General features: G+C 70.2%; 46 protein-coding genes and 1 tRNA gene (2 of these 47 running past the window's edge). 30 read left to right on the top strand and 17 right to left on the bottom strand.

Annotated features, from left to right (window positions below; genetic code table 11):
- Positions 1-576, top strand: the 3' portion of a protein-coding gene (locus QZ607_RS05035; protein ID WP_295880357.1) for an SDR family NAD(P)-dependent oxidoreductase. The gene continues 162 nt to the left of window position 1, outside the view; 576 of the gene's 738 nt are visible here — the last part of the coding sequence; its start codon lies off the left edge, out of view; the stop codon is at positions 574-576.
- Here QZ607_RS05035 and QZ607_RS05030 read toward each other — a convergent pair.
- Together QZ607_RS05030 and QZ607_RS05025 are read right to left on the bottom strand one after the other, a co-directional pair.
- Entirely contained in the window at positions 561-755 is a 195-nt protein-coding gene (locus QZ607_RS05030; RefSeq protein WP_295880355.1) for a hypothetical protein, read from the bottom strand. The two genes, QZ607_RS05035 and QZ607_RS05030, sit on opposite strands and share 16 nt — an antisense overlap.
- Positions 756-1,857: 1,102 nt before the next feature.
- Positions 1,858-2,457, bottom strand: coding sequence for a helix-turn-helix domain-containing protein (locus QZ607_RS05025; protein ID WP_295880352.1), 600 nt, complete (start codon positions 2,455-2,457; stop codon positions 1,858-1,860).
- A gap of 142 nt (positions 2,458-2,599) precedes the next feature.
- Between QZ607_RS05025 and QZ607_RS05020 the strand changes: the two genes are divergently transcribed.
- From QZ607_RS05020 to brxL, 5 genes are all read left to right on the top strand, one after another.
- The gene (locus QZ607_RS05020) at positions 2,600-2,887 is read left to right on the top strand and encodes a hypothetical protein (protein ID WP_295880350.1); all 288 of its coding nucleotides are present in this window, start codon (positions 2,600-2,602) and stop codon (positions 2,885-2,887) included.
- A 20-nt stretch (positions 2,888-2,907) separates the two neighbouring features.
- Positions 2,908-3,189 carry a hypothetical protein gene (locus QZ607_RS05015; RefSeq protein WP_295880347.1) on the top strand — a complete coding sequence of 94 codons (282 nt, stop codon included), beginning with the start codon at positions 2,908-2,910 and terminating at the stop codon, positions 3,187-3,189.
- A gap of 166 nt (positions 3,190-3,355) precedes the next feature.
- A complete protein-coding gene (locus QZ607_RS05010; RefSeq protein ID WP_295880344.1) occupies positions 3,356-3,631 on the top strand; it encodes a DUF433 domain-containing protein in 276 nt (91 codons plus the stop codon).
- A gap of 862 nt (positions 3,632-4,493) precedes the next feature.
- The gene (locus QZ607_RS05005) at positions 4,494-5,315 is read left to right on the top strand and encodes a PglZ domain-containing protein (protein ID WP_295880343.1); all 822 of its coding nucleotides are present in this window, start codon (positions 4,494-4,496) and stop codon (positions 5,313-5,315) included.
- A 363-nt stretch (positions 5,316-5,678) separates the two neighbouring features.
- The gene (gene brxL / locus QZ607_RS05000; RefSeq protein WP_295880341.1) at positions 5,679-7,658 is read left to right on the top strand and encodes a BREX system Lon protease-like protein BrxL; all 1,980 of its coding nucleotides are present in this window, start codon (positions 5,679-5,681) and stop codon (positions 7,656-7,658) included.
- A gap of 251 nt (positions 7,659-7,909) precedes the next feature.
- Here brxL and QZ607_RS04995 read toward each other — a convergent pair whose 3' ends face one another.
- From QZ607_RS04995 to QZ607_RS04970, 6 genes are all read right to left on the bottom strand, one after another.
- The gene (locus tag QZ607_RS04995; protein WP_295880334.1) at positions 7,910-8,377 is read right to left on the bottom strand and encodes a hypothetical protein; all 468 of its coding nucleotides are present in this window, start codon (positions 8,375-8,377) and stop codon (positions 7,910-7,912) included.
- A complete protein-coding gene (locus tag QZ607_RS04990) occupies positions 8,374-8,730 on the bottom strand; it encodes a hypothetical protein (protein ID WP_295880331.1) in 357 nt (118 codons plus the stop codon). Before QZ607_RS04990 ends, QZ607_RS04995 begins: the two co-directional genes overlap by 4 nt.
- A 296-nt stretch (positions 8,731-9,026) precedes the next feature.
- A tRNA-Val gene (locus tag QZ607_RS04985) sits at positions 9,027-9,101 on the bottom strand.
- Positions 9,102-9,196: 95 nt separating this feature from the next.
- Entirely contained in the window at positions 9,197-10,123 is a 927-nt protein-coding gene (locus QZ607_RS04980) for an isoaspartyl peptidase/L-asparaginase family protein (protein ID WP_295880330.1), read from the bottom strand.
- 148 nt (positions 10,124-10,271) lie between these two features.
- Positions 10,272-11,351, bottom strand: a complete 1,080-nt coding sequence (locus QZ607_RS04975; RefSeq protein WP_295880327.1) for an ATP-grasp domain-containing protein — start codon at positions 11,349-11,351, stop codon at positions 10,272-10,274.
- Between the two features lie 255 nt (positions 11,352-11,606).
- Positions 11,607-12,629, bottom strand: coding sequence for a hypothetical protein (locus tag QZ607_RS04970; RefSeq protein WP_295880325.1), 1,023 nt, complete (start codon positions 12,627-12,629; stop codon positions 11,607-11,609).
- Between the two features lie 459 nt (positions 12,630-13,088).
- Here QZ607_RS04970 and QZ607_RS04965 point away from each other — a divergent pair, with 459 nt between their 5' ends.
- A complete protein-coding gene (locus QZ607_RS04965) occupies positions 13,089-13,943 on the top strand; it encodes a lytic transglycosylase domain-containing protein (protein WP_295880323.1) in 855 nt (284 codons plus the stop codon).
- Between the two features lie 76 nt (positions 13,944-14,019).
- On the opposite strand, the gene QZ607_RS04960 is transcribed toward QZ607_RS04965, so the two are convergent.
- Positions 14,020-15,291 carry a nucleoside transporter C-terminal domain-containing protein gene (locus QZ607_RS04960; RefSeq protein WP_295880321.1) on the bottom strand — a complete coding sequence of 424 codons (1,272 nt, stop codon included), beginning with the start codon at positions 15,289-15,291 and terminating at the stop codon, positions 14,020-14,022.
- A gap of 191 nt (positions 15,292-15,482) precedes the next feature.
- Between QZ607_RS04960 and QZ607_RS04955 the strand changes: the two genes are divergently transcribed.
- Genes QZ607_RS04955 through sfsA form a run of 3 tightly spaced genes read left to right on the top strand, consistent with a single transcriptional unit; the run spans position 15,483 to position 17,175 of the window.
- Positions 15,483-16,100 carry a thioredoxin family protein gene (locus tag QZ607_RS04955; RefSeq protein ID WP_295880319.1) on the top strand — a complete coding sequence of 206 codons (618 nt, stop codon included), beginning with the start codon at positions 15,483-15,485 and terminating at the stop codon, positions 16,098-16,100.
- A 30-nt stretch (positions 16,101-16,130) separates the two neighbouring features.
- The gene (locus tag QZ607_RS04950; RefSeq protein ID WP_295880317.1) at positions 16,131-16,424 is read left to right on the top strand and encodes an acylphosphatase; all 294 of its coding nucleotides are present in this window, start codon (positions 16,131-16,133) and stop codon (positions 16,422-16,424) included.
- A 16-nt stretch (positions 16,425-16,440) separates the two neighbouring features.
- Entirely contained in the window at positions 16,441-17,175 is a 735-nt protein-coding gene (sfsA, locus tag QZ607_RS04945) for a DNA/RNA nuclease SfsA (protein ID WP_367268153.1), read from the top strand.
- A gap of 78 nt (positions 17,176-17,253) precedes the next feature.
- On the opposite strand, the gene QZ607_RS04940 is transcribed toward sfsA, so the two are convergent.
- Positions 17,254-18,108: a metallophosphoesterase gene (locus QZ607_RS04940; protein WP_295880315.1), complete on the bottom strand. Its 855-nt coding sequence runs from the start codon at positions 18,106-18,108 to the stop codon at positions 17,254-17,256.
- A 276-nt stretch (positions 18,109-18,384) separates the two neighbouring features.
- On the opposite strand from QZ607_RS04940, the gene QZ607_RS04935 reads away from it, so the two are divergent.
- The 3 genes from QZ607_RS04935 (at position 18,385) to pgi (ending at position 22,139) form a co-directional block, all read left to right on the top strand.
- Positions 18,385-19,350 (top strand): hydrogen peroxide-inducible genes activator, encoded by a 966-nt coding sequence (locus QZ607_RS04935; RefSeq protein WP_295880312.1) that lies wholly within the window; start codon positions 18,385-18,387, stop codon positions 19,348-19,350.
- Positions 19,351-19,670: 320 nt separating this feature from the next.
- Positions 19,671-20,090, top strand: coding sequence for a rubrerythrin family protein (locus tag QZ607_RS04930; protein WP_295880311.1), 420 nt, complete (start codon positions 19,671-19,673; stop codon positions 20,088-20,090).
- A 408-nt stretch (positions 20,091-20,498) separates the two neighbouring features.
- On the top strand, positions 20,499-22,139 hold the full coding sequence (pgi, locus tag QZ607_RS04925; RefSeq protein ID WP_295880310.1) for a glucose-6-phosphate isomerase: 1,641 nt from the start codon (positions 20,499-20,501) through the stop codon (positions 22,137-22,139).
- A gap of 191 nt (positions 22,140-22,330) precedes the next feature.
- Here pgi and QZ607_RS04920 read toward each other — a convergent pair whose 3' ends face one another.
- The gene (locus QZ607_RS04920; RefSeq protein ID WP_295880308.1) at positions 22,331-23,212 is read right to left on the bottom strand and encodes a TauD/TfdA family dioxygenase; all 882 of its coding nucleotides are present in this window, start codon (positions 23,210-23,212) and stop codon (positions 22,331-22,333) included.
- Positions 23,213-23,454: 242 nt separating this feature from the next.
- Here QZ607_RS04920 and QZ607_RS04915 point away from each other — a divergent pair, with 242 nt between their 5' ends.
- On the top strand, positions 23,455-23,934 hold the full coding sequence (locus tag QZ607_RS04915; RefSeq protein WP_295880305.1) for a universal stress protein: 480 nt from the start codon (positions 23,455-23,457) through the stop codon (positions 23,932-23,934).
- A gap of 27 nt (positions 23,935-23,961) precedes the next feature.
- Here the strand turns inward: QZ607_RS04915 and QZ607_RS04910 are convergent, their stop codons facing one another.
- Complete coding sequence (locus QZ607_RS04910; protein ID WP_295880303.1) at positions 23,962-26,976, bottom strand: M28 family peptidase; 3,015 nt, start codon at positions 26,974-26,976, stop codon at positions 23,962-23,964.
- 719 nt (positions 26,977-27,695) lie between these two features.
- Between QZ607_RS04910 and QZ607_RS04905 the strand changes: the two genes are divergently transcribed.
- Together QZ607_RS04905 and QZ607_RS04900 are read left to right on the top strand one after the other, a co-directional pair.
- Positions 27,696-28,463, top strand: a complete 768-nt coding sequence (locus QZ607_RS04905; protein ID WP_295880302.1) for a DUF1194 domain-containing protein — start codon at positions 27,696-27,698, stop codon at positions 28,461-28,463.
- 575 nt (positions 28,464-29,038) lie between these two features.
- Positions 29,039-29,821: a THxN family PEP-CTERM protein gene (locus QZ607_RS04900; RefSeq protein ID WP_295880301.1), complete on the top strand. Its 783-nt coding sequence runs from the start codon at positions 29,039-29,041 to the stop codon at positions 29,819-29,821.
- A 144-nt stretch (positions 29,822-29,965) separates the two neighbouring features.
- Here the strand turns inward: QZ607_RS04900 and QZ607_RS04895 are convergent, their stop codons facing one another.
- Together QZ607_RS04895 and QZ607_RS04890 are read right to left on the bottom strand one after the other, a co-directional pair.
- On the bottom strand, positions 29,966-34,540 hold the full coding sequence (locus tag QZ607_RS04895; RefSeq protein WP_295880300.1) for a CheR family methyltransferase: 4,575 nt from the start codon (positions 34,538-34,540) through the stop codon (positions 29,966-29,968).
- Between the two features lie 353 nt (positions 34,541-34,893).
- Complete coding sequence (locus tag QZ607_RS04890) at positions 34,894-35,547, bottom strand: response regulator transcription factor (protein ID WP_295880297.1); 654 nt, start codon at positions 35,545-35,547, stop codon at positions 34,894-34,896.
- 952 nt (positions 35,548-36,499) lie between these two features.
- On the opposite strand from QZ607_RS04890, the gene QZ607_RS04885 reads away from it, so the two are divergent.
- Positions 36,500-36,745, top strand: a complete 246-nt coding sequence (locus tag QZ607_RS04885; protein WP_295880294.1) for a DUF2934 domain-containing protein — start codon at positions 36,500-36,502, stop codon at positions 36,743-36,745.
- 33 nt (positions 36,746-36,778) lie between these two features.
- Here QZ607_RS04885 and QZ607_RS04880 read toward each other — a convergent pair whose 3' ends face one another.
- Positions 36,779-37,585, bottom strand: a complete 807-nt coding sequence (locus QZ607_RS04880) for a fumarylacetoacetate hydrolase family protein (protein ID WP_295880293.1) — start codon at positions 37,583-37,585, stop codon at positions 36,779-36,781.
- A gap of 446 nt (positions 37,586-38,031) precedes the next feature.
- On the opposite strand from QZ607_RS04880, the gene hrpA reads away from it, so the two are divergent.
- The 9 genes from hrpA (at position 38,032) to QZ607_RS04835 (ending at position 52,744) form a co-directional block, all read left to right on the top strand.
- A complete protein-coding gene (gene hrpA / locus QZ607_RS04875; protein WP_295880291.1) occupies positions 38,032-42,042 on the top strand; it encodes an ATP-dependent RNA helicase HrpA in 4,011 nt (1,336 codons plus the stop codon).
- A 55-nt stretch (positions 42,043-42,097) separates the two neighbouring features.
- Positions 42,098-42,610, top strand: a complete 513-nt coding sequence (locus tag QZ607_RS04870) for a hypothetical protein (protein ID WP_295880290.1) — start codon at positions 42,098-42,100, stop codon at positions 42,608-42,610.
- A 704-nt stretch (positions 42,611-43,314) separates the two neighbouring features.
- Positions 43,315-44,106 carry a SapC family protein gene (locus QZ607_RS04865; protein ID WP_295880288.1) on the top strand — a complete coding sequence of 264 codons (792 nt, stop codon included), beginning with the start codon at positions 43,315-43,317 and terminating at the stop codon, positions 44,104-44,106.
- 70 nt (positions 44,107-44,176) lie between these two features.
- The gene (locus QZ607_RS04860; protein WP_295880286.1) at positions 44,177-46,030 is read left to right on the top strand and encodes an HlyD family efflux transporter periplasmic adaptor subunit; all 1,854 of its coding nucleotides are present in this window, start codon (positions 44,177-44,179) and stop codon (positions 46,028-46,030) included.
- A 33-nt stretch (positions 46,031-46,063) separates the two neighbouring features.
- A complete protein-coding gene (locus QZ607_RS04855; protein ID WP_295880285.1) occupies positions 46,064-48,211 on the top strand; it encodes an HlyD family efflux transporter periplasmic adaptor subunit in 2,148 nt (715 codons plus the stop codon).
- Between the two features lie 27 nt (positions 48,212-48,238).
- Complete coding sequence (locus QZ607_RS04850; protein ID WP_295880283.1) at positions 48,239-50,227, top strand: hypothetical protein; 1,989 nt, start codon at positions 48,239-48,241, stop codon at positions 50,225-50,227.
- Between the two features lie 129 nt (positions 50,228-50,356).
- Entirely contained in the window at positions 50,357-51,166 is an 810-nt protein-coding gene (locus tag QZ607_RS04845) for an efflux RND transporter periplasmic adaptor subunit (protein ID WP_295880282.1), read from the top strand.
- Positions 51,167-51,307: 141 nt separating this feature from the next.
- Positions 51,308-51,778 carry a hypothetical protein gene (locus QZ607_RS04840; protein WP_295880279.1) on the top strand — a complete coding sequence of 157 codons (471 nt, stop codon included), beginning with the start codon at positions 51,308-51,310 and terminating at the stop codon, positions 51,776-51,778.
- A 54-nt stretch (positions 51,779-51,832) separates the two neighbouring features.
- Positions 51,833-52,744: an oxygenase MpaB family protein gene (locus tag QZ607_RS04835; protein ID WP_295880276.1), complete on the top strand. Its 912-nt coding sequence runs from the start codon at positions 51,833-51,835 to the stop codon at positions 52,742-52,744.
- 139 nt (positions 52,745-52,883) lie between these two features.
- Here QZ607_RS04835 and QZ607_RS04830 read toward each other — a convergent pair whose 3' ends face one another.
- Complete coding sequence (locus QZ607_RS04830; protein ID WP_295880274.1) at positions 52,884-53,069, bottom strand: hypothetical protein; 186 nt, start codon at positions 53,067-53,069, stop codon at positions 52,884-52,886.
- A gap of 152 nt (positions 53,070-53,221) precedes the next feature.
- Here QZ607_RS04830 and cysE point away from each other — a divergent pair, with 152 nt between their 5' ends.
- Positions 53,222-54,076, top strand: coding sequence for a serine O-acetyltransferase (cysE, locus tag QZ607_RS04825; RefSeq protein ID WP_295880273.1), 855 nt, complete (start codon positions 53,222-53,224; stop codon positions 54,074-54,076).
- A 123-nt stretch (positions 54,077-54,199) separates the two neighbouring features.
- The gene (locus tag QZ607_RS04820) at positions 54,200-54,715 is read left to right on the top strand and encodes an Rrf2 family transcriptional regulator (protein WP_295880271.1); all 516 of its coding nucleotides are present in this window, start codon (positions 54,200-54,202) and stop codon (positions 54,713-54,715) included.
- A 13-nt stretch (positions 54,716-54,728) separates the two neighbouring features.
- Here QZ607_RS04820 and QZ607_RS04815 read toward each other — a convergent pair whose 3' ends face one another.
- On the bottom strand, positions 54,729-55,181 hold the full coding sequence (locus tag QZ607_RS04815; RefSeq protein WP_295880269.1) for a rhodanese-like domain-containing protein: 453 nt from the start codon (positions 55,179-55,181) through the stop codon (positions 54,729-54,731).
- 67 nt (positions 55,182-55,248) lie between these two features.
- Between QZ607_RS04815 and QZ607_RS04810 the strand changes: the two genes are divergently transcribed.
- The gene (locus QZ607_RS04810) at positions 55,249-56,286 is read left to right on the top strand and encodes a lysophospholipid acyltransferase family protein (protein ID WP_295880267.1); all 1,038 of its coding nucleotides are present in this window, start codon (positions 55,249-55,251) and stop codon (positions 56,284-56,286) included.
- Positions 56,287-56,387: 101 nt separating this feature from the next.
- Positions 56,388-56,398: the 5' end (the start) of a cyclic pyranopterin monophosphate synthase MoaC gene (moaC, locus tag QZ607_RS04805; protein WP_295880266.1), read on the top strand. It continues 469 nt past the right edge of the window; 11 of the gene's 480 nt are visible here — the first part of the coding sequence; it begins with the start codon at positions 56,388-56,390; its stop codon lies beyond the right edge, outside the window.

The following is a 56,398-nucleotide window of genomic DNA, read 5'->3' as shown; positions in this document are numbered from 1 at the left end:
CCCGCCGCCCTGGACGCGCTGCTCGCAGGCGTGGAGCGGCTCGACCTCGTGGTGCTCAACGCCGGCGTCGTCGGCCAGATCCGCCTGCTCGCCGAGACGCCGCTGCCAGACGCCAAGCAGGTCATGGACGTGAACCTCTGGGCCAACAAGACCGTCATGGACCGGCTCCACGCCCGGGGCCGCCCGGTGGATCAGCTGGTCATGATCTCCTCCGGCGCCGCCGTGCTCGGCAACAAGGGCTGGGGCGCCTACGCCCTCTCCAAGGCCGCGCTCAACATGCTGGCGAAGCTCTACGCCCACGAGCTCCCGCACACCCATATCACGGCGCTGGCTCCCGGCATCATCGACACCGCCATGATGGACTACCTCTGCGACGAGGCGGACGCCGACGCCTTCCCGGCGCTCAAGCGCCTGCAAGACGCCCGCGGCAGCGAGCGCATGCCTGATCCGGCCACCGCCGCGGCCCGCGTGCTGGACGTCCTGCCCCGGCTCCGGGAGCGCCCGAGCGGCAGCTTCGTGGATATTCGGGAGATTCTCGAGCCGGAGGCGTATGCCCAGCTCTACGCAGGACGCTGATGCCGATCGGCCGCGTATGCCTGGTTGCCGCAGCACAGCTTTTTGGCGATCTCCGCCTTGCGCTCGTGCTGCGCCTTCTGCATCTTGCGGCGGTTTGCAGGTGCGGCAAATGGGGCCAGGTTTTGCAACCCAGCATCGGCGGCACTGGCGAAGAGCGGAGGCGGGGTCGGCTCGCCCATTGCACATCGCTGCTATCGATATCCGCAACAGCGGAGGAGTGGCATCCCAGATCGTGACCAGCGTCCCCTTACAATGCCGACGGCGACCCGACCCTAACTGCCCCCGACCACGGCTCCGCCATTACCCTGCGCTACGAGCGCGGTTTCGACCCCGAGCAACCGCGGCGCGAGAGCAACCGCGCCCACCGGCGCCTCTGGCGCATCGACAACACCATCGACAGCGCCTACGACGCCACCGGCCAGGTCCACCGCCTCGCCAGCACCGACGGGGAGAGCCTCACCTTCACCCACAACGGCCTGCTGCCGCTCACCGAGAGCGCAGCCGGCAGCGCCAATGCCACCCTCGCCGTCGACTACGATGCAGAGCTGCACCTCGCGGCCGAGACGCTGACTACCGAGGACGGCAGCAGCTGGCCCATCGACTACGGCTACCACCCCGAACGGCAGCCGCACCCAGGTCAACAGCGCGCAGGTTGACACTTACGACCACCAGGACAGCTTAGTCAGCTACACGCCGGTCCAACCGCGGCCGATCCCCGAAGCTGCCGTCGGCTACCGCATCGACCCGCAGCAGCGGCGCATCGCCCGCACCGAAGATGGCGCAGTCACCCCTCTTAGGATGATCAGCACCCGAGATCGCCGTCAAGCCATCGAGCTGATCGACGATGCCGTTGCCGCCGGCGCCCGCAAAGCGCCCGCGTGCGCGCGCTTAAGCCTGAGCCTGCGCAGCGTGCAGCGCTGGACCCGCGACGGCGGGGCGGGTGAAGGCCGCCGCCCCGGCGCCAAGCGGCCCACCCCGCCCAACGCGCTGAGCGAAACCGAGCGCGGCGAAGTACTCACCATCTGCGACAGCCCCGAGCACGCCAGCCTGCCGCCGAGCCAGATCGTCCCGTGTTTGGCCGACCAGGGCATCTGCAAGGCCTCCGAATCCAGCTTCTACCGCGTGCTGCGCGCCGCCGACGCCCAGCACCACCGCGGCGGGGCCAAGGCCTTGCGCGCACCGGCACCGCCGCCGAGCCACACCGCCGACAGCCCGAACCAGGTTTGGGGCTGGGATATCACCTTCCTGCCCGGTCCCGTACGTCGGGCGATTTTGCCATCTCTACATCATCCTGTCGCGCGCCTCGCCGCGTGCCTCGTCGAAGGGGGCCGGGGCGGGCTCGCGGGCGGCGTAGCTGCGCTGTACGGCGGCGGCGCGCAGGAGCACGAGCAGGCCGATGTAGCCCTCGCGGGTGAGGCCGCCGGGGAGGTCGAGGGAGGCGAGCGCGGCCCACTCGGGCGGGGTGATGCGCAGCGCCGCCTGGTGGCTGACGGAGTCGGCCAGCGCGCGCAGGCCGTCCGGGAAGCTGTCGTCGGCGAGGATGGCCTCGGGGCCGGCTGCGGGGCCGGCTGCGGGGCTGGCGCCCGCGCGGGGCCGGGCGCCGGTGCCGGCGGCGCTGTGGCGGCCGGCCTGGTCCTGCGGGCCGAAGCCGAGCAGGTGGTTGGGGGTGACCTCCAGCAGCCGGCAGAGGGCGGCGAAGGTTGCGAGCTGCGGCGCCTTCTCACCGCGCTCCCACTCGCCGCAGGCGCCGCGTGAGAGCCCGAGCCGCTGCGAGACCTCGATCTGCGAGAGGCCGGCGCGCTCGCGGGCGGCGCGCAGGCGGGCGCCGTCGATGGGGGACTTGGGGGACGTCTTCATGGGGATGACGGCGGCGTCGGGCATGCGGCATTGTCGCGCTGTGCGGTAGCCGAGTGCAAAACCGCTTCAAGCGGGCTATGGTGTCGCTTGATGCGGTTTCGGCGCCGCTCGTACTGCCAGATTGTCATCAGTGCCGTCCGGTGCTGCCGCCTGGAGATTGTCCCCGATGCCACGCCGCGAAGTCGCCCCGCCCGAGCTGCCCGATGCCCCGTTCGAAGCCCTGAGCGCTGAGGAGCAGGCGCGCTGCGTGTGCCGGAACCTGCGCCTGGCGCGCAAGCGCGCGGGCTTCACCCAGCCGACCTTCGTCGCGTACATGCGCCGCGCGGCGGGCGCCGGGGCGGTGAGCCTGAGCTACCTCGGCGACATCGAGCGCGGCGCACCGGCGAGACCCTGCGCACCCTGCGCGCCGACACCGCCCGCAGCGGCGCGGACGAGTGCGAGCCGGCCCGCCTGACGGACCTTGAGGCGGAGCTGATGGACCTGCGCACGGCCCTGCTCGACATCGCCCCCGGCTGGAAGCCCCACCACGACGACGGCGTGCAGATCACCGCTGCGCCGCTCTGGCCGCTGTTCCGCCACGGCCCCTGGCAGCGCACCCTGAAGGACACCTGGCAGAAGCTCCAGCGCGGCCACTACGACTGGGCGCGGCTCGCCATGCACTACTGGCCCGGGCGCGCGCGCGAGAAGTGCCGCAGCGACCGCTCGCTGGCCATCGCGCACGGCCGGGAGGCGCTGTATGAGCCGCCGGCGGGGTAGGGCGCAGGGCCGTGCACCTTGCGCGGACCGGGCGGCTTGGCTAGGTTGCCGACCAGGCATTCGGCGAGGGGCGCGGACGCCGGCCGAAGAGACCGCGTGAGCGGCTCATCACCGCGCTTGCTTCCCGGGGCGCACCGATGCGCACAAGCGCCGCGAGAGGCGGAGAATGTCCATTCCGAACCTGCTGAGCTCAACGGCCGGAGGCGTAATGTCCGCTCATGAAAGCATTCTAATCGACCCTTCCGTTTGCCATGGCAGGCCCGTGGTTCGCGGTACGCGCGTTCCTGTCGCCATCATCGTCGGCAGTCTCGCCGGCGGTATGAACTTCAAGGAGATCCAGGCGGAGTATGACCTGACTCGCGAGGATATCCAGGCGGCCCTGGCCTTCGCCGGCGACCTTGTCAACGAGGAGTCCTTCCACCCGCTGCCCGGTGCCGCGTGAGGCCGGTTCGCGTCCCACCGGGCGGGCTCGGCACCGCACCAACGGGCGCAGGGAAATACGCTGATGTCCATCGCCACCTTCGTCTAGCAGGAGGTCCTGCGCCCGCGCCTGGAGCGCCATCATGTGCTGGTGGTCTACGACCCGGCACGGCGCTGGCGGGAGGTCTGCCTCGGTCTCGCGAGCGATGCCGTGCAGGTGGTGGACACCGGCGGGGGCAGCATCCTGGCCCGCGAGGAGGCCATGGCCTGCTTCGTGCGGCTGGGCCGGCCGGGCAACCCGGTGCAGGGGCTGCTGGTCTATGTGCCGGCAGATCGCCCGGCCACGGACGAGGCGCGTCAGCGCGACCCCTTCTCTGTCTACGAGGCCGCCGGCGCCGTGTTTCCGGACGGCGATGGCGACAGCTATCTGGACCTTTGCCTGAAGGCCAAGCCGGACCACAAGACCGCGCTCCGGCGCGTCTTCGCCGACGACCCCGAGCCCGGCTTCGCGGTGGTGGATGCCGTCGGCTGGCCGCGGCTGCGGGGGCTGCTTCAGGTGGAGTCCAGCCGCGACATCCTGATGGCGCTGCTGGCGCCCACCGACGCCCAGGAGGCGGCGCTCAGGCAGGACGACACCTGGGTGTCGGAGGCCAAGGAGCTGTTCCTGTCGGCCGCGGGGCTCAAGCTCAAGACGCGCGCCAAGGGTTGGTCCACGATTGCCGCGGAGCTCTGGCGGTTTCTGCTCTTCAGCGAGCTCGTGTTCGACCTGCCCGATGTCTCCCCTGAAGGGGGCGCCGACGCGGACGCCGCCACTAAGGCCCTGCCGTCGGCCCGGCCGCTGGTGGAGGACCTGTGCGGATTTCTATGTCACGCGGCTGCGCGAAATGGACCGCTGCCAGCGGGAACTGGAGCAGGCGGTGAGCGATGTGCTGGACCCGGACGGCACCCTGGACGCGCTCATCGAGCAGGCCCGCGGGCGTTACCGCAAGCTCGCCGAGGATGTGCAGCTGGTGTTCACCAAGCATCTGGAGACCGAAGGCTGGCCGCCGTCCGGGGGCCTGGCCAATGCCGGTGTGTTCGACCGCTTCGTCGCGCCGGTGCTCGGCCAGAGCGGCCGGGGGGGTGCGTTGTTCCTGGTGGATGCCCTGCGCTGTGAGCTGGGGGTCGCGCTGCAACAGCAGTTGGCCGAGGACGAGGCGGTGGAGCTGCTGGCCGCCGCAGCCCAGCTGCCCACCATCACGTCCGTCGGCATGGCAAGCCTGCTGCCGGGCGCCGGGTCGCGGCTGTACCTCGCCCGGCAGGACGATGCGCTGGTGCCGATGCTGGACGACACGCCCGCCGCCAACCTGGCGCAGCGGCTCGACGTGCTGAAGAAGCGCTTCGGTGATCGCTTCGAGGCGCTGAAGCTGACGGACTTCGCGCGCGGCAAGGCGAAGCTCCCGGCGCAGGTGGATCTGCTGGTGCTGCGCAGCGTCGAGATCCTGCTGGAGGCGCACGACAAGCAGGGCAGGATCGTCGGCGAGGCCAAGGCCGGCGGCCCGGTGAACCCGGCCACGGGCACCGTGACCCTGCAGCCGGGGCAGAGCCGGCAGGTGACCATCCGCATGCAGATGGACTTCGAGGGCAAATTCCGGCTCAAGGCCCTGAACCCGACGACGCTCGAAACCTACGCTGAGCTGGCGCTGGAGACGGACTACGCGGTGTGAAAAGGCGCCATGCAGGACATGGTTCCGGCCGGTCCTGCGACCGACTCTGCCGGCGATTCGCGACGCAGAGCTTCGCCGCTTGGGTCGCGAAGCTGGAGCGTCGCGGCCAGGGGCTGCGAGGCGCGAGGGGGCTGCGAGGCGCGAGGGGCCTGCGAGGCGCGAGGGGCCTGCGAGGCTTGTTCCATCTCGTCGCGAAGCTCTGCTTCGCGATGCCGCCGTGGAAGCTCCGCTTCCGGTCGCCGGGGCACGCAACCAATCGACCCAGACGCGCGGCATGGGAACCATGGCAGGCATTCAGTGCATTAAAGATGCAGACTCGCTTCCGTCCCGGTCCCGGTGCATGTTCTTCACGGTGATGCAACGATGAGTGAGGTCAACGACACCGCCGCACAGGACGCACTGGACCGCAAGCTGAACGCCGTCTTCGCGGGCAAGGTCGTTCGCAAGGACCTGTTGCACCGCATCAAGAAGGGCACCAATGTGCCCACCTTCGTGCTGGAGTTCCTGCTGGCGCGCTATTGCGCCAGCGACGAGCCGGCGGAGATCGCCTCCCAGCGCATCGCCGTCGGCGAGCGCTTCTACCGGGACAACGAGCGGCTGCTGGAGGGCGGCATCTGGGCCGAGGTGGTGGTCGCCCACAACGATGTGGACGCCGACAACGACGCCTTCTACGTCGAGGACCTGAGCCCCATTCAGCTGAGCCGGTTCAAGTTCGACGCCTATGGCGAGGGGCGCGCCGCGTTCACGCGTGACGAATGGCTGGACGTGGTGCTGCGCTCCGTCGGGCTGGAGCCGAGCAGGCTGGACCGCCGGCGCAAGCTCCATTTCATTGCCCGGCTGGCGCCCCTGGTGGAGGCCAATTTCAATTTCATCGAGCTCGGCCCGCGCGGTACCGGCAAGTCCTACTTCTTCAGTGAGTTCTCGCCCTATTCGACGCTCATCAGCGGCGGCCAGGCCACCAAGGCGGTGCTGTTCTACAACAACGCCCGCAGCAAGATCGGGCTGGTGGGCTTCTGGGACACCGTGGCCTTCGACGAGGTGGGCGGCATCAAGGTCAAGGACCCGGACACCATCCAGATCCTGAAGGACTACATGGCCAACGGCCGCTTCTCCCGTGGCGTCGAGGTCATTGCCGATGCCAGCATGGCCTTCGTCGGCAACATCGACCAGTCCATCGAGCAGATCGTCAATTCCACGGAATACGACCTCTTCCAGCCGCTGCCGCCCCAGTTCGACCTGGCGGTGATGGACCGCTTCGCCTGCTATCTGCCCGGCTGGGAGATGCCGAAGACCGGCAGCGCGTACCTCACCGACCGCTATGGTCTCATCACGGACTATCTGGCCGAGGCCTTCCACTACCAGCTGAAGCACACCAACCGCTTTGATGAGGTCAGCAAGCGTATCCGCCTGGGACGCAATGTCGAGGGTCGCGACGAGAAGGGCATCAAGAAGACCGTCAGCGCCTTCCTGAAGATTCTGCACCCGCTGGAGCCGCCGAGCGACGAGGAATTCGACGAGTACGTCGCCTACGCGGTGGAAGGCCGCCGGCGTATCAAGGAGCAGATGAACAAGCGCAAGCCGGATGACGAATTTGCACGCATCGATCTGGCCTACCTCGACGCCGAGGGCAACCAGGTGACCGTGCACTGCCCGGAGACCCGGAATGCACCGGCCACGCTGGAGCCGATGCGTCGGCGCCTGAGCGAGACAGCGGAGGACGCGGCGCCGGACAAGGCGACTGCGACATCAGGGCCGCCGGCGGAGGTCGCCGGGTCCACCGACGAGACGACCCCCGCGGCTGCTGACGGCGCCTTACCAGAGCGCGTCCAAGCTGAGGCACCCGCAACGGCGCAGCCGCAGGAACAGCATTTCACCATCCACTACGGTGCCACCGGCTACACCTACGACGCCATCATCGGTCCCTACCTGGCGGGTGCGAGGGCCGTGGAGATCGAAGATCCATACATCCGTGCGCGCCACCAGATCGGCAACTTCGTGCGCTTCTGCGAGGCCGTGGTGAAGCAGCCCGGGCTGCGCCGGATCACGCTCACCACCAGCTGTGACGAGCACACCGACCTCAAGGCCCTGCACGAGGCCATGGAGGCGCTGAAACAGAGTCTGCTCGAGATCGACGTGGTGCTGGACGTGCGCGTCAACGAGCACCTGCATGATCGGGAGATCCGGCTCGACAACGGCTGGTGCATCAAGATCGGCCGCGGGCTGGACTTCTACCAGAAGCCGGACAGCTGGTACGCCATCGGCGCCAACGACTTCAGCCTGCGACCCTGCCTGGAGACCAAGGTGGATATCTACCGCCGTGCTTCAGGCAGGAGTCAATCATGAACCAGACGGGCGCAGCAGCACCGATGTTTGACGCCGCCGAGATAGGCGCAGTCACCGTCGCCCAGGAGCCAACCTTGGTCCGGCGGCACGCTCAGCTGCTGCGAGAGCGGCTACGACGCTGCTGTCGACCTGTTGCCGACGCCCATCGAGGTGCCCGGCTGCCCGTGACGGCCAACGGGCGGTTAGGGTCCCACCGCGGCGGCACCTGGATGCAGCGCTGAAGGAGACAGGCGGCGCCGGCGGTCGCGGGCTCAAGGATTCCAGAACTTGACGAGCGTCACCACCAGTCCGCCCACACCCAAGGTGGTCCCGAAGGACCAGACCATGAACCGGTCCATGCGCCGCTGCAGCTCGCGGATGTCCTGCTGCACACTCTCGAAGCGCTTGTCCACCTGTTCGAAGCGCTTGTCCACCTGTTCGAAGCGCGCAAGCATGTCCTCGCGCAGCGCTTCATGGCGCTTATCCGCCTGCTCGAAGCGCGCGAGCATGTCCTCGCGCAGTTCGTCGTGGCGCTTCTCGGCCAGCTCGAAGCGCTTGTCCATCTGCGCGAAGCCCTGAAGCATCAGCTCGCGCTGGTGCTTGAGCTCCTCCTCCACCCGCACCATGCGTTCGCGCAGCTCGATCTCGTACACGGCCGGCGGCTTGCCGAGGCTCTGCTCGGCCAGCCAGTCGGCCATGTTGGCCTTGATGAAGTCGATGTCTTCTTGGGTGAGGGTCATGGCGCGATCCGGTAGTCCACGCTGTCGAGTGTAGCCCAAGTGCCGGCGCCGCTTGCGGCTGACGCCGACCCTAAGTCAGTCGGCGCAGGCTCTGGACCAAGCTCACCAGCACCGAGCCCGGCAAGGGCCTCGGCGACGACGAGCTGGCCGAGCGCTTCCGGCGCATCTTCCAGAACGTGCGCAACTACTGCCGCCGCGGTATCACCTTCGCCCGTGTGGTCGCGCAGATCGACCGGCTGCACTTCGCCGACGATACCGACGTGCACGTGCTGTCCGAGATCTACGAGGACCTGCTGAAGCAGGTCGCCGCCGACTCCGCCGGCTATGCCGGCGAGTTCTACACCCAGCGCCACATTGTCCGCGCCTGGCCAACCCGCCCTATGGCGCGCGACCGTCTCCAGCTATGGCCCCGCAACCAAGACAGACTGCCTGGACATCAGGGCCGGCAGGTGGGCGCGAGACTTCGAGATTCGTCATGCCGGACGGGGCAGTGGCAATGCCGCCGGAGGCATCTCCCGACTGCGGGTAGGAGTCACGCCTGCCCATGACCCCGGTCAGATCGCCCACCGCATCGGGGCACAGCTTGGGCACAGAATGGGCACAAACGAAAAAGCCGGCACGAAGCCGGCTTTTAAGTCTTTGATTTGCATGGTGGGCGCGGCTGGTTTCGAACCAGCGACCCCTGCCGTGTGAAGACAGTGCTCTCCCACTGAGCTACGCGCCCTATCGAGCAGCACAGGATAGCGGGGTTGGCGTGTTCGGTCAATCTGCCGTCGAGGGGCGAGGGGCGAGGAGCGGCCCAGCGCCGTCGCGTCGGCGTCAGAAGCGGCAGACGGTGTCGCCGCCGTGCTCGATCCAGCCGTGGATCATCTTGGGGGTGGTCATGCCACTGGCGCAGCGGCCGGCGGCGTCGATGCAGATGACGCCGCCGCGGCCCTGGACCTTGCGGGTGAGGTAGCCGATGCCGTAGTCCACGGCGCCGGCGGCGTCGACGCCTTTGAATTCCACGGCGTCGGCGATGGTCTTGGCGAAGACGGTACGCATGAACTCTTCGCCGTAGCCGGTGGCGGAGACGGCGCAGGTCTCGTTGTCGGCATAGACGCCGGCGCCGATGATGGGGGAGTCGCCGACGCGGCCCATGCGCTTGTTGACGATGCCGCCGGTGGAGGTGGCGGCGGCGAGGTTGCCGTCGCGGTCGCGGGCGACGGCGCCGATGGTGCCGTATTTCTGCGCGTCGCCGTCTTCGTCGTGGTCGAGCATGATGCGCCCGCGCAGTCTGGCCTGCTCCAGCTGCTTGATGCGGTCCGGCGTGAAGAAATAGTGATCCGGGGTGAGCTTCATGCCGCAGTGCTCGGCAAAGTGCAGCGCCCCGTCGGAGATGAGCAGCACGTGCTCGCTGCCGTCCATGACCAGGCGCGCGAGCTGCACCGGGTTGGCGATGTTGCCGACGGCGGCGACGGCGCCGGCGGCGAGGTCGCGCCCGTCCATGATGCCGGCGTCCATCTCCACCTTGCCGTTCTCGTTGAGCACCGAGCCGCAGCCGGCGTTGAAGAGCGGGTCATCCTCCAGCTGCGAGGCGCAGGACTCCACCGCCTCCACGGCGCTCGCACCCTGCTGAAGCATGGCGCGGCCGTGCTCCAGCACCACGCGGATGCTCTCCAGATAGCGCACGGCGGTGCGCTCGTCCTTGACGTTGTCGAGCGCCCCGGCGCCGCCGTGGACCATCAGGGAGAAGCTGTCTTGCATGCCGCTCTCGACCTCGGCGCCCGGCAGGGCGCCTGTTGGTGCGCCCGCGGCGGCGCCGGTGCCGGCTGGCGTCAGCGCTGCGCCGCGGGGACAGGTTTGCGATGCTGGTGACGATGGGGGCGCCCGTGGCGAAGGCGAGCCCCCGGGCCTACAGCCGGGCGAGCAGCGCCTGCTCCAGCGCGGCCTGGGTCGGCTCGTCGCCGGCGATGAGCACGAGGAGCTTGCCGATCAGGATGGGGCCCCAGTTGACCAGGATGATGCCGGTGCCGCTGGCGGGATCGTACTCGATGCCGCTCAGGTCCACGGCGTCGAGGCTGCGGTGGCGGGTGTGATACGCCTTGGCCAGCCATGGCTCGATGCCGAGCTTGTGGGCGATGCCGGTGGGGTAGCTGGCGCCGTTGTAGCGCGGGTTGCACTCGATGGCGAGAAACTCCGGGTCCGCATCCTTGCCCACCACGGCCACGTCGAAGGCGAAGACCCCCTGCATGCCGGCGTCGTGCAGCCAGTGGGCCATGGCCTCGACGCTGTCCCACGGGGTGTGCCGGGCGGGATGGCGGTTGCCCTGGTGCACGAAGCCGTCGAGCACCTGCTCGGTGGCGGCGTGGCGGCAGACGCCGTCGGCATCGCAGCGGTACTGCAGGTTGAGAAAGACGTCCGTGGCGACCTCCTGCTGGATCTGCACCGGCGTGCCGGGCGCGAACTGCCCGATGGCGACCCGCAGGGCATCTGCATCCGCACAGCGATGGATGCCGACGCCGGACACGGACACCGCCGCCTTCAGGTAGCAGGGGTAGGGGGCGGCGGCGATGTCGGCCTCGCCGATGGCGTCGACGGTCGCAAAGGGGATGGTGCGCGGCACGGGCACGCCGAGCTCGTCCGCCACTGCCATAAAGGTGTTCTTGGAGTTGATGGCGGCGACGCTGTCGAGCCAGCGCTGATCCGGGCGCACGGCATGCTCATCCGGGCCGAAGAAGAACACGGACACGGTATGCTCCGGGTACTCCGCGAGCCGGGCGTGGCTTACATCCCAAAGAATGTCCGTGCTGTGTTGGAGCCCGACGCGCTCGTAGTGGGCGCGGATGGCGTCCCACTCGCCGGCGAGGTCCGGATGCAGCTGCACCACGTCGCCCGGCTCGCTCAGGCCCAGGGCGCGACCGGAGTAGAGGTGATTGCCGCTGACGCCATCGGCCGTACAGCCCATGATGTCGTGGTTGAAGATCTGCCGCATCCGGCCTGTGCTGCTTGTCTGCGCCAAAGCTGCCCCCTCTGCGCTCCCGGCGCCTTCATGGTCGTGGTCCGTGGTACAGGCGCTGCAAGCAATCCTGGTGCCATCTCGGCGAAGTGCGGCACCGGGGCCAGCCGGTGGCCTTGCGCGCCCGCGCCGGTGCAGGCGATGGGCGGGGCGCACCGAAATGGGGCGTTCGGCCGGCCTGAATGCGGCGTCGGCGCGTCACGACGGGCAGGCGCCGGCGTTTCCGGGCGGTCAGCGCGCGGGGGGCTCGCCGGCCATGCTGCCCGCCTGCGCGGCGCCGGACGGCGGCTCGCCGGGCCCGCCCTGCGGGTCGAGAAAGGTCCGGCGGAAGCGGTCGCACTGGTCGATGAGCTCGCGGGTGCTCTTCGGCATGGGCACGCGGGCGCGTACGATGTGGCTCACCAGCGCGGTGCCGACCTTGAGGATGCGGTTGCCTTCCTGTGCCTCGTGGATCTCGCGCAGGGTCGGCGCCGGCGGCAGGTGCGGCTGCATGCGCCGCAGCTTGTCGCTGGCCACGACGAAGGCGGGCCAGACGCTGAAGATGACCGGGTCGGTGCGCAGGGTCTCGGTCTTGCGCTTGGCGCTCTCGGCGAGCTCATGCAGCAGCGGCTGGATCGCCGGCAGCTGGGTGCTGCCCGCAAAGGTGGCGGCGATGGTGGCGGTGATGCGGTCGATGTCGCGCATGGTCTGCGCGATCTTGACATAACGGCTCTGGTAGAAGGTGGCGATGGGCTGGCTGAAGGCCTTGAACGGCTCCCCCCAGAGCTCGTCGATGCCCTCGTCGCCGCCGCGGTGACGCACCAGGCGGCCCAGCTCCAGGGCCTCCAGCAGATAATCGCCGCACTCCTGCATCAGGGCGTCGTCGGGCTCCACCTCGACGCCGTCGGCCTGCAGCTCCACGAGCTTGGTGAAGATGGTGGTGGCGCGGTTGAAGAGCGCGCCGGCGAGCATGGCGCCGTTGACCCGTTTGCGCTCGGGGTCGGTCTCGCGCTCATAGGCGGCGCGCGCCTCCGCGAGGCGGATGCCAGGGATGTTGATGCCGTGCTCGACGTGATTGAACAGACGCCGGGTCAGGGCCTCGATCAGCGCCTTCTTGGCCTGAAGGCTTTCCGGGGGCGGCTCGTAGTACTTGATCCAGTACCCGTCCATGTAGATACAGGTGTGCCCGTTCACCTCGGCCTTGGCGCCGTTCTGTGGCCCTCTGTCGGTGTCGGTGCCGCCCTGGGCGGGTGCGTGGTGAGACTCCAACGGCATGCTGAACAGCTTGACTCCGACGCGGCGGCGGTGGCGATACGGCAGCTGGGGCGGATGGCGCGGCCCATGGGCGGACCCCGATGCCGGAACCGGCCCTCTAGCGCAACATTTTCGACGCGTTGAATGTGTCATTGCAACTGCGCAAACGACCTACCATTTCTGCTGCAAGCGCTTGAAAGTGTTTGGTTGTTGCGCTGAGAGCGTCTATGATGAAGGGAATGCCCGGGAACCGTCCGTCTCGCCGACGGCGCCGTTTGCGGCGCCGCGCCTTGCGGGCGGGCGCGTCGGGTGGTGCGAACACGCTGTCCAGGCGGGCCGCAGCCATCACCATGCCGGGTGCGCCCACACAATTCACCCGCCGGGACCACCCACAGGGCCCGCCCGGTAAATCCACAGGAAACCGCCAGCCGGGAGACCTCAACCGTGCGACTGAGACGGCACCGACATCCACCCAGAGCCGTGCTTCGCCGGCGCCCGCTGCACAGGCGGCGGGGGCTCTCGCTGTCGGCCGTGCTGTGGCTTGCGGCGTGGCTGACCCCTGGTCTTGCGGCCGCGCCGGCGGCTGCCGATGCGCCCGGCAGCGCCGAAGCCACCCGGGCGTCCGACACCGCCGCAGCGCAGCAGCTGCCGCAGCCGCCGGGCACGCCGCGGCCGAGCCGCGCCGCCGTGAACAAGCTGGTGGACCGCTACGCGCGGCGCGCTGGACTGGAGCGGGAGCTGGTGCACGCCGTGGTGCGCGCGGAGTCCGGCTACGACGCCCATGCGGTGTCGCACGCAGGTGCCGTCGGTCTGATGCAGATCATGCCGGCGACCGCCGCGGACTATGGCGTGCGCTCGGTGGCCGCCCTGTTCGACGCGGAGACCAACGTGCGCATCGGCACCCGGCACCTGAAGCGGCTCGTCTCCCGCTACGGCATCGGCAAGGCCGTGATGGCCTACAACGCGGGCGAGGGGGCGCTGCAACGCCACGGCGGCTTCGTCACCTATGCCGAGACGCAGCGCTACACCCATCGTGTGCTCACCACCTACCTTCAGCGTAAGGGCGTGAGCGCGTATTCCGCCAAGGCCCGGCAGATCACCGGCATCAGCCTGACCCCGGCCATGGCGAGCGCTGGGGCGAGCGCGGGCGGCCGCCGGGGTCTGACGCCGCGGGAGCAGGCACGCCGGATGCGCGGCGTGGATCTCTCCACCCTGTCCCTCAAGGTTCGGCCGTCACTCACCGACCGTGCGCTGGACCCCTCCGTGCACGACACGGGGCCCGAGAGCCGGCCCATGTTCGTGCTGGAGCGCCCCGACGCGAAGGCAGCCGACTGAGCCCCGCTGCCGTAGGCTTAATCTGAACGGCGACCCGGCGCGCGCCCGCTCGGCTTCGCCGGCAGCGTCGCGTTGGTCAAAGCAGGATTCCCACCAGGGCTGCGGTCATGAGCGTGGTCAGCGTGCCCGCGAGGATCGCCCGCAGCCCCAGTGCCGCCACCTCGGTGCGCCGGCTCGGGGCGAGCGCGCCGAGACCGCCCAGCATGATGCCGAGGCTGCCGAAGTTGGCGAAGCCGCAGAGCGCGTAGGTCATGATGAGACGGCTGCGCTCGCTCAGGTCCTGCGCCGGCAGGCCCGCGAGCTCGATGTAGGCCAGCAGCTCGTTCAGCACCGTCTTGATGCCCATGAGCTGGCCGGCCGCGGTGGCCTCCTGCCACGGGATGCCGACGAGCCAGACCACGGGCGCGAACACCCAGCCCAGCAGGCGCTGCAGCGTCAGGGGGGCGTTGCCCACCGCCGGCAGCAGTGCCAGGGCCGCGTTCCCGAGGCTCACCAGCGCGACCATGACGATGAGCATGGCGATGATGTTGAGGAGCAGCGGCAGGGCATCCAGGGCGCCGCGGGTGATGGCGTCCATGGCGCCGGCGTACTCCTGGCGCACCGGCGGCACGTCCTCAGCCGCGTCCGGCCCGCCGCTGGTGGGCGCCGGCACCAGGATGCCGGCAATCACCAGGGCGCCCGGCGCATTCACCAGGGAGGCGGTGAGGATATGTCCCAGCGCGTTCGGCACCGCCGCACCGATGAGTGTGGCGTAGAGCACCATGACGGTGCCGGCGATGGTGGCCATGCCGGTGGTCATGAGCGCGAACAGGGCGCTGCGGGACAACCCGGCGAGGTAGGGCTTGATCAGCAGCGGCGCCTCCACCATGCCGATGAAGACATTGGCGGCCGCCCCGAGTCCGAGCGGCCCGCCGACGCCGAGGAGCCGCCGCAGCAGCCATGCGAAGCCGCGCACCAGCACGGGCAGCACCCGCCAGTGGAACAGCAGTGCCGACAGCGACCCGATCACCAGCACCAGCGGCAGCGCGCGGAAGGCCAGCACGAAGCTGTTGTCCGGGTAGGCCACCTCATAGGGCGCCGCGCCGCCGCCGACATGGCCGAAGACGAAGCTGGTGCCGGCCTCCGTGGCCTGATTCAGCGCCAGCACCAGGCCGTTCACGGCGACGAACACCTGTTGCGCCGCCGGCAGCTTGAGCAGCAGCACGGCCAGGGCCAGCTGCAGCGCAAGCCCGCCCAGCACCAGCCGCACACGCACGGCGCCGCGCGTCTCGCTCAGCACCCAGGCGATGGCCAGCAGGACGCCGATGCCGAGCGCGCCGCGCGCCGCCTGCAACAACAATTCCGTCATCCAGGGTCCCCTTGTCCGGCTCGATCGAAGGGGCGCGGCAGACCGGCCCGGTGGGAGTGTAGCGCCCTGCGCGCGCCGGCGTGCGCGTCAGGCTGCAGCCTGTGCCGTGCGTGCCGGCGCCGCGGTCAAGCGTTGAAAAGGCGTCCCCGCCACAGCACAATCGGCGGGTTTCCACCCCTGGGAGTCCTGACATGACCCAGTTGCCGACCCGCAGCCCACGCCGACGTGCGCCGGCCGCCCCGCCCCTCGCCCCGCCCCTCGCCCCGCCCCTCGCCCTGGCCCTCGGCCTGCTGCTCCTCGCTGCCGCCACGGTGCCGGGCCATGCCGCCGCCACCCGTGACCCCGGCAAGCACTTCTTCGACCAGACCTTCGGCGATTTCACCGAAGAGCTCCAGCTCGCCCGCGACGAGGGCAAGCAGGGCATCCTGCTGATGTTCGAGATGGACGAGTGCCCCTTCTGCCACCGCATGAAGACCACGGTGCTGAATCAGCCCGCGGTGCAGGACTACTTCAAGGAGCACTTCCTGATCTTTCCGGTGGACGTGGAGGGCGATGTGGAGGTCACTGACTTTGCCGGCGACACCCTGGCGCAGAAGGACTTCGCGCTGAAGACCCATCGCGTGCGTGCGACGCCGGTGTTCGCCTTCTTCGACCTTGACGGCAACCTGGTGGCCCGCTACACCGGCGCCACCCGCGATGCCGAGGAGTTCATGCTGCTCGGCCGCTACGTCGTGGAGGGCGCCTACCGCGATACCACCTTCACCAAGTACAAGCGCGCCCATGCGGACGATCGCCAGGCGGCACGCTGACGGGCGTGCGCCGGCCCGGGGAGGATCGCAATGACGGCATCGGAGCTCAACGCCAATCACGTCTGTATGCGCTGCACCGTGGCGGGACGCGTGCAGGGGGTCTTCTTCCGCGCCTCGGCGCGGGAGGAGGCGCTGCGGCTCGGCGTGAGCGGCCACGCCCGCAACCTCCCGGACGGCAGTGTGGAGGTGCTCGCCTGCGGCGAGCCCGAGGCCGTCAACGCCCTGCGCGACTGGCTGCGTCGTGGACCGCCCCAGGCCGACGTCACCGGGGTCGCCTGCGAGACCCTTGAGTACCGGGCCGTGAGCGGCTTCACCACCGGCTGACGCCAGGGCGCCTGCGCTGCAACTGCCGCCGCTGCACCCGGGCCGCATCCTGGCGCGGCCGAACCGCTTCGTCGCCGAGGTGGCGCTCGCCGGCGGCGCGCAGGTCCGCGCCCATGTGCCGAACACCGGCACCCTCATGACCTGCTGGGTGCCTGGCGCGCCGGTGCAGTTGTCCCGCGCCGAGAGCCCCAAGCGCAAGCTGCCCTGGACGCTGGAGCGCGTGGACATGGGCGGCGGCTGGATCGGCGTCAACACCCTGCGCCCCAATCAGGTCATGGCCGAAGGCATCGCTGCCGGCTGCATTCCGGAGCTGGCCGGGTATGGCCGCCTGCGCCGCGAGGTGGCGTTCCAGGCCGAGGCCGGCGAGGCTGGGCGCATCGACATTGCGCTCGAGGAGGGCAGCCGCCCGCCGGCGCTGGTGGAGGTCAAGAACGTGACCCTGCTGGACGGCGCGCACCTGCGCTTTCCGGATGCCCGCAGCGAGCGCGGGCGCAAGCACCTGGCCCTGCTGACGGCGGCGGTGGCGAGCGGGCGGCGCGGCGTCATGCTGTTCGCCCTGAACCGCCCGGAGGGAGAGCGCTTCGGGCCCGCCTGGGACATCGACCCGGCCTACGGCGAGGCGCTGCTCGCCGCCGCGGCGGCCGGGGTGGAGCTGCTGGCGGTGCGCATGGTGCACACCGCTGACGGCATTGCCGTGGGGGCGGCGGTGGCGCTCGACCTGGTGCGACGCTGCGCCGGCCCGCGGTGGTGATCACCCGTTGTCGCGCCTGCGGGCTGCCCGGCTCTCAGCGCCCCCGCTCCTTGTGGCATGCCGCGACCTTGCCGGTGCTCAGTAGCCCTCTGTGGCCGGGGTGAAGGGCTCGGGGTAGGCATCGGTGCGCTCGACGCCGGTGTCGAGGCGGCCGTCCGGGTGGAGCTCCAGCCAGCGGTAGCCGGGCGTCAGCGGGTCCAGCGCGAAGTCCCTGCTGCCGGGCAGGAACTGGACGCAGGTGGACGGCGTGGCCAGCAGGCGCAGCCCTGCCTGGCGTTGCTCCGCGTCCTGATGCACATGGCCACAGATGACCGCCGACAGGTCGGGGTGGCTGGCGAGGGCGGCCAGCGCGGCTGGGCCGTTGTCCACCTGCATGGTGTCGATCCACCGGCTTCCCAGGGGCGCCAGGTGGTGGTGCAGGAAGACGAGTGTCGGGCGGCGACGGTCGGCGGCGGCATGCGCCGCCAGACCGGCGAGCACCCGCTCATCGAGGTGGCCGCCCTCTTCCGCCGGCACGGTGGAGTCCAGCAGCAACAGGTCCCAGGCCCCCGCCGGCACCAGACGCAGGGCCGAGGCGGCGCTGCGGTCCAGGTGGCCCACCAGCAGATCCAGGCGGTCATGGTTCCCCGGAATGCAGTGGTAGGGTATGCCGAGGCCGTCGAAGCGGCTGCGCAGGAAGCGATACGCCGCCGGCTGCTCATCGTGGACAAGGTCGCCGGTGAGCACGATGGCGTCCGGGGGCCAGTGCCGGGTCTGTGCCAGGGACAGGACCGACTCCAGTGTGCGGCGCGTGTTCTGGCCCAGTAGGCGCCGCTCAGGGTCCGCATACAGGTGCAGGTCGGTCAGCTGCAGCAGGCGGAAGGGCACGGCGGCATTCTGCCCGCATCGGCCGCTGCCGCCTGTGCGCGGGGCGGGAGCATCGGTGTCGGCCATGGCGTGTTGGTCGCTGCCGCAAAACTTGCGCGTAAATCCTTGACCTACTAACAGGTAGTGGGTCCTGGGGCAAGGGAGGATGACGCTTTCGTGACAGACATCGCAATCCGTGTGGCCCCTCCCAGTCCGCCGCCGGGTCGGCCTTCGCGTCGGCGGCCCCGACCCGCCCTGGCAATGGCTGCCCAATCCATGGCCGTGTCCGAAGCGTGTTCATGTATTCTGGATGCCGACCGTACACGTCCAGCCCGCGCAGGACAACCGGGGAGAGCCTGATCCATGACGCTGAACGAGCTGCGCTATGTCGTCGCCCTGGCCCGGGAGCGGCACTTCGGCCGCGCCGCGGATGCCTGCTTCGTCAGCCAGCCGACGCTGAGCGTGGCGGTGAAGAAGCTGGAGGACGAGCTCGGCGTGAGCCTCTTCGAGCGCGGCACCGGCGAGGTGACCATCACGGACATCGGGGCTGCCGTGGTGGCCCGCGCGCAGCGGGTGCTGGAGGAGGCGGACGGCGTGCTGGCGGTGGCCCGCAGCGGTCGCGACCCGCTGGTGGGTCCGCTGCGGCTCGGCGCCATCTACACCGTCGGCCCTTACCTGCTGCCGCGGTTGGTGCCGGCGCTGACGCGGGCGGCGCCGTCCATGCCGCTCATCATCGAAGAAGACTTCACCACGGTGCTGGCGGAGCGGCTGAAGCGCGCCCAACTGGATCTGATCGTCATCTCCCTGCCCTTCGACGAGCCGGGCATCCAGACGCTGCCCCTGTATGACGAGGACTTCGTGGTGCTGCTGCCGGGCGGCCACCCCTGGGCGCGCCGGCCGGCCATCGAGCCCGCGGACTTGGCCGGCGAGCGCGTCCTCCTGCTGGGCCCCGGGCACTGCTTTCGCGACCAGGTGCTGGCGGTCTGCCCGCAGTGCGCAAACGGCGGCGCGGAGGGTCCTGACGGCCTCGGCCGTGGGCTGCAGGGCAGCTCGCTGGAGACCATCCGCTGCATGGTGGCGAGCAACGTCGGCATCACGGTGCTGCCCATGAGTGCGGCGCGGGAGGACCGGCTGGGCGGGCAGATCGTCTGCGCCCGGCCCTTCACCGGCGCGGCGCCGTCGCGGCGGGTGGCGCTGGCCTGGCGCAAGTCCTTTCCGCGCGTCGGCGCGGTGGAGGCCGTCGCAGCCGCGGTGCGCGGCGCTGAGCTGGGCGACGGGATTGCACTGGCGCCTGCCGACACCCATCATTCGGTCGGCCGATCCTCATAAAACACCGCTATCGGGCTCATTGGAAGAAACAATTGCTGCCCCATTCACCGGGGGGTAATGTCCCGCGTGGAATACGCGCAGCGGCCCCGGCCCCGCAGCTTGGGCGCCGGCTTGTCGCCCCACCGTCTGACGCTCGGGGCGCCGGGCCCGGGGCTCGCGCGGTGGCGTCGCTCACCAGGTCAACCGGCGGTGAGCCCAAAGCCAACCCGTGGCGCGCGGCCCGCAGCGGCGACCCCCGGCCGCCGATCCAGCAGGCAGCCCACCAGCAAGCAACCCACCAGCAAGCAACCCACCAGCAAGCAACCCAGAGGATTCCGATCATGGAGCTCAAAGGCAGCAAGACCGAGCAGAACCTGAAAGACGCCTTCGCGGGCGAGTCCCAGGCCAACCGTCGTTACCTCTACTTCGCCTCCAAGGCCGATGTGGAGGGCTACAACGACGTCGCCGCCGTGTTCCGCTCCACCGCCGAGGGCGAGACCGGCCATGCCCACGGCCATCTGGAGTACCTGGAGCAGGTGGGCGACCCGGCGACCGGCCTGCCCATCGGCGCCACCGACGCCAACCTGAAGTCTGCCATCGCCGGTGAGACCCACGAGTACACCGACATGTACCCGGGCATGGCCAAGTCCGCCCGCGACGAGGGCTTCGAGGAGATCGCCGACTGGTTCGAGACCCTGGCCAAGGCCGAGCGCTCCCACGCCAACCGCTTCCAGAAGGCGCTCGACAATCTGGACGCCTGACGGCGGCGGGCCGGGTGCGGCTGCAAACACCACCCGGCCCATCATGCATGCGGTTGGAGCCGCGCGCGCCGGGTATGCTATACCCCAGACGTGCGGCGCCGCGGCAGCAGACTCCGGGGCGCCTTGCGCCCTTTTTTTGTGCGCGCGCGCTTTTTGGTCGTAACCTTGAAGGACGAGCCGGAGGCGTGCTCGCCGGCTGCGCACTGAAGGCCGCTCGTCCCAGGATACCCACTGGAAGTCGGCGTACCCGGGGGCGGCCTCGCGACCTCCGCAGTGGTGCACGCGTTCTCCGTGCCGGCTCCTCATGCCGGCGTGCTTGGCCCCCGCGGGGCCCGAGCCGTGCGCGCACCCGGCTGCCGTCGCAGCGCCGCTGAACCGCAACCCACCCTCAGGACCAAGGCTGTCATCATGGCCCTCATCGACTCCTCACCGGCCTGGCAGGCACTCGCTCACCACTGGCAGCGCATGGCGCGGGTGCACATGCGCGATCTCTTCGCCGCCGACCCGGACCGCGCCGAGCGCATGACCGCGGACGCTGCCGGGGTGCATCTGGATTACGCCAAGCACATCGTCACCGACGAGACCCTGGGCTTGTTGTTCGACCTCGCCCGGTCGGCGGAGCTCGAGTCCTGGCGGGCGCGGATGTTCGATGGCCGGCACATCAACAACACCGAGGATCGGGCGGTGCTGCACGTGGCCCTGCGCAACCGCTCGAACCGGCCCATTCAGGTGGACGGCAGGGACGTGATGCCGGACGTCAACGCCGTGCTGGCGCGCATGCGCAGCTTCAGCGAGCGGGTGCGCGGCGGGGACTGGCAGGGCTTCACCGGCCGGCCCATCCGCGACGTGGTGAACATCGGCATCGGCGGCTCCAATCTGGGGCCGAAGATGGTCTGCACGGCACTCGCGCCGTATCAATCCGCGGCGCCGCGGCCGCATTTCGTTTCCAATGTGGACGGCAGCCATCTCGCCGAAACGCTGAAGGAGCTGGACCCGGCAACCACGCTCTTCATCGTGGCCTCCAAGACCTTCACCACCCAGGAGACCATGACCAACGCGCAGAGCGCGCGGCGCTGGCTGGTGGACGGGCTGGGCTCGGATGCCGCCGTGCGCAACCATTTCGTCGCCGTCTCCACCAACGCCGAGAAGGTGGCGGAATTCGGCATCGACACCGAGCACATGTTCGGATTCTGGGACTGGGTGGGCGGGCGCTACTCGCTGTGGTCCGCCATCGGGCTGCCCATCGCAATGGCGGTGGGCTTCGATCGCTTCGAGGAGCTCCTCGCCGGCGCCCATGCCATGGACGAGCACTTCCGCACCGCGCCGCTGGAGGACAATCTGCCGGTCATCCTGGGCCTGCTCGGCGTCTGGTACATCGACTTCGCCGGCGCCCGCACCCATGCCATCCTGCCCTATGACCAGTACCTGGAGCACTTCCCGGCCTACTTTCAGCAGGGCGACATGGAGAGCAACGGCAAGCACGTCACCCGCGACGGCAGCCGGGTCGGCTATGCCACCGGGCCGGTGGTCTGGGGCCAGCCGGGCACCGACGGCCAGCATGCGTTCTACCAGCTGATCCACCAGGGCACCGAGCTGATTCCCTCGGACTTCATCGCGCCCATCAAGAGCCACAACCCGTTGGGCGACCACCACGCCAAGCTGCTGGCCAACTGCTTTGCGCAGACCGAGGCCCTGATGCGCGGGCGCACCCTGGAGGAGGCCCGCGACGCCATGCTCGCCGCGGGCACGGACCCGCACGAGGCGGCACGCCTGGCGCCGCAGCGCCAGTTCGACGGCAACCGCCCGAGCAGCACTCTGCTGGTGGAGCAGGTCACGCCCGGTACGCTCGGCGCGCTGATTGCCCTCTACGAGCACAAGATCTTCACCCAGGGCGTGATCTGGGGCATCAATTCCTTCGATCAGTGGGGGGTGGAGCTGGGTAAGCAGCTCGCCGGTGTGATCCTGGGCGAGCTCACCTCCGGCGCCGTCACCGCCGAGCACGATGCCTCCACCGCGGCGTTGCTGCGGTACTACCTGGAGCGGCGCTGAGCACTGCCGGCAGGGATCTGCTGCAAGTCGGGTCAGGGTCGTGTGACCCGATACGGCGCTCGCGTAACCCACTGATTGTCGGGTTACGCTGTCGCTGACCCGACCTACCGTGGTTTGGCGCGGCGCTGAGGCGCGTCGGCGCCGGCTGCGCCGATGCGCGCCACCGCGTCACCCCAACCTGGGGTGCGGCCTCAGCTGGCTTCGATGCGATCGTAGTACCGCGCCCGGTACAGGAGCCGCGGCGCGCCGGCGTCCCCGAACCGCGTGCGTGCATGCAGCACGTTGTTGCAGATCACGCCCCAGCCGGGCTCCAGGCGCAGGCGCATCACCGGGGTGTCCGGCGCCGCGAGCACCTCCCGCAGCGCCTCGACGGCGGCGCGGGTTGCCGGGTCATCACGCCATTCGATGTTGCGCTTGCGGTCCGTGTAGCGCATGGCGAGCTGTCCGCGTGCGCAGCTCATGAATACGGGTCCGCTGCTGGCGGGGCGCAGCTCCTCGCCGTCCACCACGTTCGGCGGGATGGTCATGGCATCGCTGTGCATCAGCGCGCGGATATGGCCGGGGTCGCGGTCGCGCAGGCGGATGTAGACGATCTCCGGGTCCAGCAGGGCGTTCTCGCCGCCGGCCGCCGCCGGGCGGACGCAGTGCAGGATGAAGGCCCGGATCTGCCGCCCCGGGCTGTTGTAGTAGCCGTCGGTGTGCCAGGCGATGGGCCTGTCCGTGTAGGGGATGAAGCCGCGGTGCAGGGCATCCGACTGGATAGTGACGGCGGTGATGGCGTCGTCGTCCGCGCCCGGGTTGTGGTCCAGTCGCTGCAGGCCGAAGCGCGCGCCGAGCAGGCGCGGGATGTCCTTGTCCGGATCAGCGCCGACCCGGGCTTGGTAGACCGCCATGTTCCAGCGCCGGCAGCGCTCGCGGATGGCCTCGGCCTCGGCGTCCGTGAGCCGGCGCGGGTCGTTCACGTCCACCACGAGGTCCGCCGGGGAGCCGGGCAGGTCCGCGAGCTTGGCGTCGCGCCAGCGGCGATAGGCGTCGTCGTTGCTGAGGGAGAGCGGGGTCACGTGGCGCGGCATGGTCGGGTCTGTCGTCGGGACGGCAGCGGGCGTCGGGGTGGATATTGTCAGCGAAAATCGTACAACGCCCGGCGCTGCCGAGCTACCGGCATGGGCACCGGAGGGCGTCGGTAGGCGGCCTGCGGCAGCCTGGAGCGCGCCGGGTGGCGCGGGGCATGCCCCATGCACCGATGCGAATGCTGGGATTGCCCGCCAGTCTCATATACTTTGGGGCGAACCCCAAACCATCGCAGGAGGGCACCATGTCCGACAATCCCTACCGGCACATGCTGCTTGCAGTGGACTTTGCACCGGAGTCCGAGGTCGTCATCGCCCGCGCCCTGGCCATGCGCGAGCGCTTCGGCGCCCGCCTCACGCTGCTCAACGTCGTCGAGTACGTGCCTCCGGAGACCGAGCTCGCCGGCGGTGCCTTCATGGCCGAGCCCGTGCTGCCGTCGGATCTGGACCTGGAGCGCGAGCTGGTGGACGTGGCCCGCAAGGAGCTCGACGGCCTGGGCGAGCGCATCGGTGTCCCGGAGGAGGACCGTATCGTGGAGTTCGGCCCCACGGGCCGCAGCATCGAGCACGTGGCCAAGGATCTCGGCGTGGACCTGATCATCGTCGGCGCCCGGGACCACACCTGGCTCGGCAACCTGTTCGGCTCCATCTCGCGCTCCCTGCTGCGCCACGAGGTCTGTGACCTGCTCGCGGTGCGCATCGGCGAGAAGGACACAACGGACTGACGGGCGCGGCGGTGCCGGTGGCTCGGGTTACTGCCGCGCCACGGGGGTCACGCTGAGCTCGGCCGCCTGCCCGTCGCGGCGCACCTGCACCAGCACCGGCTCGCCCACCCTGAGCGCGTTCAGGGCATAGGTGTAGTCGTAGATGTTCTCGATGCTGCGCCCCGCCACGGCGGTGATGACATCCCCCGCGCGCAGCCCGCCGGCCTCGGCGGGCCCGCCCTTGGCAACGCCGTCGAGCAGCACGCCGGCCACGTCGGCGTCGGCATACGCGGGAATCGTGCCGAAGTAGGCGCGCAGGTTGGCGCGGCTTGCGCCGGTGCCGGGCTTCTCCTGGGCCACATAGGCCGGTGCGGCGTCGCTCTTGGCGAGGGCGCCGGACATGAGTCCCACCAGCCTGGCGATGCGCGCCAGACCGTCGTAGTTGAGCCGCTCGGCGGTGTCGTCCGGGGTGTTGTAGTCCGCGTGGGCGCCGGTGAAGAAGCTCAGGATGGGCACGTCGGCCAGGTAGAAGGACGTGGTGTCCGTCGGCAGATAGGCGTCCGCCTGCAGCCGCAGCGGCAGCCCCACGGGCACGTTGCGCCGCTCCAGCTCCCGGCGCCAGCCGTCGCCGGAGCCGACGCCCTGCACGTACAGGTAGTCGTCGAGCCGGCCCACCATGTCCAGGTTCAGGTAGGCGGCGACGCGCGGCGACACCGCACCCTCGTCGCTGCCGAGCTCCGCGGCCAGGGCCTCGACGAAGGCGGTGGAGCCGAGCCGGCCAAGCTCCTCGCCGGTCCAGGCCGCAAAGACGATGTCCTGCGCGAGCGCAAGCTCCCCCGCCGCATGCCGTGCGGCCAGGGACTCGGCGATCTCCAGCAGCGCGGCCACGCCCGAGGCGTTGTCGTCGGCGCCCGGGTGCACGCGCCCCTCCAGCTCGTCACGGGAGGAGAGGCCGCGGCCGTCGCCGATGTGGTCCACGTGGGCGCCGACCATCAGCACGCGCCGGCTCGGTGCGTCGCCCGCCTGGAGCCTGCCGAGCACGTTGCGGTCGCGGCCGATGCTGCGGCGCAGCCGGATGTCCGCCGCCACCTGCACCCCGTCCAGGGGCACGGCTGCGGCCGCGCCGGTGTCCGCCTGGCGCTGCAGCGCGGCGAGGTCTGCGCCGGCGGCCGCGGCGAGCCGCGCCGCGGCGGCGGCGGACAGCGACACCACCGGCAGGCTGCCGGCGCCGGCGCCCGCCTCGGTGTCGAGCGGCAGCAGCTGGTCCTTCACCGGGGTGTCCGGGCCGGGCGCCAGCAGCAGGCCGCGCGCGCCCGCCTCCCGGGCCACCAGGGCCTTGTAGCGCGGGTCCGCGTACTCCACCAGGTCCTGCCGGCGCTGCGCAGCGATCCCGGCCGGCAGGTCGCGCAGCGCCAGCACCCACTTGCCGGTGACGTCGAGGTCGCCGTAGCTGTCGAAGTCCTGGGTGCCGTCCTCCCCCGGCGCGACGATGCCGTAGCCGGCGAAGACCACGTCTGCCGGCGCCACCGCGCCGGTGCCGGAGAAGGGCAGCGGGCGCCAGTCCTGCTCAAGCTCAAGCGGCGTGTCCGCGGCGCCGGCGCCGCGCAGGCGCAGCGCTGTGCCCTCCGCCACCGTCACCCCTGCCGTGAAGTCGAAGGGCTGGAACCAGTCCGCCGGCGTGCCGCCGGCGATGTCCGCGGCGGGCGCCAACCCCAGGGCGGCCATGGCGCGCGCCACATAGTCCGTCGCCAGCCGGCTGCCGGCGGTGCCGGTGCGGCGGCCGGCCATGGCGGGTGCCGTGAGCGCCTGGACATGCGCCCGAAGGTCCTCCGCGCTGATGGCGGGCGTGGTGGCGGGCAGCGCCGGGGCATCCGCCGGATCCACCTCCGGCTCCGGCAGGGTGCTCGCAGCATCGGACGCGGCGCCGGCCGGCGGCAGCCCCAGCAGCTCGCGGGCGGCGGCGTCGTCCCAGTCGGCCATGAAGATCTGCGCCTGCTTGGTGGCGGTGCGGCTGCTGGCCCAGGCGAGCCGGTTGCCGTCGGGGGTGAACACCGGCAGCCCATCGAAGCCCGGGGTGTCGGTGACCCGCACCGGCGCCCGCTCGCCCTCGGCATCGACGATGTACAGCTCGAAGTTGGCGTAGCCGTGGGCGTTGTTGGTGAAGACGATGTAATCACCGCTCGGGTGGAAATAGGGCGCCCAGGACATGACACCCAGGTCGGTGACGGCGCGCGGCTCGGTGCCGTCGGCCTGCATGGTCCAGATCTCCGCGGTCCGGCCGTCCGGCGTGAAGCGGCGCCAGACGATGCGGCTGCCGTCGGCGCTGTAGAAGGGGCCGCCGTCGTAGCCCTCCTGATTCGTGAGCCGCCGGACATTGCTGCCGTCGGCGTCCATCACGTACAGCTCCATGGAGCGCGACGGGTCCTCTTCCACCGCCGCGCGGGTGGCCGCGTCCGCGTCCTCGGCGTAGGCATGGCGGTTGGAGGCGAACAGGATGTGCCTGCCGTCCGGCGAGTAGGAGCCCTCGGCGTCGTAGCCCCGGGCATGGGTGAGCCGCCGCGGCGGCCCGCCGTCCAGGCCGGTCTCGTAAATCTCGTAGGTCGGGTCGTAGCTCCAACTGTAGCGGCTGCCCTGGCCGGCGGCGCGCTTGTCCAGCTCTGCCTGCTGCTTGGCCTTTGCCTCCGGGTCCTGATGGGTGGACGAGAACAGCACCCGCTGGCCGTCCGGGTGGATCCAGGCGCAGGTGGTGCGACCGGTGCCGGTGGAGATGCGGCTGGTGTCGCCGGTGGTCAGGTCCAGCAGGTAGATCTGATAGAAGGGGTTGCCGGGCTCGCGCTCGCTCTGGAAGACCATCCAGCGTCCGTCGGCGCTGAAGTAGCCCTCCCCGGAGCGCCTGCCCTCGAAGATGAGCTGGCGGGTGTTGGCGAGCAGACGCGCCTCGTTGCCGCCCTCCGCCGCCGGCTCGGCCGGTGGAGCCGGGGTGTCGGCGGGTGCAGGTCCGGTGACCAGCGCCGCCAGCAGTGCCGTCATCAGGGCCTTGGCGGCAGCGTGGATTCTGTGCATCTCGATGGGCTCCTCAAGGTGGTGATCGTGTGGGCAGGTTGTGGGCCGTTGGCCCGGCCGTCTGCCGCCCCCTGAGGTGTGGTCGCCCGTGCGCGGCGACAAACACCCGCCATGCCTCCCTGGACACCGACGCGCATCCAGGACGGCCGGCATCTGGCAGCCTGTGATCTTGGGCACCGTGATCTGGGGCACCGTGATCTGGGGCACCGTGATCTGGGGCACGGTGATCTGGGGCACGGTGATCTGGGGCACGGTGATCTGGGGGACGTGATCTGGCGGGCTTGATCTGGAGGAGCCGGCCGCGCCGCGCGCGGGACACCCCTTGGGGTCCGGTTCCCCCAGGCGGTCGCAGGCGGCGCTGCGGGCTGGAACAGGCGGCGCCGACACATCCATCATGCACTGTGCCCGAGGCGTCCATCCGGTGCCGTTGTTCAGCGCGTAACTGACAAGCGTATCAGGCCATCGTTTATCCAGTATCAGGGGCTGTCGCGAATATGTGCCGGCGCTCCTTGTGGGGTAATGCTGAATAATTGCGGATTACAGATTCATTATGCAGCCCCATCACGAGATCAGGGTATAACCTATCCACAGCGTCGGGGTGAGTTGAGAGACTGCATCGCGTGTACGCAGCTGCCGTGGTGGATCGGCCCGGCTGGAGCCGGTGCGTATGCGGGCAGCGTCTGTCCTCTTCCCACTCAAACGCCCGAGGTTCCTTACACATGTTCAAGCCCAGGTTCAAGCAACATCTCGCCGGCGGACTCGCCGGTGCCCTGCTCTGCATCGGTGTCTCCTCCGCCAATGCCGCGGTGACGACCGCGCTGTATCTGGCCATGGATGGCTCCGGCAGCATCAACAGCGGCCAGTTCACCCAGCAGGTGAACGGCTACGTGGCCGCGCTGAATAATGTCTTCGGCGTGTTCGGTGGCCAGCTCTACGGCAACGTCGCCATTGGTGCCAGCGTCTTCGGCCTGAATTTCAGTGAGTATTTCCCGGTGACGACGATCAATAATCCCACTGATCTCGGCGCCCTGACGACCGCCATCGCGGGGCTGGACCCGGGCCGGGATGGTATCAACACGAGCGCCACGGCCATCGGCGATGCGGTGACCGCCGCCGCCGGCAGTCTGATCGCCTTCGAGACCGCACTGGGTGCAGATATCAACCTGCTCATCGACGTCACCACCGACGGTGCCAACAACATCGGCGCACTCCCCAACCCGGCCTCCGTGGCAGCGCTGGGCAGCGGCTTGGATGCAGTCAATTGCCTCGGTATCGGTGGTGGTGCCGACTGCAGCTGGGTCACCAGCCCCACTGTGGTCGGCACGGACTTCGGCAGTGTGGGCTTCGGCGAGCTGGCAGGCGCACTGGAGGACAAGCTGGTCACGGAAATCCCCGAGATCCCGGTGCCCGGCGTCGCGGCCCTCGTGGGCATCGGCCTGCTCGGGCTCGGGCTGACCCGGCGCGCCGCAGGGGCATCCGCCGGCTGATCATCCGCTCCGGCACCGGCACAGGCACCAGTGCACCCCGCCCGCGCGGCGGGGGACACTGGCTGCGGTTTTGATGCCGGCTTGACGGGGTGGAGAAGGACATCCCGGCGGTCCAAACGGCAGGCCGCGCGCTGGATGCGCTTTTTTCTGTAACGGATCTTTTACACCTGGACCTGCGGGCATCCGTGCCGAGGCGTCGCAATAACAGACTCAATCCATAGTAATTTACAGAGACACCGATACGATACTCAGGGAAAAACCGATTGCCGTCGGAAGTATTCGTTTGATGAAACTGGACAGACTTCCGCCGATGCAAAAATGACAGCACAGCTTGATTCGTCAGGCTTCTTTACAGCGCAGTGATCTCAGAGGAGGGCGTGACGACAAACAGACTGAAGGGGGGTTTCAAGGGTATGAAGTACTGAGCTTTTTCGAATGGAAGAGGCATATGGCACAGGCCTTGCTGAGTGCCGTTGTGACAAGGCTGCGCACATGGTCGGGACCCGCATTCCCGGTGTCGCGCGGTCGTGTAGAGACTCAACCATTCCGATAAAAGCCCCTCAGAGGAACCCTCAATGAAGCTCATGCAACCTGCTCTGGTCGCTGCGGCCCTGCTGCCGCTCGCCGGCACCGCCTCCGCTGCGACGATTACGATGACGGTGCTCGAGACCCGTTTCGACAACCCCTCCGGCGGCAATGTGCTGACCATCGACGATGTCTTTGTACCCGATGCAGCGCCGGCGCAGATCCGCTGGGGTCAAGGGGCACTGGCAGGGGACCTCGCGAATGCCTCTGGTTACGAGTTCGACCCCCGGGACACGCCCTTCAGCGAGCCGGAAGAGACGATCTTCGAGCTGGGCAACTTCACGCATTTCAACTTCCCCATTTCGCTGGGCACCTCCATCGACTCGGTGGAGCTTTTCCTTCGCGCGATGATCACCGTTGAAGACGGCGGCGAAGTCTTTGATCTTGGCCAGTCCATCTTCGAGTTCGCGGTCATGCACGATGAGACGCCGAACAACGCCGTTCCCTGCCCCTACGGCGACGATGACGACAACGCCAACGGCTGTGCAGACCAGGTGATCATCGAGACGCTCACCACCAGCGATACCTTTGCGTTCAACGGACGGGAGCTGACGCTGGAGATCCTGGGCTTCTCGGAGACCCTGCAGGACGCTCAGGACGGCATCTTCGACTCCGAGTTCATCTCTCCTGAGCGCGGCGAGAACGTCCGCATCCTGTCGGCGGCCTTCGCCACCGTGAGCGAGGGCGAGACGCCGGTGCCGGCGCCGCTGCTGCTGATGGCAGCCGGGCTGTTCGGCCTCTTCGGTGCGCAGTATCTGCGTCGGCGCGGCTGAGCCGGGCCTCGTCGCAGGTCACACGCAGATCCCGGAGCCCCAAGCGGACAGCGCACGGCGCTGGACCCGCGCGGGCATCCGGGCTGTGTGGATGAAAGGGGGCCGATCGGCCCCCTTTTTTTGCTGAAGCCCGCGCGGTGACGATCAGCGCTGCCGCGGCACCCGACACGCCACCAGCGTGCCGCCGCCGTCGGCGGGCGCCACCTCGCAGGTGCCGCCCAGCATCCCGGCGCGGTAGGCCATGAGCCGCAGCCCGAGCCCGCGCTTGGCGCCAGGCGAAATACCCTGGCCGTCGTCGCGGATGCGCAGCACCACGTCCGTCTCCCCAACCTCCAGGCTTACGTCCACGCGCTGGGCCTGGGCGTGGCGCATGGCGTTGCTGATGGCCTCCTGCGCAATGCGGTAGAGATGCGCTGCCTGCTGCTCGCCGATGCCGGCGCAGCTGCCGGTGTGGGTGAATCGGCAGGGGACGCCGGCGGCGCGCTCCATGCCGGCGGTGAGCTCCGCCAGGGCGTTCTCGAGCCCCGGCGCCGACACCTCCGCCGACAGACCGCGGGCGATGCTGCGGCAGGTCTCGAGCGCATGGCGCAGGTAGTCCTCCAACTGCACGAAGGCGTCGGCGCTGGCCTGTGAGGGCTGGTCTTCCAGCTGCCGGCGCAGGCTGTGCGCCAGCATCACCAGTGCCGTCAGCTCCTGGCCCAGGCCGTCGTGGATCTCCCGGCCCACCTCTTCCTGCTGGCGGGTGCTGAGGTCGATGACATCACGCTCCAGCCGGCGGCGCTCGCTCACGTCCCGGCCCACCAGCACCCACAGCTGCTGCTCCGGCACGAAACGCGCGGAGAGCTCCAGCGGGAAGGGCTCGCCCTGGGCGCGGCGTCCCTCCAGCTGTCGCGGCTGATGGTCCGGCTGCTCCACCAGCGGGTCGGTTGGGGCGCCGTCGCCGCGGGCAAAGAGCCCACGCACCGGCTTGCCCGCCACGGCGTCCGCCGTGCAGCGGAACATGGCCTCCGCGGCGGGATTGAAGGTCTGGATGCGGCCGTCTGCATCTGTGGTGACGATGGCCTCGGCGGCGGCCTCCAGCACCGAGCGCAGCCGGGTCTCGCGCTCTGCCAGCGCGTCCTGCGCCGCCTTCAGGTCGCTCACGTCCAGCATACAGCCGAGCATGCTGGTGAGCGCGCCATCGGCGTTCCAGGTGAGCGCCCCGCGCGCCAGCACGTGCATGGTGCGCCCGTCCGGGCGGCGCATCCGGTACTCCGCCTGCCATTCCTCGGCATGGGCGTCGATGGCCTGGCGCACCTGCGCGCGGGCGGCGTCGCGGTCGGCGGGATGGATGCCGTCCAGCCACCAGTCCTGCGCCGGCGGCTGTGACGGTGTCGGCCGGCCGAAGTGGCGCTCGTACTCGTCGCTCCACCACAGGCGGCGGTGGAGGAGGTCGTGCTCCCACACCGCCTCGTGCACCACCCGCAGGGCGCGGCGCAGGCGCTGCTCGCTGGTCTGCAGCTCGCGCTCCAGGGCCTTTTGCTCGTGGATGTCGAGCATCAGCACCAGCATCTGGTCCATGGCGGCCTCGCTGCCGGGCATCAGCGCCAGTTGGCACAGCATCGGATGCGGCGGGCCGCCCGGCCGCTGGACCTGCGCCTCGGCGCTCGCGACGCGCTCGCCGGCGGCCAGGGCCGCCAGGATCTTGTCCAGCTCGTCGGGGCAGCAGTTGCCGGGCAGGGGCTGCGGCAGGGGGAAGTCGTCCGGCAGGCCGAGCAGCCTGCGTGCGGCGGCGTTGACGGCCTGAAGCCGGATGGCGGTCCGGCAGGCCGCTGCCTGGTCCGGATGGGCGCGGAAGAAGGCCGGGTCATGCGCCGCCGTGCCCCATTGCGCCAGCAGCGGCGCCACGGCTGACCAGTCCTGCTGCAGCATGGGAATGGGGGAGGCCTCGAAGAGGTGGCGGTAGTGGCGCTCGCTGGCCGCGAGGCGCGCCTCGGCGGCGCTGCTGGCGGTGACGTCGGTGAAGGTGATGACGACCCCGTCGATGCGGTCGTCGTTGCTGCGGTAGGGCTGCACCCGGCGCAGAAAGCGGCGGCCGCCGGCGCCGCTCACGCGGCGCTCGATGGGGGCCAGGGTGTCCAGCACGCCGGCGCAGTCCGCCAGCAGCGCCTGGTCGTCGATGCGGAAGCTGAGCTCCTCCAGCGGGCGGTCCACATCGGTCGGACGCAGGTTCATGAGATCCTTGGCCGCGGGTGTGAAGAGCTTGACCCGCAGCCCCCGGTCCAGGAACACCGTGGCGGCGTTGGAGCTCGCCAGCAGGTTGTTGACGTCGCTGTTGCGCTCCTCCAGCTCCGCGACCTTCTCCTGCATCTGGCTGTTGACGGTGGCGAGCTCCTCGTTGAGGGATTGCAGCTCCTCCTTGGAGGTCTGCAGCTCCTCGTTGGTGGACTGCATTTCCTCGTTGGTGGAGATGACCTCCTCGTTGGCGGCGCGCAGCTGCTCGTTGGCGCTCTGCAGCTCCTCGATGGTGCTGCGCAGGTCGTCGCGGGTGGCGCGCAGCTCGAATTCCAGCTGCTCCACGGTGCTGAGCTCCGCGCCCTCGGGCTCCGCCGCAACAGGCTGAGTGTCCGCCGCCGCCGGCTCGCCCAGGTCGCGGAAGGTCACCAGCAGCAGCCGCTCGGCCAGTCGGCTTTCGCGCACCGGGTGCGCCAGCACTTCCACCGGCACCTGCTCGGCGTCGCGCAGGGCGACGGCATCGCCCACCCGTACCGGGCGCTCCTCGCGCAGCGCCGTCTGGCAGGCGCCGCGCACCGGTGCCAGCAGCCCCTGGCGCAGCAGCTCCAGCAGGTTGCGCGTGGGCTCGCCGCTCGGCTGCTCCAGGTACTTGGCGGTGGGGCCGTTGTAGTACAGGATGTCGTAGCCCGCGTTGATGAGCACCGCCGCCGGGGCGAACAGCTCGCACAGGGTGCGCCGGGCGGTCTCTTTGAAGTCCGTGCGCTGCTCGAAGCCCGCGAAGGGGCTCGCCGCCGACATCTCCCGCAGCGGCTCCGACAGGGGCATGGCCACGCCGATCAGGTCCTGGCGGCTCGGGCCGGTGCGCCGGAAGATACGCCAGCGCTTGGACAGGGTCTCGAACAGGTCCTTGTTGGACCCGACGGACTCGGCGGTGCCGAGGAAGAGATAACCGCCCGGATTGAGCGCGAAGTGGAAGCGGGCAATGACCTGCTCCTGCGCCTCCGGCTTGAGATAGATCAGCACGTTGCGGCAGCTGATGAGGTCGATGCGCGAGAACGGCGGGTCCCGCAGCAGGTTCTGCGCCGCGAACACCACCACCTCCCGCAGCGCCTTGCCCACCTGCTGGCGCCCGCCGCCCAAGGTGGTGAAGAAGCGCTCCCGCCGCGCGCGGCCGAGGCCCTGCATGGCAGCCTCGGTGTAGATGCCGTGGCGCGCCTGCTCCAGCGCTGAATCATCGATGTCGGTGGCGAACACCTGCACATTGGCGGCGCGCCCGCCGGTGCTGAAGGCCTCCAGGAGCAGCATGGCGATGCTGTAGGCCTCCTGCCCGGCGGCGCAGCCGGGTACCCAGACCCGCAGCGGCTCGTCGCCACGGTGGCGCTGCACGAGGGGCTCGATGACCTGCTTGCGCAGCGTGGCGAAGGCCTCCTCGTCGCGGAAGAAGCCGGTGACGCCGATCATGAGGTCCCGGTACAGCCGCTCCAGCTCTGCCGGCTCTTCGCGCAGCTTCCGCAGGTAGGCGGCCGTATCCGCGAGGCTCAGCTGATCCATGCGCCGGCGGATGCGCCGGCCCACCATGCTAGGGCGGTAGTCGCGAAAGTCGTAGCGGGTGCGCACCCGCAGCAGCGCCAGGATGTTGCGCAGGGCGCTCTGCTCGGCGGTGTCTTCTGAGAAGTCCTTCAGCAGCAGGTCGCCGCCGGGGCGCACATGCTCCAGCAGCGCCGCGGGGATCTCCGCCGGCGGCAGGGCCAGATCCGCGAGCCCCGCATCGATGGCCGCCTGGGGCATGGCGCCGAACTGCGCCGTCGCCGGCAGCTGCACCACGCCCAGGCCGCCGGCGTCCACGATGGATCGGAGCCCGTCCACGCCGGCATCGCCGGAGCCTGAGAGGATCACGCCGAGGGCCGCCGGGCCCAGGTCTTCCGCCAGGGAGGTGAGCAGGCCGTCCAGCGCTGCCTCCGCCTGGGCGGGCTGCTTCAGGGGCTCGATGCGCATGCGCCCGCCGCGCAGCGTGAGGCCCTGGGAGGGGCGGGCGACGTAGACGGTGTTCGCCCGGGGCACGGCATTGTCCTCGGCGGCGCGCACCGGCACGGCCGTGTGCTTGGCCAAGAGCTCCCCCAGCATGCTCGGCTGGTCCAAGGCGAGGTGCGGCATCACGATCCAGGCGAGGCCGCTGTCGGGCGGCACCGCGCCGAAGAGCGCCTCCAGCGCCTTGAGCCCGCCGGCGGAGCAGACGACGCCCACCACGGGTGCCGCCGCTGGACCTCTGCGCTGCGGATGGTCGCTGCGCCGGGGGTCACCGGATACCCTGTCCGCGGGTGCTGTGTGCTCGGGTGTGGGGTCGGGTGCGCGCTCCGGTGCGTCCACGGGGGCGACCGGGGTCGGCTCGCCCTGGGGCGGGTCGGTCGGCTGCCGCTCGGGGGCTGGGGCATCCGGTTCCGGCGCGTGCGCCTGCCCTGCGGCCGAAGGCTCGGTGCCGCGGGGTTCCTTGGGTGGTTTCGACATCTGCCTGCGTCCGATGGCTGTTGGGGGCGCCGCTCAAGCGGCGTGCAAGCGAACTGAGTGCAAGCGTGTGGGGGTGCGCGTGCGCAACGCGCTGAGCCCTAAGGCGGGCCGTCAGGCGGGGCGTCAGTGCACCGGCTCCAGCTGTGCCCGACCCGTGGCTGGTGATCCGTCAGGTGGCAGCCTTGCGGCGCCAGTGGCTCGTTGCAGCGCCTCTGTGCGGTTTCCGGCTTGATGTACGCCAGCGCCGGGAGTGCGCCCTTGACAAGGACGACGTCTCAGACTGCCTCAGGCGGCTGTGCCGGGGCCGGGCAGCGCCGTCCGTTCGGTGCTGCCCGGGGTGGCTCGCGCCGGGATCAGGCCTGCTCGATGTGCCACTGCACGGCGTGGCGCACCAGCTCGCCGCCGGTGGCGAGCTGGAGCTTGCGCTTGATCTTCTCGCGGTGGGTCTCGACGGTCTTGACGCTCAGGTGCAGCCGCTCGGCGATCTTGGAGGTGGACAGGCCCTGGCCGATGAGGCCGAAGACCTCCAGCTCGCGGTCGCTCAGGTCCTCGATGCTGGAGGTGCCGGCGTCCTTCTTCTTGGCGAAGCCGTTGATGACGCGCTCCACCATCCTCTCGCTGAGATAGATGCGCCCGGCCAGCACCTGGCGCACGGCCTCCAGGATCTGCTCCGTCACCTGGTGCTTGTTCACGTAGCCGCGGGCGCCGGCGTTGATGGCACGCTCGGCGAACAGCGACTCGTCGTGCATGGAGCACACCAGCATCTTGAGCTCCGGCGTGTGCACCTTCAGGCGCTTGATGAGCTCGATGCCGTTGCCGTCGTCGAGGGAGATGTCGATGAGGGCGAGGTCGGGGTTCTGGGTGCGCGCCACCTCGATGGCGTCGCGGACGTTGCTCACCTCGGCGCAGATGGTGAGGTCGGGCTCGTCGTCGAACAGGCTGCGCAGGCCGGCGCGGACCAAGGGGTGGTCGTCGACGATCAGAATGCGGCTCGGATGAATCGCCATGAAACGGTAGCTCCTCGTGTCTCTCTTTGTCGAAGTCGTCTGTGCTGCGCGCTGCCTTTGCGCGGGCGCGCCATCATGTGTGGCACCCGATGCCTGCCGGCGCCGGGCGATGGATGTGCGCCTGCGCTCCCCTGGGTTCTTTCCGGCCCCGCTCGGCACGGGGTATGCGGCGGGTGGACCCGGCTGGGCGGCGTCGTTTTGCTTGCCCGGCGGCGCTTTGCCGCTGGGCCGGCACAGATGTCTGTCGGGCTGCGCCTTGGCGACTCTGATCGAGTCTCATTGCCGATGGCTACCCGGCTTATCCCTGAGCCTGGACTCAGGCTTTGCCGGTCGTGCCGTTCTGACCCGTATCAAGCACCATGAGCCTAAAGTGTGACAAGAATCAAGCGACCGTTCGTGCACGAATTGCTGATAAACGGCCGGGGACTCTATGCGGGGCTGTGCCGCGCGCGCTCGCCTGAGCGGAATTTCCCATCCGCCCGTAGCAAGGGTTTGGGACAGTGCCCGATCTCCCGCCTAATGCCCAGCGGCCATACTGGAATCATAGTCGTTCCTGCCCATTGTGCGAGCGCCCGGTGGCGGCCCCGTGCCGGGTACCGGACGATGCCCCGCGCCCGGCTGGGATAAGTCAAGCATACCGACCTAAGTCAATGAATCAACGGGGTCTGTGCAAATTTACCAGCTCGGCTCCCGTGGACTTGGACAGCACCGCGACAGACCGCCTCGAGGACCTCGACGGCGGCATAGGCTGCGGCGCATGCGGGAGCCGGTCATGGTGCTGCGGACGCAGCCTGGACGAGCGTCCTGTGCGGTCCCGGTGAGGCGGACCGCCGGTCCCCGTCGGCGGGCAGCGGCCGCCGGATTCGGGATGCGCCTGGACCCGGGGCGCGGGCACGTTACGGGCACGCTCGTTCCTGACGGCGCGCTGCCGCACTCTCGCTGGAGAACTGTCATGGCCAAAACCGAGACCAAGCCCCACCACCCGGACGGCGCTCCGCCGGCGGAGCACCCCGGCGTGGTGGCTGCGCCCGCGCCGGACGCGGAGGCCGCCGCCCGGCGCCTGCGTGCGCAGCTCCATGAGCGCATCGCGGTGCGCGCCTATTTCCTGGCGCAGGCGCGCCGCTTTGCGCCGGGCCAGGAGCTTGCGGACTGGCTCACGGCGGAGCAGCAGGAGGAGGCCGCAGAGCGCCCGCTCTGAGCCGGCGGCGGTGGCGGCGCTGCGGCTTGATGCTCAGGCGGCGGCGACGACGGGATTGCCGAGCCGGCCGATGCCGCCGATGGCCACCTCCACGCGGTCGCCGTCGGCGAGGAACACCGGCGGCCGCCGTGCGAAGCCGACGCCGGGCGGCGTGCCGGTGAGCAGCAGCGTGCCGGGCAGCAGTGTGGTGTCGCGGGAGAGAAACGCGATGAGCTCCGCCACCGGGAAGATCATGTCTGCGCTGTTGCCCTGCTGCATTTCCCGCCCGTTCAGGCGGCAGCCGACATCGAGCGCCTGGGGGTCGCGCACCGCGTCCGCGGTGACCAGCGCTGGCCCGAGCGGGCAGAAGCCGTCGAAGCCCTTGCCGCGAATCCATTGGCCGCCGCCGCCGTGCTTCTGCCAGCGCCGGGCGGAGACATCGTTGGCGCAGGTGTAGCCCAGCACGTAATCCAGGGCCTGTGCCACCGTCAGGTTGCGCGCCTTGCGGCCGATGACCACCGCCAGCTCTGCCTCGTAGTCCACCTCCGGCCCATGCGCGCAGGCCGCCGGCAGCGGAATGGGGTCTTCGGGGCCGATGACGGCGGTGGTGGGCTTCATGAAGACCACTGGATGCTCCGGGATGGCCGCGCCGGTCTCCTGCGCGTGGGCGCGGTAGTTGAGGCCGATGCAGAAGATGTTGACCGGCTGCACGGGCGGGAGCAGGCGGGCGACGTCGGTGTGCTCGCCGGTGGGGGTCAGGGTGCCGAAGGGGTCGCCCTCGAGCACGCGGGCGCGGTCTGTGCCCACGGGCTCGCCGTAGAGGGTGCGGCCGTCGGGGGTCTCGAAGCGGATGAGGTGCATGGGATGTCTGAGCTTTGAAAGGGGCTGGGGGCGACGCACGAGGGGCGAGGGGCGAGGGGCGAGGTGCGGGTCTACACTCTACGCACTCCTGCACTCCTGCACTCCTACACTCCTGCACCCGACAGCCCCTGTGCAGGTCTGGTCAGCGCAGCGTGACCCGACACTGCGCACCCGTCAGGCGTGGATTGTCGGGTTACGCTGTCGTTGTGACAGCGGGATGCCCGTGGCGATCGTTGACGCCCTATGGCTGCGGCTTAGTATAGCCGGCGGACGTTGGGCCCCATGCCCGCCGGGGCTCGGCCGGCAGCCCGCCCGCGTCGCCTGCGCCGCCAGGCAGGCATCGGCGGGCGTCGGCGTGCCGGAATGCGGACTCGGCGGTGCGGAACCCGCCGCTCGCCCCAACTCTCTGCACATGCCCGCCCCCAAAACGATGTCTCCAGCCACCCATGTCTCCCGCCGCGGTGCCGGCTCCTGAGCGCGAGCCGCGCCTGCCCGGCGACGCCGACCTCGCTGGCTGCCTGATCCGCGACCGTCACGAGCTGCGCCGGCGGCTGCGCGGGCTGCGTCGGCGTGCCGAGCAGGGCCTGCCGGTGGACCGGGGTCTGGCGAAGGTCGCGGAGACCGTCGCGGCGTCCCAGGCCACCGTGGCGCGTCGCCGTGCTGCGGTGCCGACGGTCAGCTATCCGCCCGAGCTGCCCGTGAGCGAGCGTCGGGACGAGGTGGCGCGGCTCATCCGGCACCATCAGGTCGTCGTGCTCTGCGGCGAAACGGGCTCCGGCAAGTCCACCCAGCTGCCGAAGCTCTGCCTGGACCCGACATTGGGTCTGGGGGAAGGCGGCGGCGGGCGCGGCATCTTCGGGCGCATCGGCCACACCCAGCCCCGGCGCATCGCCGCCCGCAGCCTGGCGAGCCGGGTGTCGCAGGAGCTGGGCACGGAGCTCGGCGCCACCGTCGGCTACAAGGTGCGCTTCCACGACCGGGTGCACCCGGAGACCGCCGTCAAGCTCATGACCGACGGCATCCTGCTGGCGGAGCTGCAGCAGGACCGGCTGCTGACGGAGTACGACACGCTGATCATCGACGAGGCCCACGAGCGCAGCCTCAACATCGACTTTCTGCTGGGCTACCTGAAGCAACTGCTGCCGAAGCGGCCCGATCTGAAGCTCATCGTCACCTCGGCCACCATCGATCCGGAGCGCTTCGCCAGGCACTTCGCCGACGCCGAGGGCAAGCCCGCGCCCATCATCGAGATCAGCGGCCGCACCTATCCCGTGGAGGTGCGCTGGCGTCCACCGGAGGAGCCCTCCGCCGGCGAGCGCGACGACGCCATGCAAACCGCCATCTCCGACGCCGTCGCCGAGCTGGCCCGCGCGGGCCGCGGCGATGTGCTGGTGTTCCTGTCCGGCGAGCGCGAGATCCGCGAGACCGCGGAGACCCTGCGCAAACATCACCCGCCGAGCACCGAGGTGCTGCCTTTGTACGCCCGCCAGGGGCCGGCCGAGCAGGCCCGGGTCTTCAAGCCGCACGGCCGCCGCCGGGTGGTGCTGGCCACCAACGTCGCCGAGACCTCGCTCACCGTGCCCGGCATCCACTACGTGGTGGACCCGGGCTTTGCGCGCATCAGCCGCTACAGCCACCGCAGCAAGGTCCAGCGTCTGCCGGTGGAGCGCGTCAGCCGCGCCAGCGCCGATCAGCGCAAGGGCCGCTGCGGGCGCGTCGCCGCCGGTGTCTGCATCCGCCTCTACGACGAGGACAACTTCAACGCCCGCGCCGAGTACACGGAGCCCGAGATCCGCCGCACCAACCTGGCGGCGGTGATTCTGCAGATGAAGCGCTTGGGCTTCGGTGACATCGAGACCTTTCCATTCATCGACCCGCCGGACGCCAAGCTGATCTCCGACGGTTACCGCACACTGCAGGAGCTGGCGGCACTGGATGCCAAGGGCCAGCTCACCAAGCTCGGGCAACAGCTCGCCCGCCTGCCGGTGGACCCGCGCATCGGCCGCATGCTGCTGGCGGCGGCGGCACACAAGTGCCTGGCCGAGGTGCTGATCATCGCCGCGGCGCTGGCGGTGCAGGACCCGCGCGAGCGGCCCATGGAGCAGCGCCAGTCCGCGGATGAGATCCACGCCACCTTCAACCACCCGGAGTCGGACTTCCTGGCCTTCGTCAACCTCTGGACCTTCCTGGAGCAGGAGCGCAAGCACCTGTCCCGGCGCAAGTTCCAGCAGCTCTGCCGGCAGCACTTCCTGTCCTGGAACCGGGTGCAGGAGTGGCACGACGTGCATGGCCAGCTGAAGGAGCAGATGCAGGAGCTCGGCCACAAGCCGAACGCCGCCGAGGGCACCGTCGAGGAGATCCACCGGGCGCTGCTGACGGGCTTGCTCAGCAACATCGGCCTCAAGGACGAGCAGCGGGAATACCTCGGCGCCCGCGGCGGGCGCTTCTTCATCCACCCAAGCTCTGGCCTGTTCAAGGAGAGCCCGAAGTGGATCGTCTGCGCCGAGCGGGTGGAGACCACCCGCGATTACGGCCGCATCGTGGCCAAGGTACAGCCGGGCTGGATCGAGCAGGCCGGTGCGCACCTCATCAAGCGCAGCTGGGCGGAGCCGCACTGGCAGTCGCAGCGCGGGCAGGTGGCCGCCTTCGAGACCGTGACTCTGTTCGGCGTCACGCTCGCCGCCCGCCGCCGGGTCAACTACGGCCCCATCAACCCGGCGGAGTCCCGGGAGGTGTTCCTGCGCTTCGGGCTCGCCGAAGGGGACTTCGACACCCGCGCCCCCTTCTGGCGCCACAACCAGGAGCTCATCGAATCCGTCCACCAGCTCGAGGCCAAGTCCCGCCGGCGGGACATCCTGGTGGATGAGGAGGCCATCTACGCCTTCTACGCCGCCCGCGTGCCGACGGGCATCTACTCCAAGCCCCAGTTCGAGCAGTGGCTGCGTAAGGCGACGCAACAGGACCCGAAGCTCCTGCACATGCGCCTGTCCGACGTGCTCGCCCGCGACGCCGCCGAGGTCACCGAAGCGCGCTACCCGGACAGCCTGCGGGTGGGTGCGACGGACCTGCCGCTGGAGTACCACTTCGACCCCGGCCACCGGGCCGACGGGGTGACCCTGGTGGTACCGCTGGCGCTGGTGAATCAGGTGGCTCCGGAGCGGCTCGACTGGCTGGTGCCGGGCCTGCTCGCCGAGCGCATCACCGCTATGCTGCGGGGTTTGCCCAAGTCCATCCGCAAGGCCTTCGTGCCCGTCCCGGAGACCGCCGAGCGTATCGCGGCCCGGCTCCAACCTTCTGATCGCCCGCTGCTCCAGGCCGTCGCCGAGGAGCTGAAGGCGCGCTTCGGTGTGCACGTGCCGGAGGACGCCTGGGACCTGTCGGCGCTGCCCGAGCACCTGCGCATGAAGGTGCGGCTGGTGGACGCCGACGGCCGCGCGGTGGCGACCGGCGAGGACCTGGTGGCGCTCAAGCGCCAACACGGCGACGCGGCAGCCGCCGCCCCCAAGCCCCAGCCGGACACACAGGGTCTGGAGCGCACCGGCATCACCCGCTGGGACTTCGGTACGCTGCCCGAGCATATCGACCGCACCCATGCCGGCATCCGCCTGCGCGGCTACCCCGCCCTCCAAGACAACGGGGACAGTGTATGTATCTCGGTTTTGGACTCAGCGCACAGCGCGGCGCGGGCCATGCGGGCGGGGCTGCGGCGGCTCATCATGCTGACCCTGGGGCAGGACATGCGCTATCTCAGGCGCAACCTGCCGGGGCTGGACCGGATGCGGCTGCAGTACGCCAAGGCACCGGAGCCGCCATCCGAGGCGCCCACCGGTGCTTGGGAACGCAAAGGGGGCGGCAAGACGGGCGCACCGCAGGACCTGGCTGATGAGCTGACGGCGCTCATCGTCGATTTGACCTTCACCGAGGGCCAGCCGCCCATCCGCGACCAGGCGGCCTTCGAGGCCAGGCTCACGGCCTGCAAGGGCCGGCTCATGCCCACCGCGAATGAGGTCTGCGACCTGGCCTCTCGCATCCTGGATGCCTACCAGGGCCTGCGCAAGCGCCTCGCCGGCATTACCCAGATCAACTGGATGCCCTCGGTGCTGGACCTGCGCGCACAGCTGGACGCGCTGGTGTTTCGGGGCTTCCTGCAGCAGGTGCCCTTCGAGCGCCTCAAGGAGTATCCGCGCTATCTCAGGGCCGCCGAACAGCGCACCGAGAAGCTCTTCCACGCCGCCGGCCGCGATCAGCAGCGCCTGGCGGATCTCAAACCGCTGCTGGAGCAGCTCGCCGAGCGCCAGGTCGCGGCCCGCGCCGCCGAGCGCGACGACCCCAGGCTGGATGAGATCCGCTGGATGCTGGAGGAGCTGCGGGTGTCGCTGTTCGCGCAGCAGCTCGGCACCGCCTACCCGGTGTCCGTCAAGCGTGTGCAGGCGCGTTGGCGGGAGCTCGGTCTCTGACGGTGGCTGTATTAGACTGAGGGCGACGCATGGCAAAGCCTGGTCAGGACGCGCAATGACCTTAACGCAAGAGGATATCGACTTCATCAAGGCCAACATGGCCGATTGGCTGGCCGAGCAGAGCCTCGGCAAGCCGCCTGCGGTCTATGAGATCGAGCTGCGCGAGCGGATGGTGCGGGTCGAGGAGGAGCTCAGGCACCAGCGGGAGCTGATGCGTGAGGGCTTTACCCGCATGGACGAGCGCTTTGCGCAGGTGGACAAGCGTTTCGAGCTGGCTGAGCAACGCCACCAGGAACTGCGGCAGGACATGCTGGCGCGCTTCGAGCAGATGGACAAGCGCTTCGAGCAGATGGACAAACGCTTCGAGCAGGTGGACAAGCGCTTCGAGCAGGTCGACCAACGCTTCGAGCAGATCGACAAGCGCTTCGAGCAGGTGAACAAGCGTTTCGAGCAAGTGGACGGCCGCTTCGACGAAATGATCCGCCGCCACGACCGCCACTTTCTGTGGCTGATCGGCTTCATCACCACCGTTGGCACCCTGATCGTTGCCGCGGTCAAGCTCTGGTAGGTGCGCGCGACCGCCCGCAACGCTGGACCTGGCGCAGGACTGCGGGCAGATCGGCGTTCTGCCCGCAAGCTGTGAGTCCCCAGAAAAAATTCGGTGACAGTATATTTATCTCGGTGCCGGGTTCGACGCACAGCGACGCGCAGGCCATGCGGGCGTAGCTGCCTCGGCTCATCATGCTCACTCTTCTACGCCGCCGGCTGCGATCAGCAGCGCCCGGCGGAGCTTACGCCGCTGCTGGAGCATCTCGCCCAGCGCCAGGCCGCCGCCCGCGCCACTGCCGGCGACGACCCCAGGCCGGGTGCGATCCGCTGGATGCTGGGGGGAGCTGCGCGTGTCGCTCTTCGCGCAGCGGCTCGGCACCGCCTATCCCCGTGTCCGTCCAGCGCGTCCAGGCGCGCTGGTGGGAGCTGGGACTTCAGCCGAGGGCGGCGCCGACGCCTGCCCCCCGACGCAGGACCAGCGGGTGCACGCACGTCGGCGCACTCGCCCACTTCTTCGATGGCGGGCGGCAGCGCTTTGTCCACGCGCGGCGCATCTGCTAGCTTGCAGAGGTTTCGCCGATAAGGCGATTCGGAGAAAACCCGGGTGTTGCCGGATGGGTGCCGTCCGGGCGCTGCGGCTGATGAAGCCAGCATGACCGCCGCGCCCGCCGGCGGCAGCCAGGTTGTGTTTTGCAACAAGCCCCAAGGAGTGCCGACGCAGTCATGACCAACCAACTCCTCTTCTATGCCGACGCCAAGCCCGTCAGCGTCACCGAGCACAAGGACCTGTCCGTGAAGACGGGCGCCGATTACGGCTTCGCCGCCAAGGTGAATTCCGTGCCGCTGACGGCGGCGGAGCTGCCGGCGGCCGCGCTGGAGTACGCCATCGTCTTCGCCGGCAATGACGACCAGGTGGTGCCGCTGGTGATCCTTGGCGCCCAGAAGGAGCAGAACCTCTACGTGGATGACGACGGCCGCTGGCGCGCAAAGTACATCCCGGCCTTCGTGCGGCGCTACCCCTTCGTGTTCGCTCAGTCCGGGGACGGCAAGAACCTGACGCTCTGCATCGACGAGGGCTTTTCCGGCTGCAATCGCGAGGGCCGCGGCGAGCGGCTGTTCGATGCCGAGGGCAGCCGCACCGCCTACCTGGAGCAGGTGATCAACTTCCAGCGCGCCTACCAGGTGCAGCACCAGCGTACCCAGGCCTTCTGCAAGCGCCTGGTGGAGCTCGGCCTGCTGGCGCCGGTGCAGGCGCAGCTCGGCACCGGCGGCGGCGAGCGCCGGGTGCTGAGCGGCCTGCGAGTGGTGAACCGGACCAAGCTCAAGGAGCTGGACGCCGAGACCCTGCACGGGCTGATGCAGCGCGACGAGCTGGAGCTGATTTATCTGCACCTGCACTCGCTGGCCAACCTGCGTCTCATCGGCGAGCGTATGCCGCAGCCTGCCACCGGTGCCGAAGCCGACACGGCGCCGGCGTCGGAGGCCGACGAGGCGGCGGAGGCCACCAAGCATTGATGCGCAGGGGCTGCCCCGGTCCGTATCGGCGGCATCAGCCCCGGCTGCGCGTTGAGCCCGGGTCGGGTGCATGAGCATCGCCTCCCTCGACACGGCCGCCGGGGCCGCAGCCGACGCGGCTGCAACGCCCGCCGCCGCCTGGGCCGATTTCGCCGGCGCCCCCGGCAGCAGTCGCTTCCCGGCGCTTTGGCTGTCCCTGCTCTGTGGCCAGCTGGCCGGTGCCCGGTCGGCGCTGCTGCTGCTTGGTGAGGCGGAGCGCGGACCCTACACGCCCGCCGCCGTCTGGCCCGACCCGCAGCGGGACGTGACGGCACTCTCCCCCGCCGCTGAGCGCACCCTGCGCGAGCGCCGCGGCCTGGCCCTGCCACGCCCCGGCGACGCGGGCCTGTTTCATCTCACCTATCCGCTGGTGGTGGGCGAAGCCCTGCACGGGGCCCTGGTGGTGGAGCTGGCGGCGGCGGGCGAGGCCGCGGTGCAGCAGGCGCTGCGGCAGATCCACTGGGGGGCGGCGGGCATGGAGCTGGAGCTGCACCGGCGCGAGCGCGAATCCGCCGCCGCCGCCAACCGCCGGGTGTTCTCGGTGCTGGATCTGGTGGCGGCGGTGGTGGAAGAAGACCGCTTCCAGGCCGCGGCCTCGGCGCTGGTCTCGGAGCTGGCCACGCGGCTCGACTGCGACCGGGTGAGCTTGGGCCTGCGGCGGGGCCGGCAGCTGCGGGTGCAGGCGGTCTCCCACAGCGCAAGCTTCGGCCGGCAGATGAACCTGATCCGGCTCATCGAGGCCGCCATGGACGAGGCCGTGGACCAGCAGACCCGGCTCGCCTATCCGAGCACCGACGAGCTGGTGGTGATGGCCGCCCACCAGGCCCTCGCGCAGCAGCAGGGGGCGCCGGAGATCTGCACCCTGCCGCTGCGCGCCCACGGCGACTGGGCGGCGGCCCTGACCCTGGAGCGCCCGGCGGGCCGGCGGCTGTCTGATCTGGACGCCGACCTCGCCGCCACCGCGGGGGAGCTGGCCGCGCCCCTGCTGCTCTGCAAGCGTGAGGAAGAGCGCTGGATCGCGACCAAGATCGGCCAGTCCGCCAGCGATCAGCTCAAGCGCCTGTTCGGGCCGAAGCACCTGGGGCGCAAGCTCGCGGTGCTCGGGATTGTCGCGTTGGTGGCCTTTTTCGTCTTTGCCAAGGGCCAGTATCGCGTCAGCGCCGATGCGACCCTGGAGGGCGGCGAGCTGCGCGCCCTGGTGGCGCCCTTCGCCGGCTACATCGAGACTGCCGAGGCCCGCGCCGGCGAGCAGGTGGCCGCCGGCGAGCTGCTGGCGACCCTGGACGACCGGGACCTGAAGCTGGAGCAGGTGCGCCTGTCCACCGAGCAGGCCCAGTACCGGCGCGAGCGCCGCCAGGCCGCAGCGGAGGGCGACCGCGCCCGGGTGCGCATCCTGACCGCCCAGATCGAGCAGGCCGAAGCCCAGCTCGCCCTCATCGACGAGCAGCTGGCGCGAACGCGCCTGACGGCACCCTTCGACGGCATTCTGGTCTCGGGGGATCTCAGCCAGTCCCTGGGCGCGCCGGTGCAGCAGGGTGAGGTGCTGTTCGAGGTGGCCCCGGCGGATGCCTACCGCGTCCAGCTCGCGGTCGCCGAGGGCGACATCGACGACCTCGCCGTGGGCCAGACCGGCACCCTGGTGCTGGCGGCGCTGCCGGAGCAGCGCCTGCCCATGGAGGTTACGCTCATCACCCCGGTGGCCACGGTGGTGGACGGACAGAACAGCTTCGCGGTGGAGGCGCGGCTCACCGAGACGCCGAAGCGCCTGCGCCCGGGCATGGAGGGTGTCGGCAAGATCGACATCGGCGAGCGCCGGCTCATCTGGATCTGGACCCGCGGCTTTCTGGACTGGGCGCGGCTCAAGCTCTGGGCCTGGTGGCCCTGAACGCCGCCACCTCAGCGGACGCCAGCGAGCAGCATGCCCGAGCCGCTCCTAGACCCCCAGTGGTACCGGGTCGCCGATCTGCGCCCCAGGCTGCGCCCGCACGTGCAGCTGCACCGCCACCACTACCGCGGCCAGCGCTGGTATGTCATCCAGGACGCGGGCACCGGGCGCTATCACCGCTTCTCCGCCGTCGCGCACCGCCTCATCGGGCTCATGGACGGCCGCCGCTCGCTGGGGCGCATCTGGGAGCTGGCCGCGCGGGAGCTGGGCGATGACGTGCCCACCCAGGGCGAGACCCTGCGGCTCCTGCACCAGCTGCACGCCGCCGATGTGCTGCAGACGGACATCAACGCCGACACCGAGGAGCGGGTGCGCCGCTTCGACCGCGAGCGCCGGCGCAAGTGGCAGCAGCAGCTCAAGTCGCCGCTCGCCGTGCGGGTGCCGTTGGTGGACCCGGAGCGCTTCCTCGCCGCCACCGCCTGGCTGGTGCGCCCGCTGTTCGGCTGGCTCGGCCTCCTGCTCTGGCTCACGGTGGTGGGCACGGCCGTGGTGCTGGCGGCCATGCACTGGGAGGCGCTGGCCGCCGATGTCTCGGGCCGGCTGCTGGCGCCGCAGAATCTGCTGCTCATGTGGCTCGCCTTCCCGGTGGTGAAGGCCCTGCACGAGCTGGGGCACGGCTATGCCGTCAAGCACTGGGGCGGCGAGGTGCACCAGATCGGCATCATGTTCCTGGTGTTCATGCCGGTGCCCTATGTGGACGCCTCCAGCGCCACGGCCTTCCGCGACAAGTACCAGCGTGCCCTCGTCGGTGCCATGGGCATGGTGGTGGAGGTCTTGCTGGCGGCGCTGGCGCTCTTCGTCTGGCTCGCGGTGGAGCCGGGGCTGGTGAAGGCGCTGGCCTACAACGTCATGATCATCGCCGGCGTGTCGACGCTGCTCTTCAACGGCAATCCGCTGCTGCGCTTCGATGCCTATTACATCCTGGCGGACCTGCTGGAGATCCCGAACCTGGCGAGCCGCGCCAACCGCTATGTGTTCTACCTCGTCAAGCGGCACTGGTTCGGGCTCAAGGAGCTGGAAAGTCCGGCGAGCGCCCCCGGCGAGGCACGCTGGTTCCTGCTCTATGCGCCGGCGTCCTTCGTCTACCGCATGGTCATCTTCGCGGCCATTGTGGTGTTCGTCGCCGGGCAGTTCTTCTTCATCGGTGTGCTGCTGGCCCTCTGGGCCGCCTTCAGCCTGTTCGTGATGCCGACGCTCAAAGGTGCGCACTACCTGCTCAACAGCCCCGAGCTTGGGCGCCGCCGGCCACGGGCGCTCGGCGTCACCGGGCTGCTGTTGGCTGGGGTGCTGGTGCTGCTCTTCGCGGTGCCGGTGCCGCTGGCAACGGTGGCCGAGGGGGTGGTCTGGGCGCCGGAGGGCACCCAGGTGCGGGCGCGGGCGGCGGGCTTCGTGGACCAGATCAGGGCCGCCAACGGCGCCGCGGTGACACTCGGGGAGCTGCTGGTGACCCTGAACGACCCGCTGCTGGAGCCGGAGCTCCGGGTGCTTCAGGGCGAGCGCGCAGCGCTGGAGGCCCGCTACGACCTGGTCCGGCGCGAGGACCGCACCCGCGCCCAGATCGTGCAGGAGCAGCTCGACAACCTGGACGCCCGCATTGCCCGCAAGCGTGAGCAGCTGGCGGATCTGCAAGTACGCGCGCCGCGGACCGGGACCCTGGTGCTGCCGGACGCCCGTGACCTGCCGGACCGCTATGTGCGCCAGGGCGAGCTTTTGGGCTATGTTACCGACGATGCTGAGACTTTGGTGCGCGCCGTGGTGACCCAGGACGAGGTGGACCTGGTGCGCAACCGAACCCGCCGCGTGCACCTGCGCAGCGCCCAGGACCCGCACCGCGCGGTGCCGGCGCAGCTCAACGGCGAGGTGCCGAGCGCAAGCCTTGAGCTGCCGAGCCCGGCGCTCGGCAGCACCGGCGGCGGGCGTATCCCGGTGGACCCCACGGCCACCGAGGGCGCGCAGGCCCTGGAGAAGGTCTTCCAGTTCGACCTGGTGGCCGCCGGCGCCGCACTGGCTGCGCAGATCGGCGAGCGCGTGCATGTGCGCTTCGACCATGGCTGGGAGCCCGTGGGCTGGACGCTGTACCGCTGGCTGCAGCGGCTCTTCCTACGCCATTTCGCCCTGTGAGCGGGCCATCATGGAGACGGGCAGCCCATGACCTCCCATGTCTTGTCACTTGCCGCGGACGCGGGCGTGGTTTATCCCGAGCGGCGCCTGCACCGGGAGCCCTGGTACGAGGCCCCGGCGCGGGCGCTGGCGGGGCGGCTCAAGCGCCCGCTGGCGGGGTCGAGTGCCCGCTATCGGCCCATCGTGCGCCGCGCCGCCGCCCACGCCGCCTCAGCGGCGGCGGCATCCGATGACGCGCTGCGCCGGCGGGCTCAGGCGCTGGGTGCCCGGCTGCGGGCCCGGGGCTTCGCGATGGAGCCCGTGGCGGAGCTGTTTGCGCTGGTGCGCGAGGCCGCCACGCGCACCCTGGGCCAGCGCCACTACGACGTCCAGCTCATGGGCGCCTGGGTGCTGCTGCACGGGCGCATTGCCGAGATGGACACGGGCGAGGGCAAGACGCTCACGGCGGCGCTGGCGGCGAGCGCCGCGGCACTCGCAGGCCTGCCGGCGCACGTCATTACCGCCAACGACTACCTGGCCGAGCGCGACGCACGCACCCTGTCGCCCTTGTACCGGGCGCTGGGCCTCAGGGTCGGCAATCCGCTGCACGGTATGGCGCCCGCCGAGCGCCGCGCGGCCTATGGCTGCGAGGTGGTCTATGCCTCCAACAAGGAGCTCGCGTTCGACTTTCTGCGCGACCGGGTCACCCTGGGCCGGCGCCGGCGCCGCCTCGGCGTCTCCCTGGCGCGCCTCGCGGGGACGGACCCGGCGCTGGCGGGGCTGCTGCTGCGCGGGCTTTGCTTCGCCATCGTCGATGAGGCCGACTCCGTGCTGCTGGACGAGGCGCGCACGCCGCTCATCATCTCCGCGTCCGCTGCCGGCGGCGATGCCGACGGCCTGTTTGCCCAGGCCGTGGCGCTCGGCCGGGCGCTGGCACCGGAGCGGGACTTTCGCCGCATTCCGCAGGAGCGGCGCATCGAGCTCACGGACGTCGGCCGCGAGCGCCTGGCGGACCTCGCGCAGGACCTGGACGGCCCCTGGCGCGGGCCGCGGCGGCGCGAGGAGCTGGTGGCTCAGGCGCTCGGTGCGCTGCACCTGTATCAGCGCGACGTGCATTACCTGGTGCGGGACGACAAGATCCAGATCGTCGACGAGTACACCGGCCGGGTGCTGGAGGACCGCGCCTGGGAGCAGGGACTGCACCAGATGGTGGAGGTCAAGGAAGACGTGCCGGTGACCGGTCAGCGCCAGGCCCTGGCGCGCACCAGCTATCAGGATTTCTTTCGGCGCTACCTGCACCTCTGCGGCATGACCGGCACCGCCCGCGAGCTGGCGGCGGAGCTGCACGCGGTCTATGGCCTGGACGTCGTGCGGGTGCCCACCAACCGCCCGAGCCGGCGTCGGCGCCTGCCGACCCGGGTCTTCGCGGACGCCGACGCCAAGTGGGCGGCGGTTGCAGAGCATGTGGCGGCCGTTCAGCGCAGCGGCCGGCCGGTGCTGGTGGGGACCCGCACCGTGGCCGCCGCGGACCGGGCCAGTGCGGCGCTGACGGCGCGCGGCATCGACCACCAGGTGCTGAGCGCGAGTCAGGATGCAGCGGAGGCCGAGGTCATCGCCGGCGCCGGCGGCCGCGGCGTGGTGACCGTTGCCACCAACATGGCCGGGCGCGGCACCGACATCCGGCTGGCCGACGGCGTCGCGGACCGGGGCGGGCTGCAGGTGCTGGCCACGGAGCTGCACGACGCCCGCCGCATCGACCGCCAGCTCTATGGCCGCTGTGCGCGCCAGGGCGACCCGGGCGATCATGCCGCCTTTCTGGCCCTGGACGATGAGCTCATTGCGACCAATCTCTCCGCTGCGGCGCGGGCGCTGCTGCGGCTCTGGGTGCGCCTGCCGGGCGGGGCACGGCTCGCCGCGCCTCTGCTGCGCGCCGCCCAGCGCCGGGCGGAGGCGCGCAACCGCCGCCTGCGCAAGCGCCTGCTGAAGCAGGACGAGCGCCTGGCGGACAGCATGGCCTTCTCCGGGCCGAGCCAGTGACTCGAAGCTGACACTATGATGCTCTGTACCTGCAACGACTCCGGCGCATCCACCTGCTCCCCGGCGGGTAGCGCCGGCGTCGGCGAGCGTCGTCGCGCCCGGACTTGGCCCGGCTTACCAGCGGGGCTGTTGGCGAGCACCTTGCTGGGCGCGCTGCTGGCATTGGTCCCGGCGGCCTTGCCGGCGGCGGGCTACCCTTGCCTGGTGGAGCCGCACGTGGTGGTGGAGCTCAGCACCGCCGTGGAAGGTGTGCTGGACAGCGTCGAGGTGCAGAAGGGTGACTTCGTGCAGGCCGGCGAGGTGGTGGCGCGGCTGGAGTCCGCCATCGAGCAGGCCATGGTGGCCCAGGCCGAGGCGCGGGCGGACATGCGCTCCACGGTGCGTGCCCGGGAGGTGAGCCTCGCCCGCAACCAGGAGAAGCACGAGCGGGCGGTGAAGCTGTCCTCGCAGAAGTTCGTCTCGCCGGACGAGCTGGACGAGCTGGCCTCCGCCGTGGAGCTGGCGCGTCTGGAGCTGGAGGCGGAGCGCGAGCAGCAGCGCCTGGCGGAGCTGGAGCTGGCCCGCAGCCGCGCGCTGCTGGAGCAGCGGGTGCTGCGCAGCCCCATCGACGGCGTGGTGGTCCGGCGCTTCCTGAACCCCGGCGAGTTCGCCCAGGCGCAGCCCATTTTGCGCATCGCACAGCTGGACCCGCTGAACGTGGAGGCCGTGCTGCCGGGGGCCGTGCATGGGCAGGTGACGGCGGGCATGCCGGCGCGCGTGCTGCTGCACGGGGCGCAGGGGCAGGTCATCGACGCCGAGGTCACCATCGTCGAGCAGGTCATCGACGCCGCCAGCGGTACCTTCGGCGTGCGCGTGGAGGTGGCGAATCCCGATCACGGCATTCCGGCCGGGCTGGAGTGCACATTGGAGCTGGAAGGCGTGGGCGAGGCGGGCGGTTGAGCGCGGCGTCCGCGCCCGCGCACCTCTGCCCCCGTGTTGCCGGCCGCGGCGCCGTGCGGCCGGCGGCCGCGCCCCATGTGATGTACCGGTCCCCTGTTAGACTTGGCCACAACGACGGGTAAGCTGCCGAACGCCGCAACAATGACGCTGACCAAGGAAGACATCGACTTCATCAAGGCCAACATGGCCGATTGGCTGGCCGAGCAGAGTCTCGGCAAGCCGCCCGCGGTCTACGAGATCGAGCTGCGCGAGCGGATGGTGCGGGTGGAGGAGGAGCTCAGGCACCAGCGGGAGCTGATGCGTGAAGGTTTTGCGCGCATGGACGAGCGTTTTGCGCAGGTGGACAAGCGTTTCGAGCTGGCTGAGCTACGCCACCAGGAACTGCGACAAGACATGCTGGCGCGCTTCGAGCAGGTGGACAAGCGCTTCGAGCAGGTGGACAAGCGCTTCGAGCAGGTCGACAAGCGCTTCGAGCAGATGGACAAGCGCTTCCAGCAGGTGGATGCCCGCTTCGATGAAATGATCCGCCGCCACGACCGCCACTTCCTGTGGCTGATCGGTTTCATCAGCACCGTCGGCGCCCTGATCGTCGCCGCGGTCAAGCTCTGGTAAACGGGCGTCGTCGCCCGCATCACCCCGCGACGCGCTGCAAGCGTCGTGCTGCCGATGTCCTCACAGCGGAATTCCGACCCGCCCTGGCTCCAGACCCTGATCCCGCCGGAGATCCTGGCACCGCGGGACCGCTTTGCCCGCGCCCGCTACATCGCCACCCTGGACCCGGAGCGGGACTGCGAGCAGATCGGCTTCCTGCTGGCGAGCTGCGAGTTCCCCTGGGACACCACCCGGGCGCTGGAGCTGGCGCTGCTGCGCACCTTCGGTGTCGCCAAGGGGACGCCGCTCCTGGTGGAGACGGGCGAGCTGATCCGCCGCACCCAGAAGCGCTATGACGATACGGCGCTGATCCTGGCGGAGATCCAGGAGAACGGCGTGGATCATCCCCGCGGACGGGCGGCGCTCAAGCGCATGAATCAGCAGCACGGGCGCTATGCCATCCCCCGGGACGAGTATCTCTATACGCTGACGACCTTTGTCTTCGAGCCGATTCGGTGGAACCAACGCTTCGGCTGGCGCCGCATGACCGAGGGCGAGCGGCTTGCGACCTTCCACGTCTGGCGGCGCATCGGCGCGCGCATGGGCATCCGTAATATCCCGGACGACTACGCCGAGCTGGAGCGGTTCAACATCGACTTCGAGCAGGCGAATTTCCGCTGCAGCGAGCACAATCATGCGCTGGCGACGGCGACGCGGAATCTGATGCTGGGCTGGTTCCTGCCCCGAGCCTTGTGGCCGCTCGGTGCACCCGTCATCCATTCGCTGCTGGACGCGCCCATGCTGCGGGCGGTGGGCTTCGATCCGGCGCCGGCACCGGTGCGGGCGCTGGTGCTGGGCGGTATGGCGCTGCGTCGGCGGCTGCTGCGCCGGCTGCCGCCGCGGCGCCGTCCGCGGCTCCTGACCCGGCAGCGGCATCGGAGCTACCCATGCGGCTACCACATCGAGGAGCTTGGCGCGGATCGCTAGGGAGACGCCGGTTCATCGGCGTTTCCCGCGCGGGGCAGGATGCCCCGCCATGTTCAGCGATCCTTAAACAGCGGAACATGCGGGTGCTGAGGCAGGTCAGCGACAGCGTCACCCGACATCGCCGCCGGCGATCGGCAGCTCAGGTGTCCTGGGCATAGATTGGCTCTCCGCGGTCGATGGCCTTGGTCACGAAGACGGGGGCATCGTCCTGTGTGTGCAGATCCAGCGGTCGGCCCAGCGCCTGCTCCAATTCGTGGCGCAGTTCCCAAAGGAGTCCGGCACAGATCAGGCGGTCCCGGGGGCGCTCACAGCCGACGACCGGCACAGGCTTGCGGCTGCGCGGCGGACCTTCGCCATCATCGTTGCGCGGCGTCGTGCCCTGCGGCTGCGACCTGCGCTAGTCTGGCGGGCATCGATCGGGCGGCAGCGTCACGGGGCAGAATACGCCCGCGGGCATTGCCCCAACGGAGCAGCACCATGTTCGACAGGCTACGGGAAGATATCAACTGCGTGTTCGATCGCGACCCGGCGGCGCGCAACACCTTCGAGATCCTCACCACCTATCCGGGTCTGCATGCGGTGATGCTGCATCGACTCAGTCACGCACTGTGGCAGCGCGGCTTCAAGTGGCCCGCCCGGCTGCTCTCGAATGTGGCGCGGCTCTTCACGGGCATCGAGATCCACCCGGGGGCCGTCATCGGCCGGCGCTTCTTCATCGACCACGGCATGGGGGTTGTCATCGGCGAGACCGCCGTCATCGGCGACGACTGCACCCTCTATCATGGCGTCACCCTGGGCGGTACCACCTGGCAGAAGGGCAAGCGCCATCCGACCCTGGGCTGCGATGTGGTGGTGGGCGCCGGCGCCAAGGTGCTCGGGCCCATCAGCATCGGCGATGGTGCGCGCATCGGCTCCAACGCCGTGGTCGTCAAGGCGGTACCGCCCGGCGGTACCGTGGTGGGCGTGCCGGGCCGGGTCATCGAGCGCGCGGCGGATGCGGCCACCCGCCGGCGCGCCGACACGGCCAAGCGCATGGGCTTCGATGCCTACGGTGCCGTGCGGGATGCCCCGGACCCGGTGGCCAATGCCATCAACCGCATGCTCGACCACATCCATGTCATGGACCGCCGCATGGAGGCCATGTCACGGGCGCTGGAGGAGCACGGTATCACCCGCCACTTCGAGCACCTGAGCGATCTGGAGGGCTGCGGCATCGACCCGGCCATGCCGGATGCCCCGGCGGACCAAGCCGGGGAGCCGCCGGCGGGCGGTGCACGGCCGGCCGTGGCCGAGGCATCGGGCGCCGAGGCGGTCTCGGGCAGCGAGCGCTGAGCGCCGCGCCGCATTGCGCCGGCGGCTGCGCCAGGTCAGCGCGACAATGCCACAAGAAATTGATGGTCAAACTCGGTTATCGTAGGATTTGCGCCACAGAACCATGACCTCGGAGGGTACGCCGTGCGTTTGACCACCAAAGGCCGCTATGCCGTCACAGCGGTGCTCGATCTCGCCATCAACGAGGGGCGGGGTCCCATTGCGCTTGCGGACATCGCGGAGCGCCAGGGCATTTCCCTGTCCTACCTGGAGCAGCTGTTCGCCAAGCTGCGCAAGTGCGGTGTGGTGTCGAGCGTGCGTGGCCCGGGGGGCGGCTACCACCTGGCCCGCGACCCGCGCACCATCCATGTCGCCGAGGTCATCACGGCGGTGGATGAGCACCTGGACACCACCCGCTGCGGTGGCGGCGGCGACTGCAAGGACGGCGGTCCCTGCCTGACGCATGACCTGTGGATGGACCTGAGCGAGCGCATCCACGGTTATCTCACCAACATCAGCCTGCAGGACCTGGTGGACCGGCGCCCGGACGAATCCCCCGCCTGCGACACCGACGCGGCCGGGGCCGTCGAGGGCGGGCAGCGGGCCAAGGTGGCGCTGCGGGACGTCTCCCGCCGGCCCATCGCCAACGCCCGCTCCTAGCGCGTCGACGCGCTCAGCACTGTTCCCAGGGCAGCCCGCGAAAACGCCAGCCGCCCAGGGTGCTGCGGTGGTGGTCTTCGTCCAATTCCCCCTCGAACCCCTCGTCCACGTGATAGACATTGCCGAGCCCAGCCGCCAGCAGGGTCTTGCCTGCCTCCAGCGAGCGCTTGCCGCTGCGGCAGATCAGCACGACAGGTGCGCATGGACCCTCCGGCGCACAGCTGGCTCCGCCGAGCAGGAGCTTGCGGATCTCCGTGACGAATTCGGGGTTCACAGTCCAGTCGGGCTCGTCGATCCAGGGCACGTGCACGGCCCCCTGGGGATGCCCGACGAACAGAAATTCCATGGTGGAGCGGATGTCCACGAGCACCGCCTGCGGGTTCTCCTGGAGCAGTGCGTAGGCGGCCTGGGGGCTCAGGGATTTGGGGCCGCGGGCGGCTGGGGGCTTGGCCTCGGGGTCGGTCATGGTGCGGGTCTCCGGCGAAGGACGGCGGACAGCGCGCGCTGCCGTGTCCAGCAGCGGTGGTGACGCCATGACCCCACAGGATGCGCCGCCGGACGCAGGCGCACAAGCGGGCGGACCCCTGCCGGTCACTCCCGAAGCACCGCCCACGGACCGGCGGGCGCAGGCCCGCGCCCGCCAGGAGCCCTATCTGCAATGGCTGGTGCGCGCACTGGCGTGCTGGCCGCTGCCGTTGCTGCATGCACTCGGCACCGCCATCGGCTGGGTCATCGCGCACACGCCGAACCGCCAGCGCCGCAATGCCCTGATCAACCTGACCCTCGCCCGTCCCGGTCTCGGCACCCGGGCGCTGATCCGGCTGCGCAACCAAAGTCTCATGGCCTTTGGGCGGACCTACTGCGAGATGGGTCGGCTTTGGCAGCGGCCACCGCAAGAGGTGCTCGGGCTCATCCGGGAGGTGCGCGGCGGCGAGCTGCTGCGGCGCGACGATGGCCGCGGCCTCATTGTGCTGTCACCGCACTTGGGCGCTTGGGAGCTGGCCGGCCTGTACCTGGCGGCGCAGGGGCCCACCACCATCTTCTACAAACCGCAGAAGCGCCTGGATGCGCTCATCCTGGAGGCCCGGCGGCGCAGCGGTGCACGCCTCGCCCCAACCACGGCCCGGGGCATCCGCGCGCTGGTGCAGGGGCTCGCCGCGGGCGAGTACGCCGGCATTCTGCCGGACCAGGAGCCCCGCGCCGACAAGGGCGCCGCGTTTGCCCCGCTGTTCGGTATGCCGGCCTGGACCATGGTGCTGGTGAACCGGCTCGCACGTAAGAGCGGTGCGCGGGTGATCTTCATGTTCGCCGAGCGCCTGCCGCGGGCGCGCGGTTACCGCATCCACTGCCTGCCGGCGCCTGCGGGCATCGACAGCGAGGACGATGCGGTGGCGGCGGCGGCGCTGAATCAGGGCATCGAGCACTGCATCGCCGTCTGCCCGGAGCAATACCTCTGGCCCTATCGGCGCTTTCGCCGCCGCCCGGCGGGTGTGGCCCGGGTCTACCAGGGCGGCCTGCGCGACTACGATGCCATCGAGCGCGCGCGGCGGCTGTTGCGCGCCGCCCGTTGAGCGCGCCTGGGCTGCCGGCGCGCCGGATGGTGCGATCCGGGCAGCGCGCCCTTATCCACTGCCTGATGCGGCCCGAGCACGCCGCGAGGAGGTCAGACGCCATGTCCGAGCT

The sequence above is a fragment of the uncultured Thiohalocapsa sp. genome, from assembly GCF_913063425.1.
Lineage (GTDB): Bacteria > Pseudomonadota > Gammaproteobacteria > Chromatiales > Chromatiaceae > Thiohalocapsa.
Note: the sequence above shows the minus strand (reverse complement) of the source record. Positions and strands in the feature narration are given on the sequence as shown.

What these genes read in the sequence shown, in the direction of transcription:
- QZ607_RS05030 (WP_295880355.1), bottom strand. Translation starts at nt 755, where the DNA reads ATGGGCGAGCCGACCCCGCCTCCGCTCTTCGCCAGTGCCGCCGATGCT.
- QZ607_RS05025 (WP_295880352.1), bottom strand. Translation starts at nt 2,457, where the DNA reads ATGCCCGACGCCGCCGTCATCCCCATGAAGACGTCCCCCAAGTCCCCC.
- QZ607_RS05020 (WP_295880350.1), top strand. Translation starts at nt 2,600, where the DNA reads ATGCCACGCCGCGAAGTCGCCCCGCCCGAGCTGCCCGATGCCCCGTTC.
- QZ607_RS05015 (WP_295880347.1), top strand. Translation starts at nt 2,908, where the DNA reads ATGGACCTGCGCACGGCCCTGCTCGACATCGCCCCCGGCTGGAAGCCC.
- QZ607_RS05010 (WP_295880344.1), top strand. Translation starts at nt 3,356, where the DNA reads ATGTCCATTCCGAACCTGCTGAGCTCAACGGCCGGAGGCGTAATGTCC.
- QZ607_RS05005 (WP_295880343.1), top strand. Translation starts at nt 4,494, where the DNA reads ATGGACCGCTGCCAGCGGGAACTGGAGCAGGCGGTGAGCGATGTGCTG.
- brxL (WP_295880341.1), top strand. Translation starts at nt 5,679, where the DNA reads ATGAGTGAGGTCAACGACACCGCCGCACAGGACGCACTGGACCGCAAG.
- QZ607_RS04995 (WP_295880334.1), bottom strand. Translation starts at nt 8,377, where the DNA reads ATGACCCTCACCCAAGAAGACATCGACTTCATCAAGGCCAACATGGCC.
- QZ607_RS04980 (WP_295880330.1), bottom strand. Translation starts at nt 10,123, where the DNA reads ATGCAAGACAGCTTCTCCCTGATGGTCCACGGCGGCGCCGGGGCGCTC.
- QZ607_RS04975 (WP_295880327.1), bottom strand. Translation starts at nt 11,351, where the DNA reads ATGCGGCAGATCTTCAACCACGACATCATGGGCTGTACGGCCGATGGC.
- QZ607_RS04970 (WP_295880325.1), bottom strand. Translation starts at nt 12,629, where the DNA reads ATGCCGTTGGAGTCTCACCACGCACCCGCCCAGGGCGGCACCGACACC.
- QZ607_RS04960 (WP_295880321.1), bottom strand. Translation starts at nt 15,291, where the DNA reads ATGACGGAATTGTTGTTGCAGGCGGCGCGCGGCGCGCTCGGCATCGGC.
- QZ607_RS04955 (WP_295880319.1), top strand. Translation starts at nt 15,483, where the DNA reads ATGACCCAGTTGCCGACCCGCAGCCCACGCCGACGTGCGCCGGCCGCC.
- QZ607_RS04950 (WP_295880317.1), top strand. Translation starts at nt 16,131, where the DNA reads ATGACGGCATCGGAGCTCAACGCCAATCACGTCTGTATGCGCTGCACC.
- QZ607_RS04940 (WP_295880315.1), bottom strand. Translation starts at nt 18,108, where the DNA reads ATGGCCGACACCGATGCTCCCGCCCCGCGCACAGGCGGCAGCGGCCGA.
- QZ607_RS04935 (WP_295880312.1), top strand. Translation starts at nt 18,385, where the DNA reads ATGACGCTGAACGAGCTGCGCTATGTCGTCGCCCTGGCCCGGGAGCGG.
- QZ607_RS04930 (WP_295880311.1), top strand. Translation starts at nt 19,671, where the DNA reads ATGGAGCTCAAAGGCAGCAAGACCGAGCAGAACCTGAAAGACGCCTTC.
- pgi (WP_295880310.1), top strand. Translation starts at nt 20,499, where the DNA reads ATGGCCCTCATCGACTCCTCACCGGCCTGGCAGGCACTCGCTCACCAC.
- QZ607_RS04920 (WP_295880308.1), bottom strand. Translation starts at nt 23,212, where the DNA reads ATGCCGCGCCACGTGACCCCGCTCTCCCTCAGCAACGACGACGCCTAT.
- QZ607_RS04915 (WP_295880305.1), top strand. Translation starts at nt 23,455, where the DNA reads ATGTCCGACAATCCCTACCGGCACATGCTGCTTGCAGTGGACTTTGCA.
- QZ607_RS04910 (WP_295880303.1), bottom strand. Translation starts at nt 26,976, where the DNA reads ATGCACAGAATCCACGCTGCCGCCAAGGCCCTGATGACGGCACTGCTG.
- QZ607_RS04905 (WP_295880302.1), top strand. Translation starts at nt 27,696, where the DNA reads ATGTTCAAGCCCAGGTTCAAGCAACATCTCGCCGGCGGACTCGCCGGT.
- QZ607_RS04900 (WP_295880301.1), top strand. Translation starts at nt 29,039, where the DNA reads ATGAAGCTCATGCAACCTGCTCTGGTCGCTGCGGCCCTGCTGCCGCTC.
- QZ607_RS04895 (WP_295880300.1), bottom strand. Translation starts at nt 34,540, where the DNA reads ATGTCGAAACCACCCAAGGAACCCCGCGGCACCGAGCCTTCGGCCGCA.
- QZ607_RS04890 (WP_295880297.1), bottom strand. Translation starts at nt 35,547, where the DNA reads ATGGCGATTCATCCGAGCCGCATTCTGATCGTCGACGACCACCCCTTG.
- QZ607_RS04885 (WP_295880294.1), top strand. Translation starts at nt 36,500, where the DNA reads ATGGCCAAAACCGAGACCAAGCCCCACCACCCGGACGGCGCTCCGCCG.
- QZ607_RS04880 (WP_295880293.1), bottom strand. Translation starts at nt 37,585, where the DNA reads ATGCACCTCATCCGCTTCGAGACCCCCGACGGCCGCACCCTCTACGGC.
- hrpA (WP_295880291.1), top strand. Translation starts at nt 38,032, where the DNA reads ATGTCTCCCGCCGCGGTGCCGGCTCCTGAGCGCGAGCCGCGCCTGCCC.
- QZ607_RS04870 (WP_295880290.1), top strand. Translation starts at nt 42,098, where the DNA reads ATGACCTTAACGCAAGAGGATATCGACTTCATCAAGGCCAACATGGCC.
- QZ607_RS04865 (WP_295880288.1), top strand. Translation starts at nt 43,315, where the DNA reads ATGACCAACCAACTCCTCTTCTATGCCGACGCCAAGCCCGTCAGCGTC.
- QZ607_RS04860 (WP_295880286.1), top strand. Translation starts at nt 44,177, where the DNA reads ATGAGCATCGCCTCCCTCGACACGGCCGCCGGGGCCGCAGCCGACGCG.
- QZ607_RS04855 (WP_295880285.1), top strand. Translation starts at nt 46,064, where the DNA reads ATGCCCGAGCCGCTCCTAGACCCCCAGTGGTACCGGGTCGCCGATCTG.
- QZ607_RS04850 (WP_295880283.1), top strand. Translation starts at nt 48,239, where the DNA reads ATGACCTCCCATGTCTTGTCACTTGCCGCGGACGCGGGCGTGGTTTAT.
- QZ607_RS04840 (WP_295880279.1), top strand. Translation starts at nt 51,308, where the DNA reads ATGACGCTGACCAAGGAAGACATCGACTTCATCAAGGCCAACATGGCC.
- QZ607_RS04835 (WP_295880276.1), top strand. Translation starts at nt 51,833, where the DNA reads ATGTCCTCACAGCGGAATTCCGACCCGCCCTGGCTCCAGACCCTGATC.
- cysE (WP_295880273.1), top strand. Translation starts at nt 53,222, where the DNA reads ATGTTCGACAGGCTACGGGAAGATATCAACTGCGTGTTCGATCGCGAC.
- QZ607_RS04815 (WP_295880269.1), bottom strand. Translation starts at nt 55,181, where the DNA reads ATGACCGACCCCGAGGCCAAGCCCCCAGCCGCCCGCGGCCCCAAATCC.
- QZ607_RS04810 (WP_295880267.1), top strand. Translation starts at nt 55,249, where the DNA reads ATGACCCCACAGGATGCGCCGCCGGACGCAGGCGCACAAGCGGGCGGA.